This window comes from Kitasatospora sp. NPDC018619 (assembly GCF_044391605.1).
GTDB lineage: Bacteria > Actinomycetota > Actinomycetes > Streptomycetales > Streptomycetaceae > Kitasatospora.
The window spans coordinates 113,681-171,351 of record NZ_JBISAI010000006.1 but is presented as its reverse complement, the minus strand read 5'-3'; the positions used below and the strand labels follow the sequence as shown (position 1 = coordinate 171,351).

General features: G+C 75.4%; 38 protein-coding genes (2 of these 38 running past the window's edge). 10 read left to right on the top strand and 28 right to left on the bottom strand.

The genetic code is table 11. The annotated features are described in order from the left end of the window. Nucleotides 1–81: the beginning of a 2-isopropylmalate synthase gene (leuA, locus tag ACH5AR_RS11580; RefSeq protein ID WP_396301164.1), read on the bottom strand. 1,716 nt of this gene lie to the left of the window's left edge; only the first 81 of its 1,797 coding nucleotides appear in the window; its start codon is at nt 79–81; its stop codon lies off the left edge, out of view. Nucleotides 82–426: 345 nt separating this feature from the next. On the opposite strand from leuA, the gene ACH5AR_RS11575 reads away from it, so the two are divergent. After that, nucleotides 427–1,449, top strand: coding sequence for a M4 family metallopeptidase (locus tag ACH5AR_RS11575; protein WP_396301163.1), 1,023 nt, complete (start codon nt 427–429; stop codon nt 1,447–1,449). Nucleotides 1,450–1,572: 123 nt separating this feature from the next. Next, a complete protein-coding gene (locus ACH5AR_RS11570; protein WP_049651101.1) occupies nt 1,573–1,839 on the top strand; it encodes a protealysin inhibitor emfourin in 267 nt (88 codons plus the stop codon). 51 nt (nt 1,840–1,890) lie between these two features. Here the strand turns inward: ACH5AR_RS11570 and era are convergent, their stop codons facing one another. The 15 genes from era to hrcA all read right to left on the bottom strand — a co-directional run bounded on the left by era (nt 1,891) and on the right by hrcA (nt 16,164). Beyond that, nucleotides 1,891–2,820 (bottom strand): GTPase Era, encoded by a 930-nt coding sequence (gene era, locus ACH5AR_RS11565; RefSeq protein WP_396301162.1) that lies wholly within the window; start codon nt 2,818–2,820, stop codon nt 1,891–1,893. 79 nt (nt 2,821–2,899) lie between these two features. Further along, a complete protein-coding gene (locus ACH5AR_RS11560) occupies nt 2,900–3,067 on the bottom strand; it encodes a hypothetical protein (RefSeq protein ID WP_396301161.1) in 168 nt (55 codons plus the stop codon). A 140-nt stretch (nt 3,068–3,207) separates the two neighbouring features. Then, entirely contained in the window at nt 3,208–3,561 is a 354-nt protein-coding gene (locus ACH5AR_RS11555) for a cytidine deaminase (RefSeq protein WP_355251546.1), read from the bottom strand. 28 nt (nt 3,562–3,589) lie between these two features. Next, on the bottom strand, nt 3,590–4,141 hold the full coding sequence (locus tag ACH5AR_RS11550; protein ID WP_396301160.1) for a DUF4383 domain-containing protein: 552 nt from the start codon (nt 4,139–4,141) through the stop codon (nt 3,590–3,592). A 56-nt stretch (nt 4,142–4,197) separates the two neighbouring features. Next, complete coding sequence (locus tag ACH5AR_RS11545) at nt 4,198–4,434, bottom strand: hypothetical protein (RefSeq protein WP_396301159.1); 237 nt, start codon at nt 4,432–4,434, stop codon at nt 4,198–4,200. A gap of 33 nt (nt 4,435–4,467) precedes the next feature. Next, the gene (locus tag ACH5AR_RS11540) at nt 4,468–5,793 is read right to left on the bottom strand and encodes a hemolysin family protein (protein WP_396301158.1); all 1,326 of its coding nucleotides are present in this window, start codon (nt 5,791–5,793) and stop codon (nt 4,468–4,470) included. A gap of 19 nt (nt 5,794–5,812) precedes the next feature. Beyond that, nucleotides 5,813–6,307, bottom strand: a complete 495-nt coding sequence (gene ybeY / locus ACH5AR_RS11535; RefSeq protein WP_396301157.1) for an rRNA maturation RNase YbeY — start codon at nt 6,305–6,307, stop codon at nt 5,813–5,815. 14 nt (nt 6,308–6,321) lie between these two features. Then, nucleotides 6,322–7,353, bottom strand: coding sequence for a PhoH family protein (locus ACH5AR_RS11530; protein WP_396301363.1), 1,032 nt, complete (start codon nt 7,351–7,353; stop codon nt 6,322–6,324). A 305-nt stretch (nt 7,354–7,658) separates the two neighbouring features. Continuing rightward, nucleotides 7,659–8,582 carry a ribonuclease Z gene (locus tag ACH5AR_RS11525; protein WP_396301156.1) on the bottom strand — a complete coding sequence of 308 codons (924 nt, stop codon included), beginning with the start codon at nt 8,580–8,582 and terminating at the stop codon, nt 7,659–7,661. A 6-nt stretch (nt 8,583–8,588) separates the two neighbouring features. Further along, nucleotides 8,589–8,942, bottom strand: a complete 354-nt coding sequence (locus ACH5AR_RS11520) for a histidine triad nucleotide-binding protein (RefSeq protein ID WP_396301155.1) — start codon at nt 8,940–8,942, stop codon at nt 8,589–8,591. Nucleotides 8,943–8,997: 55 nt separating this feature from the next. Next, nucleotides 8,998–9,663 (bottom strand): RDD family protein, encoded by a 666-nt coding sequence (locus tag ACH5AR_RS11515; protein WP_396301154.1) that lies wholly within the window; start codon nt 9,661–9,663, stop codon nt 8,998–9,000. 80 nt (nt 9,664–9,743) lie between these two features. Then, nucleotides 9,744–12,992 (bottom strand): S41 family peptidase, encoded by a 3,249-nt coding sequence (locus ACH5AR_RS11510; protein ID WP_396301153.1) that lies wholly within the window; start codon nt 12,990–12,992, stop codon nt 9,744–9,746. 85 nt (nt 12,993–13,077) lie between these two features. Beyond that, a complete protein-coding gene (locus ACH5AR_RS11505; protein ID WP_396301152.1) occupies nt 13,078–13,827 on the bottom strand; it encodes a 16S rRNA (uracil(1498)-N(3))-methyltransferase in 750 nt (249 codons plus the stop codon). 84 nt (nt 13,828–13,911) lie between these two features. Then, the gene (gene dnaJ, locus ACH5AR_RS11500) at nt 13,912–15,054 is read right to left on the bottom strand and encodes a molecular chaperone DnaJ (RefSeq protein WP_396301151.1); all 1,143 of its coding nucleotides are present in this window, start codon (nt 15,052–15,054) and stop codon (nt 13,912–13,914) included. Between the two features lie 75 nt (nt 15,055–15,129). Further along, complete coding sequence (hrcA, locus tag ACH5AR_RS11495; RefSeq protein ID WP_396301150.1) at nt 15,130–16,164, bottom strand: heat-inducible transcriptional repressor HrcA; 1,035 nt, start codon at nt 16,162–16,164, stop codon at nt 15,130–15,132. Nucleotides 16,165–16,452: 288 nt separating this feature from the next. Between hrcA and htpX the strand changes: the two genes are divergently transcribed. The 3 genes from htpX to ACH5AR_RS11480 are packed head-to-tail and all read left to right on the top strand — an operon-like array spanning nt 16,453 to nt 18,862. Then, a complete protein-coding gene (gene htpX / locus ACH5AR_RS11490) occupies nt 16,453–17,373 on the top strand; it encodes a zinc metalloprotease HtpX (RefSeq protein ID WP_396301149.1) in 921 nt (306 codons plus the stop codon). A gap of 39 nt (nt 17,374–17,412) precedes the next feature. After that, nucleotides 17,413–17,997: a hypothetical protein gene (locus ACH5AR_RS11485; protein WP_396301148.1), complete on the top strand. Its 585-nt coding sequence runs from the start codon at nt 17,413–17,415 to the stop codon at nt 17,995–17,997. A gap of 31 nt (nt 17,998–18,028) precedes the next feature. Further along, nucleotides 18,029–18,862 carry a DUF3097 domain-containing protein gene (locus tag ACH5AR_RS11480; protein ID WP_396301147.1) on the top strand — a complete coding sequence of 278 codons (834 nt, stop codon included), beginning with the start codon at nt 18,029–18,031 and terminating at the stop codon, nt 18,860–18,862. 58 nt (nt 18,863–18,920) lie between these two features. On the opposite strand, the gene hemW is transcribed toward ACH5AR_RS11480, so the two are convergent. Further along, the gene (hemW, locus tag ACH5AR_RS11475; protein ID WP_396301146.1) at nt 18,921–20,150 is read right to left on the bottom strand and encodes a radical SAM family heme chaperone HemW; all 1,230 of its coding nucleotides are present in this window, start codon (nt 20,148–20,150) and stop codon (nt 18,921–18,923) included. Between the two features lie 56 nt (nt 20,151–20,206). Next, entirely contained in the window at nt 20,207–22,129 is a 1,923-nt protein-coding gene (locus ACH5AR_RS11470; protein WP_396301145.1) for an AMP-dependent synthetase/ligase, read from the bottom strand. Nucleotides 22,130–22,476: 347 nt separating this feature from the next. On the opposite strand from ACH5AR_RS11470, the gene ACH5AR_RS11465 reads away from it, so the two are divergent. Then, the gene (locus ACH5AR_RS11465) at nt 22,477–24,210 is read left to right on the top strand and encodes an ABC transporter ATP-binding protein (protein WP_396301144.1); all 1,734 of its coding nucleotides are present in this window, start codon (nt 22,477–22,479) and stop codon (nt 24,208–24,210) included. Then, entirely contained in the window at nt 24,207–26,252 is a 2,046-nt protein-coding gene (locus ACH5AR_RS11460) for an ABC transporter ATP-binding protein (protein WP_396301143.1), read from the top strand. Before ACH5AR_RS11465 ends, ACH5AR_RS11460 begins: the two co-directional genes overlap by 4 nt. 97 nt (nt 26,253–26,349) lie before the next feature. Here ACH5AR_RS11460 and lepA read toward each other — a convergent pair whose 3' ends face one another. After that, nucleotides 26,350–28,218 (bottom strand): translation elongation factor 4, encoded by a 1,869-nt coding sequence (gene lepA, locus ACH5AR_RS11455; protein WP_396301142.1) that lies wholly within the window; start codon nt 28,216–28,218, stop codon nt 26,350–26,352. Nucleotides 28,219–28,534: 316 nt separating this feature from the next. On the opposite strand from lepA, the gene rpsT reads away from it, so the two are divergent. Together rpsT and ACH5AR_RS11445 are read left to right on the top strand one after the other, a co-directional pair. Next, nucleotides 28,535–28,804, top strand: a complete 270-nt coding sequence (rpsT, locus tag ACH5AR_RS11450; RefSeq protein ID WP_350566336.1) for a 30S ribosomal protein S20 — start codon at nt 28,535–28,537, stop codon at nt 28,802–28,804. Nucleotides 28,805–29,065: 261 nt separating this feature from the next. Continuing rightward, nucleotides 29,066–29,851 (top strand): hypothetical protein, encoded by a 786-nt coding sequence (locus ACH5AR_RS11445; protein WP_396301141.1) that lies wholly within the window; start codon nt 29,066–29,068, stop codon nt 29,849–29,851. 21 nt (nt 29,852–29,872) lie between these two features. On the opposite strand, the gene holA is transcribed toward ACH5AR_RS11445, so the two are convergent. Further along, complete coding sequence (holA, locus tag ACH5AR_RS11440; protein WP_396301140.1) at nt 29,873–30,871, bottom strand: DNA polymerase III subunit delta; 999 nt, start codon at nt 30,869–30,871, stop codon at nt 29,873–29,875. Between the two features lie 74 nt (nt 30,872–30,945). Here holA and ACH5AR_RS11435 point away from each other — a divergent pair, with 74 nt between their 5' ends. Continuing rightward, entirely contained in the window at nt 30,946–31,239 is a 294-nt protein-coding gene (locus tag ACH5AR_RS11435) for a hypothetical protein (protein ID WP_396301139.1), read from the top strand. A gap of 130 nt (nt 31,240–31,369) precedes the next feature. Here the strand turns inward: ACH5AR_RS11435 and ACH5AR_RS11430 are convergent, their stop codons facing one another. The 8 genes from ACH5AR_RS11430 to leuS form a co-directional block, all read right to left on the bottom strand. Further along, nucleotides 31,370–32,515, bottom strand: coding sequence for an acyl-CoA dehydrogenase family protein (locus ACH5AR_RS11430; RefSeq protein ID WP_396301138.1), 1,146 nt, complete (start codon nt 32,513–32,515; stop codon nt 31,370–31,372). Nucleotides 32,516–32,576: 61 nt separating this feature from the next. Next, nucleotides 32,577–39,494: an amino acid adenylation domain-containing protein gene (locus ACH5AR_RS11425; protein WP_396301137.1), complete on the bottom strand. Its 6,918-nt coding sequence runs from the start codon at nt 39,492–39,494 to the stop codon at nt 32,577–32,579. A 76-nt stretch (nt 39,495–39,570) separates the two neighbouring features. Continuing rightward, nucleotides 39,571–49,125 carry a type I polyketide synthase gene (locus ACH5AR_RS11420; protein WP_396301136.1) on the bottom strand — a complete coding sequence of 3,185 codons (9,555 nt, stop codon included), beginning with the start codon at nt 49,123–49,125 and terminating at the stop codon, nt 39,571–39,573. A gap of 710 nt (nt 49,126–49,835) precedes the next feature. Next, on the bottom strand, nt 49,836–52,484 hold the full coding sequence (locus ACH5AR_RS11415; protein ID WP_396301135.1) for a ComEC/Rec2 family competence protein: 2,649 nt from the start codon (nt 52,482–52,484) through the stop codon (nt 49,836–49,838). 84 nt (nt 52,485–52,568) lie between these two features. After that, entirely contained in the window at nt 52,569–53,582 is a 1,014-nt protein-coding gene (locus ACH5AR_RS11410) for a helix-hairpin-helix domain-containing protein (RefSeq protein WP_396301134.1), read from the bottom strand. An 84-nt stretch (nt 53,583–53,666) separates the two neighbouring features. Then, nucleotides 53,667–54,542: a DegV family protein gene (locus ACH5AR_RS11405; protein WP_396301133.1), complete on the bottom strand. Its 876-nt coding sequence runs from the start codon at nt 54,540–54,542 to the stop codon at nt 53,667–53,669. 102 nt (nt 54,543–54,644) lie between these two features. Beyond that, nucleotides 54,645–55,457, bottom strand: coding sequence for a hypothetical protein (locus tag ACH5AR_RS11400; protein WP_396301132.1), 813 nt, complete (start codon nt 55,455–55,457; stop codon nt 54,645–54,647). A 396-nt stretch (nt 55,458–55,853) separates the two neighbouring features. Then, nucleotides 55,854–57,671 carry the 3' portion of a leucine--tRNA ligase gene (gene leuS / locus ACH5AR_RS11395; protein WP_396301131.1) on the bottom strand. It continues 1,071 nt past the right edge of the window, so only the last 1,818 of its 2,889 coding nucleotides appear in the window; its start codon lies beyond the right edge, outside the window — the gene reads right to left on this strand; it ends in the stop codon at nt 55,854–55,856.

The following is a 57,671-nucleotide window of genomic DNA, read 5'->3' as shown; positions in this document are numbered from 1 at the left end:
CGAGGCGGCGGTGATCGGGGTCGGGCGGTCGACGAAGGGCCGGCCGGCGGGGGCGGACGCGGCGGGGTTCTGCTCGGTCATGGAGGTGACTCGGCTTCCTGTGATGCGTGATGCGGGCGGGTCGGGGGTGGTCGACACCTGGTCGACACCGACTGGCCGGCCTCTGCTGCCGCTCGCGACACACCTGTGGATCGCCGATCGCGCGCACAGCTCGTTCCCCGCGGCGAGGGTGCCGGCCCCGGTGGACTACAGGCCCTCGACGCGGCAGCTAAGAAGAAGAAGCAGCCCGTTGCGCATGATGGGCCCAGCGTAGCCCAGCACCGCGCGCCCCCGAAGTGATCCGGGCCACCGTTCCACTCCTTGAGACGGAGACCGGTCGCACCCGAGGTGGTGACAACCGGTCACCGATGCCTCACCCTGGGCTACATGACTGCAGCAGCACCGTTCTGCACGATCGTCCCGCCGTTCGTCCTGGACCGCCTCGCCGAGGCCGGCCACGAACCCGCCGTCCACTCCCGGGCCCTCGACGCGGAGCACCGCGCGGCCCGCCTCTCCCCGCCCGCGCCCGTCGCCGCCGTCCCCGGCCTCAGCCGGGTGGTCTGCGACGCCGGCCACGGCCAGCGGCTGCCCGGCCGCACCGTGCGCAGCGAGGGGCAGGACGCCTCCTCCGACAGCTCCGTCAACCACGCCTACGACGGCCTCGGCGCGACCTTCGCGCTCTACGCCGACGTCTTCGGCCGGCACTCGATCGACGACCGGAACCTGCGGCTGGACGCCAGCGTCCACTACGGCCGCAACTACGACAACGCCTTCTGGAACGGCCACCAGATGGTCTTCGGCGACGGCGACAACGTGGTGTTCGGCGACTTCACCGCCTGCGTCGACGTCATCGGCCACGAACTCACCCACGGCGTCACCCAGTTCACCGCCGGGCTGGACTACCAGGGCCAGCCCGGCGCGCTCAACGAGTCGGTCTCCGACGTGTTCGGCTCGCTGGTCAAGCAGTACGCGCTGCGCCAGAGCGCCGCCGACGCCGACTGGCTGGTCGGCGCCGGGCTGCTCGCCCCGGGCGTCCAGGGCGTGGCGCTGCGCTCGATGAAGGCGCCCGGCACCGCCTACGACGACCCCCGGCTCGGCAAGGACCCGCAGCCCGCGCACATGCGGGACTACGTGGAGACCTCCCAGGACAACGGCGGGGTGCACATCAACTCCGGCATCCCCAACCACGCGTTCTACCTGCTGGCCACCGCGCTCGGCGGCTCGGCCTGGGAGCGCGCGGGGCGGATCTGGTACGACGCGCTGACCGGGCGCGCGCTGCCCGCCGACGCCGACTTCACCGCCTTCGCCCGGGCCACCGTGGCCGCCGCCACGGCCCGCTACCCCGACGACCGGTCGGTGGCGGACACCGTCACGGCCTCCTGGGCGCAGGTCGGGATCAGCCCGGGGTGAGCCCCGCCGGCCTTCGGCCACAGCGCGTCCGAGGGGCGGCCGAAGGCCGGGCCGGGGCGGGTCCGAGGTCACGGTCCGGGAAAAGACCGGCAAACCCCCCCGGTGCGTAGCACCATGGACACCATGCGTATCCAGGTGACCCGGACCGGCGGCTTCGCGGGGATCGTCCGCCAGGCGGAGATCGACACCGCCGACCGCACGGACGCCCCGCACGTGCACGCACTCGCCCGCGAGGCCGTCGCGGGCGGGCTGCGCGCGCCCTCGTACGGGGTGCCGGACGGCTTCCACTACGAGATCACCGTCGACGGCCGGTCGGTGTACTGCGCCGACCCGAAGCTCACCGACTCGCAGCGCGAGCTGGTCTCCCTGGTGCTGCGCGAGGGCGCCTAGCGAAGGCCCGAGCAGACCGCCGCACCGGGCCCGGTGCGGCGGTCCGGCCCGTCAGAAGCCCAGCTTGCGCAGCTGCTTGGGGTCGCGCTGCCAGTCCTTGGCGACCTTGACGTGCAGGTCCAGGTAGACCGGCGTGCCGAGCAGCGCCTCGATGTGCTTGCGGGCGGTGGTGCCGACGTGCTTGAGCCGGGAGCCCTTGGCGCCGATCACGATCGCCTTCTGGCTCTGCCGCTCGATGTAGACGTTGGCGTGGATGTCCAGCAGCGGGCGGTCCGCCGGGCGGCCCTCGCGCGGGAGCATCTCCTCGACCACCACGGCCAGCGAGTGCGGCAGTTCGTCGCGCACGCCCTCCAGGGCGGCCTCGCGGATCAGCTCGGCGACCATGATCTGCTCGGGCTCGTCGGTGAGGTCGCCGTCCGGGTAGAGCTGGTCGCCCTCCGGCAGGAGCTTGGTGAGGAGGTCCGCGACCAGCTCGACCTGCTTGTCCCCCACCGCGGAGACCGGGATGATCTCCGCCCACTCGAAGCCCAGCTCGGTGCCGAGCTGCTGGATCGCGATGAGCTGCTCGGCCAGGCGCTTGGAGTCGACCAGGTCGGTCTTGGTGACGATGGCGACCTTCGGGGTCTTCCTGATCCCGGCGATCTCCTTGGCGATGAACTTGTCGCCGGGGCCGATCTTCTGGTCGGCGGGCAGGCAGAAGCCGATCACGTCGACCTCGGCCCAGGTGGTGCGGACCAGGTCGTTGAGGCGCTCGCCGAGCAGGGTCCGCGGCTTGTGCAGGCCGGGGGTGTCGACCAGCACGAGCTGGGCGTCCGGGCGGTGCACGATGCCGCGCACGGTGTGCCGGGTGGTCTGCGGGCGGTCGGAGGTGATCGCGACCTTCGTCCCCACCAGGGCGTTGGTCAGGGTCGACTTGCCCGCGTTCGGCCGGCCGACGAAGCACGCGAACCCGGAGCGGTACGAGGAGGAAGGGGCATTCATGGGCTCCATTCTCCCTGATCACCGGAGCCCCGCCGTCCGCGCCCGCCCCCAGGGGCCGCCCGGGGCCGCCCGGCGGCGCTCAGCCCTTCTTCCCGCCCTTGCCGGGGGTGGGGACCAGCGAGACCACCACCAGCACCAGCAGGAAGCCGAGCGAGCCGTACAGCCAGAGCTCCGACCCGGTCTCCTGCCACTTGCCGAGCCCCATCACGAACAGCACCAGCCCGGCGAAGAACGCCACCGCCCCCATGCCCCCAGCCCCCTCACCGAGTCCACTCCCCCGGTGAGATTATCTGCCGGACGCGGGCCGGGACCATGCCGTCCGGCAGGGCCGCCGAAGACCCGCCCCGGGCCCGGGACCGGCGGGCCCCCGACGGCCCCGGCGGGGCCTCAGCGCGCCTCGGCGGACACCCGCAGCGTCCCGTCCGGCCCGGCCAGCAGCACCGGCGTCCCGGCCCCGCCCAGGTCCCGTACCGCCGCCAGGTCGGCCTCGGCCGGCTGCTCCGCCTCGCTCACCACGGCCGCCGCCTCCAGCGAGCGGGCGCCGCTGGCCACCGCCATCGCCACCGCCGTCTGGAGGGCGCTCAGCCGCAGCGACTCCAGCGCGACCGTGCCGGCCACGTAGGTGCGCCCGGTCTCGTCACGCACCGCGGCCCCCTCGGCGACGCCGTTGCGGGCGCGGGCCGAGCGGGCCAGGGTGATGATCTTCTTGTCTTCGGGGTCGAGCTCGACGATGTCACTCATGCCGCCGAGCATAGGCACCCGGCGCCGCTCAGTGGCCGACCGGGTGGGTCCGCCCCGGGTTCGGGCGCAGGATCTTGACGGCGGTCTTCGCGGCCCCGGACGGCAGGTCCTCCTCGCGCCGGATCCGCCGCTGCCAGAACGGGTTGTCGTGCGGCAGGTGGCTGCTCACCCGGCCGTACATCCCGAAGGTCGTCAGCACGATCCCGAAGACGAACGCGAACAGCACGTTCGACATCCGGAAGTTGAGGATGTTGGCGTCGGGCCGCCCGAGGACCGTCAGGCCGTAGAAGCCGGACAGCACGAACAGCACGCCCACCACCAGGTTGAGGTTGGCCGCGAAGTTCCCGCCCACCACCGCTCCCAGCAGCAGGATCGCGCCCGCCACGATGGACAGGATGCTCAGCGCCCCGTTGGTCGACAGCCCGGCGATCCGGTCGCCGTGGGTGGCCAGGAAGCCGGGGTGGTCCGCCAGCCCCAGGCACCCGAACACGATCAGGAAGATCCCCCCGAGACCCGCCCCGATCCGCCACACCATGGCGAGCCGGCGGTCGACGGGCTTCAGCGTGTCTTGCAGCTTCATGGCGCCTCCAGAGCTCGGTCACCGGTCGGGCCGTACTGCCCAGCGCACCCCGGGTGCTAGCTGTAGGGGTGGCTCCCCTGCATGTGGGGCGTCTCGTGCATGTAGAGCGAGCCGCACTGCTGGCAGCAGCGCAGCCCGGTGCCCCACTCCTGCTCGGGCCGCGTCTCGGCGTCGTCGGACATCGTCCGGCCGCAGAGCGCCACCGCCGGGTCCTCGTCCCGCACCACGTGCCAGGACCTGACTCCGCCGGCCGCCCCCTGCGGGCCGTACTCCGCGCGCAGTTTGTGCGTCATGCCCTCCATGGTCGCGCGGCGGCCGCCCGCCCGCTACTCGCCCGCCGGCTGCGCGGCCCGCCCGTCGCGGCGCACCGGCGCGGCGACCATCGAGCCGATCCGGTTGCGCCGGCCCGCCGAGGACTCGGCGGTCAGCAGGATGCCGGACAGGCCGTCCTCGGCCGGCTCGGGCAGCGGGATCTCGCAGGAGGAGCCGGGGATCGGCACCCGGCCCAGGTGCTTGGCCAGCAGGCCGCCGACGGTCTCGACGTCCTCGTCCTCCAGCTCGATGCCGAACAGCTCGCCCAGGTCCTCCACCAGCAGCCGGGCGGTGATCCGGTACGAGCCGTCGCCGAGGTCCTCCACCGGGGCGATCTCCCGGTCGTACTCGTCGGTGATCTCGCCGACGATCTCCTCCAGGATGTCCTCGATGGTGACCAGACCGGCGGTGCCGCCGTACTCGTCGATCACGATCGCCACGTGCGAGCGGCGCTGCTGCATCTCGCGCAGCAGGTCGCCGGCCGGCTTGGAGTCCGGGACGAACACGGCCGGGCGCATCACCGCGCCGACCTCCTCGGACTCCGCCTCCCGGTTGATGTGGGTGCGCCGCACCAGGTCCTTGAGGTAGACGATGCCGACCACGTCGTCCTCGTTGTCGCCGACCACCGGGATGCGCGAGAAGCCCGAGCGCAGCGCCAGGGTCAGCGCCTGCCGGACGGTCTTGTGCCGCTCGATCATCACCAGGTCGGTGCGCGGCACCATCACCTCGCGCACGATGGTGTCGCCCAGTTCGAAGACCGAGTGCACCATCCGGCGCTCCTCGTCCTCGATCAGGTCGTCCTGCTCGGCGAGGTCCACCAGCGAGCGCAGCTCCGCCTCCGAGGCGAACGGCCCCTCCCGGTAGCCCTTGCCCGGGGTCAGCGCGTTGCCGAGCAGGATCAGCAGCCGCGGGATCGGGCCCAGCACCGCCGCCAGCGGCAGCAGCACGAAGGAGGCCGCCGTCGCGGTGGTGAGCGGGTGCTGGCGCCCGATCGTGCGCGGCGAGACCCCCACCGCGACGAAGGACACCAGCACCATCACGCCGAAGGCCAGCAGGACGGCCTGCCAGGTGGGCGTCAGGTTGCGCACGCACACCACGGTGACCAGGACGGCCGCCGCCATCTCGCTGGCGACCCGGATCAGGGTCGCCAGGTTGAGGTAGCGGATCGGGTCGGAGGCGACGGTCAGCAGCCGTGCGGAGCCGCGCCGGCCGGCGCGCACCGCCTCCTCCGCCCGGAACCGGGAGACCCGGGAGATGCCCGCCTCGGCGCACGCGGCCAGCCAGCCGAGCACGACGAGCAGCACGGCACCGAGGATGAAGCTCGTACTCTCACCACTCACAGGGGTTCGGGCTCCGCGCTCAGTGGGTGGTGGGGGCCGGGGAGATGCCGCCGAGGCCGCGGCCCGCCCGCCAGTCGTCCAGGATGCGCTTCTGGAGGGCGAACATCTCCTCCTCTTCCTCCGGCTCCTCGTGGTCGTAGCCGAGGACGTGCAGCACCCCGTGCACGGTGAGCAGTTGGAGCTCCTCGTCCATCGAGTGCCGGGAGGGGGCCGCCTTGCCCTGCTGCTCGGCGACCTCGGGGCAGAGCACGATGTCGCCGAGCAGGCCCTGCGGCAGTTCCTCGCCCTCCTTGCCGGGACGCAGCTCGTCCATCGGGAAGGACATCACGTCGGTGGGCCCGGGGAGGTCCATCCACTGGATGTGCAGCTCCTCCATCGCCGCACCGTCCACCAGGATCACGGACAGTTCGGACTGCGGGTGGATCCGCATCTTGTCCAGTGCGAAGCGGGCGACGTCGAGGATGGCTTCCTCGTCGGCCTCCCAACCGGACTCGTTGGCGATGTCGATCGACATGACGGGCTCTGTGCTCAGCTTTCGGTGCGATGGGACTGTCGGGGGGCGCGGGGCGCGGTGGCCTTGCCGGGGCGCCGCTGGGCGGGCTTGCGGGCCGCCGGAGCGGCGTCCTCGGCCTCCTGGCGGGCGTCCCAGCGCTCGTAGGCGTCCACGATCCGGCCGACCAGCTTGTGGCGGACCACGTCGGTGCTGGTGAGGACGGAGAAGTGGATGTCGGGCACGTCGGCCAGGATCTCCTGGACGACCTTGAGGCCGCTGCGGGTGCCGCCCGGGAGGTCGATCTGGCTGGTGTCGCCGGTGACCACCACCCGGGAGTTGAACCCGAGGCGGGTGAGGAACATCTTCATCTGCTCGGGCGAGGTGTTCTGGGCCTCGTCGAGGATGATGAAGGCGTCGTTGAGGGTGCGGCCGCGCATGTAGGCGAGCGGCGCGACCTCGATGGTGCCGGCCGCCATCAGGCGCGGGATGGAGTCCGGGTCCATCATGTCGTGCAGCGCGTCGTAGAGCGGGCGCAGGTACGGGTCGATCTTCTCGTAGAGGGTGCCGGGCAGGAAGCCCAGCCGCTCCCCCGCCTCGACCGCCGGGCGGGTCAGGATGATCCGGTTGACCTCCTTGGCCTGGAGGGCCTGGACGGCCTTGGCCATCGCCAGGTAGGTCTTGCCGGTGCCGGCCGGGCCGAGGCCGAAGACGATCGTGTGCTTGTCGATCGCCTCGACGTAGCGCTGCTGGTTGAGGGTCTTCGGACGGATCGTGCGGCCCCGGTTGGACAGGATGTTCGCGGTGAACACCTGGGAGGGCGCCGGGCTGTCCGGGTCCTGCTCCTGGCTGCGGAGCATGGCGATGGAGCGCTCCACGGAGTCCTCCGTCAGGGGCTGGCCGGTGCGCAGCACCAGCATCATCTCGGTGAAGAGCCGCTGCACGAGGGCGACCTCGGCCCGGGCCCCGGTGGCCGTCACCTCGTTGCCGCGGACGTGGATGTCGGCGGCGGGGAAGCCCCGTTCGATCACGCGCAGCAGCGAGTCGGCGGCGCCGAGCAGGGTGACCATCGGGTGCTTCTCGGGGATGACGATCCGGGCGCTGACGCGGCCGTCCTCGGCCGGTTCGGGGCGCGGCTGTCCGTTGGTACGGGTCTGCGATGTGTCACTCATAGGTCGGCGCTGGGGCCTGCCTCATCCCATCCGTGGTGTCGGGTGCCGCTCGGTGTCTCCGGGGCACCAGGGTACGCCGCGAGCGTGATCGCCGTGGCGGGCGGCGGGGCCGCACCCGTCGATGCTGCGGCAGATCGAAGTCCGGCGCGAGCCCTTTTCCGGCTGCCGGGCGCCGGCCGGCGCCGCCGCCGTCCCCCCGCGCCTCACGAGGGGCGGCGGGCCGGGACGGGCACCCGTTCGAGGTCGGTGGCCAGCACCAGCTCCCCGTCGAAGTGCTTGCGGGCGTCGGCCAGGTGCCGGCCGAGGTCGGGGTAGCGCTGCGAGAAGTGGGTCAGCACCAGGGTGCGCACCCCCGCCTCGGCGGCGGCCCTGGCCGCCTGCCCGGCGGTGAGGTGGCCGTGCTCCTCGGCGAGGCGGGCGTCGGCGTCGGTGAAGGTCGCCTCGACGACCAGCAGGTCGGCGCCCTCCGCGAGGGCGTGCACGCCCTCGCAGAGCCGAGTGTCCATCACGAAGGCGAACCGCTGGCCCGGCCGGGGCTCGCTGACCTCGCCCAGGGTGACGGTGCGGCCGTCCACCTCGATCGCGCCCTCGTGCTGGAGCCGGCCCACCGCGGGGCCGCGCACGCCGAGCGCGGCGAGCCGCTCCGGCACCAGCCGGCGGCCGTCCGGCTCGCGGAGCCGGTAGCCGAAGGACTCCACGGGGTGGTCCAGCCGGACGGCGTCCAGCGCGAAGCGGGCGCCGGGCGCGGGCAGCGGACCGGCCTCGTCGATCGGCCGGGGCCGCAGCACGGCCGTCTCGTGGTACGCGGTGGCGTGCCGCAGCCGCTCGAAGTAGACCTCGCCGGACGCCGGGAAGTAGACGTCCACCGGGTGCGGGACCCGGTCGAGGTTGATCCGCTGGACCACCCCGGCCAGGCCCAGGCAGTGGTCCCCGTGGAAGTGGGTGACGGCGATCCTGGTGATCTGGGTGGCCGTGACCCCGGCGTGCAGCATCTGCCGCTGGGTGCCCTCGCCGGGGTCGAACAGCAGGCCCTCGCCGTCCCAGCGCAGCAGGTAGCCGTTGTGGTTGCGGTGCCGGGTGGGCACCTGGCTGGCGGTGCCGAGGACGACGAGTTCGCGCGGGGACACCCGGGATCAGACCATGCTCTCGGTCATCGCCGTCCCGCCGAGCACGTGGACGTGCGCGTGGAAGACGGTCTGCCCGGCGCCCGCGCCGGTGTTGAAGATCAGCCGGTAGTCCTCGACGCCCTCGTCCCCGGCCACCGCGCCCGCCTCGGCGAGCAGCTCCCCGGCGATCTCCGGCTCGGCGGCGGCCAGCTCGGCGGCGTTGCGGTAGTGCACGTGCGGGATGACCAGCACGTGCAGGGGCGCCTTGGGGGCGATGTCGCGGAAGGCGAGGGTGCGCTCGGTCCTGCGCACCACCGTCGCGGGGATCTCGCCCGCCACGATCTTGCAGAACACGCAGTCGGGCTGCGGCTCGCCGGCCATCGGCTACTCCTCGGAGTCGGTACGTACGTGGGTGGTGGGGCCGTACGGGCGCAGCCTAGCCGAGCCCGGCGGCGGCCTGCTGGTACTCCCGGAGGTGCTTCCAGCGCACCGCGCGCATCCCGACGACGTCGCCGTCCTCCGTGTCGAAGTCCTCGGTGAGGAAGGCGACCGCGAGGATGACGAAGCCGATCAGCCAGCGCCTGGTGAGCCGCCAGGTGTTCGGTCGCACCACGCCCTTGCGGCGCACCACCCGCATCGCCAGGATCCCCTTGCCCACGCTGAAGCCGGTCAGCCGGGCGAGCACCACCTGGTTGAGGAAGGACGCGCCGAGGCCGACCACCAGCAGCGCCACGACGTAGGGCACCACCGGGCCGCCGCTGTGCACGGCGTGGCCCGCCACGGTCCGGGTCCTCGGCCGGCTCGCGGCGTTGGCGGCGGCGAAGCCGAGGCCGACCGCGAACAGCCAGTCGAGCACGATCGCCAGGAAGCGCCGCCCGCCGCCCGCCTCCCTGGGGCAGGGCGGCAGCGCCCGCCGCGGGTGGGGCGGGGCGTACGGCTGCGGCTGGTACGGCTGCTGGTACTGGTTCGGGTACGGCTGGTACGGCTGGGCCGGGTACGGCTGCGCGTACGGCTGCGGCTGCTGCTGCGGTGGGTACGGACCGCCGTACTGCGGCGGCGGGTAGCCCTGCGCCATCTGGTTCCCCCGTGAGCTGTGGATCAAGAAACAGCCCCGCATCCTACCCGCGTCCCCGCACCGCCCGGGGCGGTGCGGGGGCCGTGCCGGCGCCCCGCCCCGGCGGCTCAGGCCCAGGGCAGCGGCGGCGCCGTCCGGGCCGGGCGCTCGGCCAGCCGGGCCAGGGCGAGCCGGACCCCCTCGGCCAGCTGCGGGTCCTCGCCGGACGCCCACTGGTGCGGGGCGTGCGGCACCTCGACGTCCGGGTCGACGCCGTGGTTCTCCAGGCCCCAGCCGCGGCCCTCCAGCCAGAACGCGTACTTGGGCTGGGTGACCAGGGTGCCGTCGACCAGCCGGTAGCGGCTGTCGATGCCGATCACCCCGCCCCAGGTGCGGGTGCCGACCACCGGGCCGATGCCGAGGCTCTGGACGGCCGCGCTGACCACGTCGCCGTCCGAGCCGGTGAACTCGTCGGCGAGCGCGACCACCGGGCCGCGCGGGGCGTCCGCCGGGTAGGGCACCGCGTGGTCGGTGTCCCGGATGACGTCCCAGCCGATGATCCGCCGGGCCAGCTTCTCGACCACCAGCTGCGAGGTGTGGCCGCCCCGGTTCCCCCGGACGTCCACCACCAGGCCCTCCCGGGCCATCTCCGCGCTCAGGTCGCGGTGCAGCTGGGCCCAGCCGGCCGTCTGCATGTCGGGGATGTGCAGGTAGCCCAGCCGCCCGCCGGACAGGTCGCGCACCGCGGCCCGCCGCCCGGCCACCCAGTCGTGGTAGCGCAGCGGCTCCTCGTCGGCGAGCGGGACGACCACCGGGTGGCGCCGGTCGGTGCCGTCCTGGCCGGCCACGGTCAGCTCGACCGGCCGCCCCGCGGTGCCGGCCAGCAGCGGGGCCGGGCCGGTGACCGGGTCCACCGGGCGGCCGTCGACGGCGAGCAGCGCGTCGCCCGGGCGGATCGCGGCGCCGGGCGCGGCCAGCGGGGAGCGGGCCCGCGGGTCGGAGGACTCCCCGGGCAGGATCCGGGCGATCCGCCACTGCCCGCCGTCCCGGACGAGGTCGGCGCCGAGCAGCCCCTGGCGCCGGGCCGGGTCGGTGTACCGGCCGTACGGGACCACGTAGGCGTGCGAGGTGCCGAGCTCGCCGTGCACCTCCCACAGCAGGTCCACCAGCTCGTCGTGCGAGCCGATCCGCTCGACCAGCGGGCGGTAGCGCTCCAGCACCCCGGCCCAGTCGACGCCGGAGAGGTCGGGGCGCCAGAAGTTGTCCCGCATCAGCCGGCCGTTCTCGGCGTACATCTGCCGCCACTCGGCGGCCGGGTCGACGGTCACCCGCAGCCGGGCCAGGTCGACGGTGGTCTCCTCGTCGTCGCCGCCCTTGCGGTCGGCCGGCACGACCCGCAGCTCGCCCTCGTCCAGCACGGCCGCCCGGGTGCCGTCGGCGCTGACCGCGAAGCCGTCCAGGCCGTGCACCAGCTGCTCGACCCGGCGCCTGCGCAGGTCGAAGCGCTCCAGCACGGGGCGGGGCCGGTCGTCGTCCAACGAGGCGGCCTCGTCTCCGAGTTCGCCCGTCAGCGGGGCCCTGGTCCAGAGCACCCCGTCCTTGGCGGCGGACAGCTTCTCGAAGCGGCCGCCCTCGACCGGGAAGGGGACGATCCGGTCCGCGATGCCGTCCAGGTCCACCCTGGTCGCCGGTGCGGCGCCGGCCGCCTCCCCGCCGTCCGCCTTCCCGGCCTTCGGCTCGTCCTCCTCCCCGCCGAGCGGGCGCCCGGCCCGCTGCGGCCCGAACGGGGAGGGGGTGTCGGCGGCCAGGGTGACCAGGTAGGGGCGGCAGCCGTTCGGGAAGGACAGGTCGAAGACGTGCGCGTCGTAGACCGGGTCGAAGTTGCGCACCGACAGGAAGGCCAGGTAGCGGCCGTCGGCGGTGAAGGCGGGCGAGGTGTCCACGAAGCGCGGCTGGGTGACCTCGCCGACCGTCCGGGTGGCCAGGTCGGCCAGCACGATCTGGCGCAGCGAGTACGGGCCCATCCCGCGCGCCGGGCGCGACCAGGCCAGCCAGCCGGAGTCCGGGCTGAAGGCCAGGCCGGACGCCTCGCCGTCGGCGCTGCGGTCCAGCTCGTGCACGGTGCCGTCGGCGAGCGCGACCAGCAGCACCCGGCCGTCGTGCACGCCGAGCGCGGCCCGCTTGCCGTCCGGGGAGACCGTCAGCGCGTTGACCCGGCCGAGCCGCCCGGCGGCCAGCCGGCGGCGCTCGGCGCCGTGCAGGTCGGGGGCGAACTCCAGGGCGTCCTCGCCCTCGGCGTCGGAGACCCACAGCACGCCCTGGGCGCCGTCCTCGCCGGGCACCACCCGGGCCAGCCGGGCGCGCACGCCCGGGGTCTCGTCCAGCACCCGGGCCGGGCCCTCGCGGTGGGTCAGCCAGTGCACGCTGCCGCGCACCACCACGGCGCTGCCCCGGCCGGTGCGGTCGGGGGCGACGCAGTCCAGCCAGTGCGCGGCGGGCACCGGCCGGGGGCGGCGCCCGGCCCGCGGACCGGCCAGCCGGACGTCCAGCCGGCGCGGCTCGGCGCCCGCCAGGTCCTCCAGGAGCCAGAGGTCGCCGGCCCGGTAGAAGACCACCCGGGTGCCGTCGGTGGTGGCGCCGCGGGCGTAGAAGCCGTCCGGGTCGGCGGTGTGGCGGCGCAGGTCGGTGCCGTCCGGGAGGCTGGACCACAGCTCGCCGACGCCCTCGTGGTCGGACAGGAAGGCGATCCGGCCCTCCTGCCCGTCCGCCCCGGCCAGCCACAGCGGCGAGTCCAGCTGCCCGTCCAGCCCGGCGTGGACGCGGGCGAACTCCTCCCGGCCGAGCCACAGCCGGCCGGCCCGCCCGCCCCGGTAGCGCTTCCACCAGGCCGGGTCGCGGCCGTTGACGCTGCTCAGCAGCACCCGCTCGCCACCCGGCTCGAAGGCCAGCCCGCCGACCGGCCCGTACGGCAGCCGCCGGGGCTCGCCGCCGTCCAGCGGCACGGCGTGCGCCCAGGTGCGGCGCAGGCTCGGCTCGCCGGCGGCGGTCGCGGCGACGGGGCGGCCGTCGGGCGTCCAGCCCAGCACCCGGGTCTGGTCGTTGCCCCAGTGGGTGAGCCGGCGCGAGGGGCCGCCGTCCACCGGCACCACGTGCACCTCGGGGGCGCCGTCCCGGGTGGAGGTGAAGGCGAGGTGCCGGCCGTCCGGGGAGAACCGCGGGTGGTGCACCGGCAGGTGGTCCGCCGTCAGCCGCCAGGGGCGGCCGCCGTCCAGCGGGGCCAGCCACAGGTCGTCCTCGGCGACGAAGGCGACCAGGTCGCCGTGCAGGTGGGGATGGCGCAGGTAGCCGTTCGGGGAGGTGCTCAGGGAGTCCGTCACCCGGCCAGCCTAGGCAGCCGCGGCAACGCTCCGGGCGGCTTTCCCCGGACTCCCGGCGCCGCCCGCCGGCGGCTGGTAGAGCCCCTCAGGCCCAGCGGCCGGTGCGCCCCAGCAGCAGCGCGCCGGCCGCCACCCCGGCGGTGGAGGTGCGCAGCACCGAGGGGCCCAGCCGGTACGGCCTGGCGCCCGCCTCGGCGAACGCGGCCAGCTCCTCCGGGGAGACCCCGCCCTCCGGGCCGACCACCAGGACGATGTCCCCGCCCTGCGGCAGCCCGGCGTGCGCGAGCGGCTCGGCGCCCTCCTCGTGCAGCACGGCGGCGAACGCGGCCTGCGCCAGCACCGGCGCCAGCTGCCGGGTGGTCGCCACGTCCCGGACCTCGGGGAAGCGCAGCCGGCGGGACTGCTTGCCCGCCTCCCGGGCGGTGGCCCGCCACTTGGCGAGCGACTTGGCGCCGCGCTCGCCCTTCCACTGGGTGATGCAGCGCGAGGCGGACCACGGGATCACCACGTCCACGCCGACCTCGGTCATGGTCTCCACGGCCAGCTCGCCGCGGTCGCCCTTGGGCAGCGCCTGGACGACCACGATCCGCGGCTCGGGCCGCGGCTCCCGGCGCACGGCGGCGACCGCCACGTCGATCGCGTCCTTGCCGAGCACGCCGGTGACGGTGCCGTCCACGCCGAGCCCCGACCCGTCGGCCAGGGTCACCGCCTCACCCGGCTCCAGCCGCTTCACCGCGGCCGCATGCCGTCCCTCCGGGCCGTCCAGGCGCACCACGGCCCCGGGCGCGGCGGCGGCGATCCGCTCGGTCTCGACGACGAAGACGGGCGCGGTCATGCGGGGAACCTCCGGGGGTGGGGCGGGACAACGCGGAAGGGGCGCCGGGGTCCGCCCCCGGGCACCCCTTCCGCGGGTGACGGCTCACCGGCCGTTGAAGGCGTCCTTCAGCCGGGAGAACAGGCCCTGCTGGCCCGGCGCGAACTGGCCGGACGGCCGCTCCTCGCCGCGCAGCACCGCCAGGCGGCGCAGCAGCTCCTCCTGCTCGGCGTCGAGCTTGCTGGGCGTCTTCACCTCGACGTGCACTATCAGGTCGCCCCGGCCGCCGCCGCGCAGGTGGGTGATGCCCCGGCCGTGCAGCGGGATCGACTGGCCGGACTGGGTGCCGGGCCGGATGTCGACCTCCTCCAGCCCGTCCAGGGTCTGCAGCGGCACCTGGGTGCCGAGCGCGGCCGCCGTCATCGGGATGGTGACGGTGCAGTGCAGGTCGTCCCCGCGCCGCTGGAAGATCGTGTGGGTGGTCTCGGCGATCTCGACGTACAGGTCGCCGGCCGGGCCGCCGCCGGGGCCGACCTCGCCCTCGCCGGCCAGCTGGATCCGGGTGCCGTTGTCGACACCGGCCGGGATCTTGACGGTCAGGGTGCGACGGGCGCGCACCCGGCCGTCGCCGGCGCACTCCGGGCACGGGGTCGGCACGACGGTGCCGAAGCCCTGGCACTGCGGGCAGGGCCGGGAGGTCATGACCTGGCCCAGGAAGGACCGGGTGACCTGGGAGACCTCGCCCTTGCCGCGGCACATGTCGCAGGTCTGCGCCGAGGTGCCGGGGGCCGCGCCCTCGCCGCTGCACGTGGTGCAGGTGACGGCGGTGTCGACCTGGAGCTCCTTGGTGGTGCCGAAGGCGGCCTCCTCCAGGGTGATCTCCAGCCGGATCATGGCGTCCTGGCCGCGGCGGGTGCGCGAGCGCGGGCCGCGCTGGCCGGCCGCGGCGCCGAAGAAGGCGTCCATGATGTCGGAGAAGCCGAAGCCCGCGGCACCGGCGCCGAAGCCGCCGGCCCCGCCGCCCCCGCCCGGGGACAGCGGGTCCCCGCCGAGGTCGTAGACCTGGCGCTTCTGCGGGTCGGAGAGCACCTCGTAAGCGGCGTTGATCTCCTTGAACCGCTCCTGCGTCTTCGGGTCCGGGTTGACGTCCGGGTGCAGTTCGCGTGCCAGGCGCCGGAACGCCTTCTTGATCTCGTCCTGCCCCGCATCCCGTCGGACGCCGAGTACCGCGTAGTAGTCCGTGGCCACCAAATGCTCCGCTTGTTCCGCCTGTAGTAGTGCTGCGACTGGACGCCCCCGCCGGACTTCCGGCGGAGGACTTTGCTAGGACTCGGCCAGGATCTGGCCCACGTACCGCGCCACCGCTCGCACCGCCCCCATTGTGCCCGGATAGTCCATCCGGGTCGGACCGATCACACCCAGTTTCGCCACGCTCTCGTCGCCCGAACCGTAGCCGACGGAGACGATCGAGGTGGACGTCAGCCCCTCGTACGTGTTCTCCCGCCCGATCCGGACCGTCATCGCGGCGTCCGCGGTCTCACCCAGGAGGCGGAGCAGGACGACCTGCTCCTCCAGCGCCTCCAGCACCGGCTGGATGGACAGCGGGAAGTCGTGCCCGAAGCGGGTCAGGTTGGCCGTGCCGGCCAGCATGATCCGCTCCTCGTTCTGCTCGGCGAGCGTCTCGAACAGGGTTGCCAGGACCGTGCTGACGGTCGGCCGCTCGGCCTGCTCGAACTGGGCCGGCAGGTCCTCCAGGAGCCCCGGGACCTCCGGGAGGCGCCGACCGGCGGCCCTCGCGTTGATCCCGGTCCGCAGGTCCGCCAGCACCGTCTCGCCGACCGGGCCCGGGCAGTCGACCATCCGCTGCTCGACCCGGCCGGTGTTGGTGATCAGGACCAGCATCACCTTGGCCGGGGCCAGCGCCACCAGCTCGATGTGCCGGACGGTGGAGCGCGACAGCGAGGGGTACTGCACCACCGCGACCTGCCGGGTCAGCTGGGCGAGCAGCCGCACGGTGCGGGCCACCACGTCGTCCAGGTCGACCGCGCCGTCCAGGAAGTGCCGGATGGCCCGGCGCTCGGGGGCGCTCATCGGCTTGATCTCGGCGAGCTTGTCGACGAAGAGGCGGTACCCCTTGTCGGTCGGGATGCGTCCGGCGCTGGTGTGGGGCTGGTGGATGTAGCCCTCCTCCTCCAGCGCCGCCATGTCGTTGCGGACGGTCGCCGGGGAGACCCCGAGGTTGTGCCGCTCCACCAGGGCCTTGGAACCGACCGGCTCCTCGGTGCCCACGTAGTCCTGCACGATCGCACGGAGCACGGCGAGCTTGCGTTCGTCCAGCTGGCGGACCTCACCGGCCATGGGCGCGTACCTCCGTCTTCGCACGTTGTTCCGACTGTGTCCCTTGCTTCCGAAGGCCGCTCCCGGAGGCCCTCGCCCTGGCACTCTGAACACCCGAGTGCCAAAACCGTACCTGCCAGTGTACGGCCCGGGCCGTACCGCAGGAACGGCCGGACCGGGGTGATCCTCCCCGCAGTCCCGCACACGGCCCGCGGGGCCCCGGCGGTTCGAAGCCGGTTGCGCCGGGGTGGTGCCGGGAGGCCGTCCGGGTGGCAGCATCGAAAGCGACGGCGAACGGAGGAGCAAGCGATGTCGAGCTCGGGCCAGCACACCCGCTTCGCACCCGACCGCGGCCTGACCGGCCGCATGGTCGCGACGATGTTCGTGATCGGGCTGCTGTACGTCGGTTTCACCGGACTGCTGATCGCGCTGCTGCGCGGCGCCTGGCCGCTGATCGTCCTGATCTCCGGCGGGCTGTTCGTGGCCCAGTTCTGGTTCAGCGACAAGATCACCGAGCGGGCGATGGGCGCCCACCAGGTGTCCCCGGAGCAGTTCCCCCAGCTGCACGGCACCGTCGACCGGCTCTGCGCCCTGGCCGACATGCCCAAGCCCCGGGTCGCGGTCGCCGACAACGACATGCCGAACGCCTTCGCCACCGGCCGCAACCCGCAGAACGCGGTGGTCTGCGTGACCACCGGGCTGCTGCGCCGGCTGGAGCCCGAGGAGCTGGAGGGCGTCCTCGCGCACGAGCTGTCGCACGTCGCCCACCGGGACGTCGCGGTGATGACGATCGCCGGCTTCCTCGGCGTCCTCGCCGGGGCGATGACCCGGATCGCCGTGTACGGCGGCTTCATGGGCGGCGGGCGCAACAACAACGACCAGAACGCGGCCCTCCTGGCGCTGGTGATCCCGCTGGTGTCGATCGTCGTCTACGCGGTCAGCTTCCTGCTCACCCGGCTGCTGTCCCGCTACCGCGAGCTCGCCGCCGACCGGGCCGCCGCCCAGCTCACCGGCCGGCCCAGCGCCCTGGCCTCCGCCCTCACCAAGGTGACCGGGCAGATCGCGGCCATCCCCACCAGGGACCTGCGCCAGGCGCAGCCGTACAACGCCTTCTACTTCGCCCCGGCGCTGAGCGCCCGGGAGAGCGCCACCCAGCTGTTCTCCACCCACCCGAGCCTGGAGAAGCGGCTGGAGCAGCTCGCGCGGATCTCCGAGCAGCTCGGCCGCTGACCCTGTGCCCCTGCGCCCCTGAGCCCCGAAAGGACCGCCGTGGGATTCCTGGACACCCTGTTCGGCCGCACCAAGCCCGTCAAGCCCGACCTCGACCAGCTGTTCGGTGTGCCGTCCGCCGCGCTCACCCTGGAGGCCGGGGCCGGGTTCCTGCCCACCGGGCTCGGCTCGGTCTGCTTCGCCGCCGTCGAGGGGGCGGCCTTCGTGCAGGTCGAGCAGCAGGTCCGGGCGCTGCTGGACGCGGACACCGGGCGCGGCGGCGTCCCGGTCGAGGCCTCCAAGGACGGCTACGGCTACTCCTGGCTGCTCGCCCGGCACGCCCCCGGGGAGCTGCCGGAGCTGGTGAACGACCTGCACGCGGTCAACAGCGAGCTGGAGGCGAACGGCTTCGGCCCGCAGCTGCTCTGCTCACTGGTCGGCTTCCGCGATCCGCAGGGGCAGTCGCTGGCCCTGGTCTACCTCTACAAGCGGGGCACGTTCTACCCCTTCGCGCCGGTGCCGGGCGGCGGGGAGCGGCGCAACAGCCCGCTGGAGCTCCAGGTCAACGCGATGCTGGGGAACGACCTGCGGCTGGAGAAGGACCTGGGCCGCTGGTTCCCGGTCTGGGGCGCGCCGGGCCTCTGACGCGCCGCCCGCCGTCCCTATGATCACCCGTATGCGCAGCCGCCCGTACGGACCCGACCTGACCCCGCCGTGGAAGAAGCAGGCCCCCGCCCCGGAGGTGCCCGCCGAGCGGGACCTGGTGGTCGAGGAGGCGGGGACGGGCTTCTGCGGGGCGGTGGTGCGCTGCGAGAAGACCGCCGAGGGGTTCACCGTCACCCTGGAGGACCGCTTCGGCAAGCACCGGGTGTTCCCGCTGGTGCCGCGCGGCTTCCTGCTGGAGGGCCGGGTCGTCACCCTGGTCCGGCCGGCCGGCCCGGCGGCGCCGCGCACCCCGGCCCGCACCGCCTCCGGCTCGCTCGCCGTCCCGAACGCCCGGGCCCGGGTCGCCCGCGAGTCCCGGATCTACGTCGAGGGGCGGCACGACGCGGAGCTGGTGGAGCGGGTCTGGGGCGACGACCTGCGGATCGAGGGCGTGGTGGTCGAGTACCTGCGCGGCATCGACGACCTGCCCGCGATCGTCGCCGACTTCGCGCCCGGCCCGGGGCGGCGCCTCGGCGTCCTGGTCGACCACCTGCTCCCGGGGACGAAGGAGCACCGCATCGCCGCCCGGGTCACCGGGGACGCGGTGCTGGTCGTCGGCCACCCGTACATCGACGTCTGGCAGGCCGTGAAGCCGTCGAGCGTGGGCATCCCCGGCTGGCCCGACGTCCCGATGGGCGAGGACTGGAAGGAGGGCACCTGCCGCCGCCTCGGCTGGCCGGTGGACACCCCGGCGGCCTGGAAGCGCATCCTGGCGAAGGTGGACAGCTACAAGGACCTGGAGCCCGCACTGCTGGGCCGGGTCGAGGAGCTGATCGACTTCGTGACGCTGCCGGATCAGGCGTAGGTCGACGGCGGCGGTCCTTGGGCGCTCCCTCCGCCGGCCGGCACCACGTCGACGGCTGTCAGTCCACCAGGTCGCGTACCACCGCGTCCGCCAGCAGCCTCCCGCGGAGCGTCAGGGCGGCGCGGCCCCGCTCGTACGGCCCGGCGGCGAGGAGGCCGTCGGCGAGGGCCCGGGCGGCGGCCTCGCGGCCGGCGGCGGTGAGCAGGTCCAGGGCGACGCCCTCGACCAGGCGCAGCTCCAGCAGGATGCGCTCGACCCGGCGGTCCTCCTCCGCCAGCACCTCGCGGGCCTGGGCCGGGGTGCGGCCCTCCGCCAGGGCCCGGGCGTAGGCGGCGGGGTGCTTGGCGTTCCACCAGCGGACGCCGCCGACGTGGCTGTGGGCGCCGGGGCCGGCCCCCCACCAGTCGGCGCCGGTCCAGTAGAGCTCGTTGTGGCGGCAGCGGCCCTCGGCGGCGGTGGCCCAGTTGGAGACCTCGTACCAGGAGTAACCGGCGGCGGTGAGCGCCTCCTCGGCGATCAGGTAGCGGTCGGCGTGGACGTCGTCGTCGATCATCGGCAGTTCGCCGCGCCTGACCCGGGCGGCGAGCCGGGTGCCCTCCTCGACGATCAGCGAGTACGCCGAGACGTGGTCGGGCCCGGCGCCGACGGCGGCGTCCAGGGAGGCCCGCCAGTCGTCGTCGGACTCCCCCGGGGTGCCGTAGATGAGGTCCAGGTTGACGTGCTCGAAGCCGGCCGCGCGGGCCTCGGCCACGCAGGCCTCGGGGCGGCCCGGGGTGTGGTGGCGGTCGAGCAGCCGCAGGACGTGCGGCCGGGCGCTCTGCATGCCGAAGGAGAGCCGGTTGTAGCCGCCCTCGCGCAGTTCGGCCAGGTACGCCGGGTCCACCGACTCCGGGTTGGCCTCGGTGGTGACCTCGGCGTCCTCGGCGAGCCCGAACTCCTCGCGGATCGCGGCGAGCATCCTCACCAGGTCGCGGGCGGGCAGCAGGGTCGGGGTGCCGCCGCCGAGGAAGACGGTCCGCACCGGGAGGTCCGCGTCCCCCAGCACCGCGCGGGCGTGGCGGATCTCGGCGACCACGTTGTCCGCGTACGTCTCCTGCGAGGCGACCGCCCCGGAGGAGCGCAGCTCGGTGGCGGTGTAGGTGTTGAAGTCGCAGTAGCCGCAGCGGCTGGCGCAGTAGGGCACGTGCAGGTAGAAGCCGAACGGCCGCGAGCCCAGCCCGTCGAGGGCGTGCGCGGGCAGGGAACCGTCGGACGGCACGGGTTCGCCGTCGGGGAGTGCGGAGGGCATGCGCCCATTGTCCCGTACGGCCCACCCTTTCGGGTGAGCCGTACGGGCGGGGCGGCTCAGGCCTCGTTGGCGCCCGCGTACATGGCGCTCACCGCGTCCGCGTAGGTCCGCTCGACCACCGGGCGCTTGATCTTCAGGCTCGGGGTGAGCTCGCCGTGCTCGATGTCGAGGTCGCGCGGCAGCAGGTGGAACTTCTTGATCGTCTGCCAGCGCTGGAGGTCGGCGTTGACCCGCTTGACGAAGCCCTCGACCAGCTCGTGGACGGCCGGCTCGGCGGCCAGCTCGGCGTAGCTCCGGCCGGCCAGGCCGTGCTCGGCCGCCCAGGGCAGCAGGACCGCCTCGTCCAGGCCGATCAGCGCGGTGCAGTAGTTGCGGCCGTTGCCGATCACCAGGATGTTGCTGACGAAGGGGCAGACCGCCTTGAACTTGCCCTCGACCTCGCTGGGCGCCACGTACTTGCCGCCGGAGGTCTTGAACAGGTCCTTCTTGCGGTCGGTGATCCGCAGGAAGCCGTCCGGGGTGAGCTCGCCGATGTCCTCGGTGTGGAACCAGCCGTCCGGCTCCAGCACCTCGGCGGTCTTCTCCGGCAGGTTGTGGTAGCCGCGCATGACGCCCGGGCCGCGCAGCAGGATCTCGCCGTCCTCGGCGATCCGCACCTCGGTGCCGGGCAGCGGGCGGCCCACGGTGCCGATCCGCACGTCCTCCGCGCGGTTGACGCAGGAGCCGGCGCTGGTCTCGCTCAGGCCGTAGCCCTCCAGGATCGGCACCCCGGCGCCGAGGAAGAAGTAGCCGATCTCCGGGGCGAGCGCGGCGCTGCCGGAGACCGCGCCGCGCAGCCGGCCGCCGAAGGCCGCCCGGATCTTCGCGTACACCAGCCGGTCGGCCAGCGCGTGCTGCACCCGCAGGCCCAGCGGGGCGGAGCCGGTGCCGGTGGCGACCCTGCTCTCCTGGACCACCCGGGCGTGCTCGCGGGCGACCCCGGCCGCCCACATGAAGATCTTGTACTTGGCGCCGCCCTCGGCCCGGGCCCGGCCCGCGATGCCGTTGTAGACCTTCTCGAAGATGCGCGGCGCCGAGGCCATGATGGTCGGCCGGATCGCCGGCAGGTTGTGGATGATCCGGTCCACCCGGCCGTCCACCGCCATCACGTGCCCGGTGGCGATCTGCCCCGAGATCAGCGTCTTGCCGAACACGTGGGACAGCGGCAGCCACATGAACTGCACGTCGTCCGGGCCCAGCAGCCCGCTGGCCTCCTGCGCCCGGCCCTCGTACGCCCAGCAGTCGTGCACCAGGCGCACGCCCTTGGGGCGGCCGGTGGTGCCGGAGGTGTAGATGAGGGTCGCGAGCTGCTCCCTGTCCAGCCCGTCGACGGCCTTCTCCACCGCCTCCGGGTGCTCCGCCAGGTACCGGGCTCCGCGCTCCTCCAGCTCGGCGAGGGTGAGCAGCTCCAGGCCGGCGCCGTCCGGGGCCTCGGCGGGCGCGTCGAACAGGATCACGGTGCGCAGCTCGGGCAGCTGGTCGATCTGCTCGACGGCCTTGGCCAGCTGGGCCGCGTCCTCGGCGAACAGCGCCCGCGAGCCGGAGTCGGAGAGGATGAACGCGGTCTCGTCCGCGTTGGTGCTCGGGTAGACGGTGGTGGTCGCGGCGCCCGCGCACATGGCGCCGAGGTCGGCGAGGATCCATTCGAGCCGGGTCGAGGAGGCCAGGGCCACCCGGTCCTCGGGCCGGATGCCGAGCGCCATCAGGCCCGCGGCCACCGCCCGGACCCGCGCCGCGGTCTGCGCCCAGGTGAGCGAGCGCCACTGCTCGGCACCGGGCGCGCCGTCGGCGGCCTGCTCGTCCACGGGCGAGGGGTAGCGGTAGGCCTCGGCGTTCGGGGTCAGGGCGACCCGCTCCAGGAACAGGTGGGCGACGGAGGCGGGGCGCCCGGCGACGAGGTCGGGCCTGCCGGAGCCGATCAGGGACTGCGCGGAACTCAACGAGGACCTCCGGTGGCGGGTGGCCGTCTGAGGGATTGTCGCGGCGGCCGTGGGGGCGGTCGCCGGGCCCCCGGTTCACCTGAGCGGTACCGGTCAGTAACAAAGGGGCAACCAGCAGCCTAGGGGGAAACCGGTCATTCCGTAAGGGGGCCGCACCCGGCGGCACGCCCGCGCCCCGGCGGTGCCGCACGGCGCCGTCGTCCGGCGCCCCGCCCGGCGCCGTCGTCCGGCCGTTTCGGCAAAGGCCCGGCAAACCTCGGCCTCCCACACGCCGAATGGCCTGTACGACGCTACAGAACACCCAGAATTGGGATGCGAACCCGACCGGCGACGACAAGAGTGTGCCAGTGCTGATCAGACTCCTGAGGGCGTACCTGCGCCCGTACTCCCGACCGATCACCCTGCTGGTGCTGCTCCAGCTGGTGTCCACCCTCGCGGCGCTCTACCTGCCCACGCTGAACGCCGACATCATCGACGACGGCGTGGTCAAGGGCGACACCGGCTACATCCTGCGCGTCGGCGGGGTGATGATCGGCGTGACCCTCGTCCAGGCCCTCTGCGCCATCGGCGCCGTCTTCATCGGCGCCCGCACCGCCATGGCCTTCGGCCGGGACGTGCGCGCCGCCGTCTTCGACCGGGTGCAGAGCTTCTCCGCCCGCGAGGTCGGCCAGTTCGGCGCGCCCTCCCTGATCACCCGCACCACCAACGACGTCCAGCAGGTCCAGATGCTCGCCCTGATGAGCTTCACGCTCATGGTCGCCGCGCCGATCATGTGCGTCGGCGGCATCATCATGGCGCTCAACCAGGACGTCCCGCTGTCCGGCCTGCTGCTCGCCGTCATCCCCGCGCTCGGCGTCGTCGTGGTCCTGCTGGTCCGCGCACTGCGCCCCCGCTTCCGCAGCATGCAGGAGCGGATCGACACCGTGAACCGGGTCCTGCGCGAGCAGATCACCGGCATCCGGGTCATCCGCGCGTTCGTCAAGGACGGCCGGGAGCAGGCCCGCTTCGCCGACGCCAACGAGGACCTCACCCAGGTCGCCCGCCAGGTCGGCCGGCTGATGTCGATCATGTTCCCCGCCGTGATGCTGGTGGTGAACGTCTCCAGCGTCGCCGTGCTCTGGTTCGGCGCCCACCGGATCGACAGCGGCGCCATGCAGATCGGCGCGCTCACCGCCTTCCTCTCCTACCTGATGCAGATCCTGATGAGCGTCATGATGGCCACCTTCATGTTCATGATGGTGCCGCGCGCCGAGGTCTGCGCCGAGCGCATCGACGAGGTCCTCGGCACCAGCAGCAGCGTCGTGCCGCCCGCCGCGCCCGTCACCGAGCTGCCGCGCCGCGGCGAACTGGAGCTCAGCGGCGTCGACTTCCGCTACCCCGGCGCCGAGGCCCCGGTGCTGCGCGGCATCGACCTCACCGCCCGCCCCGGCCAGACCACCGCCATCATCGGCTCCACCGGCAGCGGCAAGTCCACCCTGCTCGGCCTCGTCCCCCGGCTCTTCGACGCCACCTCCGGCCGGGTCCTGCTCGACGGCGTGGACGTCCGCGACCTCGACCAGGACACGCTCGCCGAGCGCGTCGGCATCGTGCCGCAGAAGCCCTACCTCTTCTCCGGCACCGTCGCCAGCAACCTGCGCTACGGCCGGCCCGACGCCACCGACGAGGAGCTCTGGCACGCCCTGGAGACCGCCCAGGCCAAGGAGTTCGTCGAGAAGCTGCCCGAAGGCCTGGACGCCCCGATCGCCCAGGGCGGCGGCAACGTCTCCGGCGGCCAGCGCCAACGCCTGGCCATCGCCCGGACACTGGTGCGCCGGCCCTCCGTCTACCTCTTCGACGACTCCTTCTCCGCACTCGACTACGCCACCGACGCCAAGCTCCGCAAGGCCCTCGCCCGCGAGACCTCCGACGCCACCGTCCTGATCGTCGCCCAGCGCGTGTCCACCATCCGCGACGCCGACCGGATCATCGTCCTCGACGAGGGCGCCGTCGTCGGCACCGGCACCCACCACGAGCTGATGGCCGACAACCCGACCTACCGGGAGATCGTGCTCTCCCAGCTCACCGAGCAGGAGGCGGCATGACCACCCCCGGCAAGAAGCCCGACCTGTCCAAGGCGGCCCCGCAGGGCACCGCCCCCGGGGGCGGCCCGCGGAAGGACGCCGGGCTGTCCAGCGACTCCCAGGCCGCCGCCGCCCGCCGCGGCCCGGCCGGCCCCGGCCGCTTCATGGGCGGCCAGGGCGCCGAGAAGTCCATGGACTTCAAGGGCTCCGGCAAGCGCGTCCTCGGCCTGCTGCGCCCCGAACGCAACACCCTGGTCGGCGTCCTGCTCCTCGGCGTGCTCGGCATCGGCTGCGCCGTCATCGGCCCCAAGATCCTCGGCAACGCCACCGACCTGATCTTCGCCGGCGTGGTCGGCGCCCGCTTCCAGGCCGGCACCTCCAAGGAACAGGTCGTCGACGGGCTGCGCGCCCACGGCGAGGGCGGCGTCGCCGACCTGCTCTCCTCCGTCCACTTCACCCCCGGCCAGGGCATGGACTTCGGCGCCATCGGCACCGTCCTGCTCTGGGTGCTCGGCGTCTACGTCGCCTCCGCCGTCTTCGGCGTCCTCCAGGGCCGGCTGGCCACCCGGGCCATCCAGGCCGCCGGCTACCGGCTGCGCCAGGACGTCGAGGCCAAGCTCGCCCGGCTGCCGCTCAGCTACTTCGACAAGCAGCCGCGCGGCGAGGTGCTGAGCCGCGTCACCAACGACATCGACAACATCGGCCAGTCCATGCAGCAGACCCTCGGACAGGTCGTCAACTCGCTGCTCACCGTGGTCGGCGTGCTCGCGATGATGTTCTGGATCTCCCCGCTGCTCGCGGTGATCGCGCTGGTCTCGGTGCCCGTCTCGGTGGTCGTCGCCACCAAGGTCGGCAAGCGGGCCCAGCCGCAGTTCGTCCAGCAGTGGAAGTCCACCGGCCAGCTCAACGCCCACATCGAGGAGATGTACACCGGCCACACCCTGGTCACGGTGTTCGGGCGCCGGCGGGAGTCCGCGGAGACCTTCCGCGAGCACAACGAGGCGCTCTACCAGGCGAGCTACAAGGCCCAGTTCATCTCCGGCATCATCCAGCCGGCGATGATGCTGATCGGCAACCTCCAGTACGTGCTGGTCGCCGTCGTCGGCGGCCTGCGGGTCGCCGGCGGCGCGCTGTCCATCGGCGACGTCCAGGCGTTCATCCAGTACTCGCGCCAGTTCAGCCAGCCGCTCACCCAGGTCGCCAGCATGGCCAACCTGGTGCAGTCCGGCGTCGCCTCCGCCGAGCGCGTCTTCGAGCTGCTCGACGCCCCCGAGCAGAGCGCCGAACCCGCCCGGCCCGAACGGCCCGACGTGCTGCGCGGGCGGGTCGCCTTCCAGGACGTGTCCTTCCGCTACGACCCCGACAAGCCGCTCATCGAGGACCTCTCGCTCAAGGTCGAGCCCGGCCAGACCGTCGCCATCGTCGGCCCCACCGGCGCCGGCAAGACCACCCTGGTCAACCTGCTGATGCGGTTCTACGAGGTCAGCGGCGGGCGGATCACCCTCGACGGGGTGGACATCGCCGCGATGTCCCGAGAGGACCTGCGCTCCGGCATCGGCATGGTGCTCCAGGACACCTGGCTGTTCGGCGGCAGCATCGCCGACAACATCGCCTACGGCGCCGAGTCGGCCACCCGCGAACAGGTCGTGGAGGCCGCCCGGGCCGCCCACGTCGACCGCTTCGTGCGCACCCTGCCGGACGGCTACGACACCGTCATCGACGACGAGGGCACCGGCGTCAGCGCCGGCGAGAAGCAGCTGATCACCATCGCCCGGGCGTTCCTCGCCCAGCCGTCCATCCTGGTCCTGGACGAGGCGACCAGCTCCGTCGACACCCGCACCGAGGTGCTGATCCAGCGGGCCATGGCCCGGCTGCGCACCGGCCGCACCAGCTTCGTGATCGCCCACCGGCTCTCCACCATCCGGGACGCCGACGTGATCCTGGTGATGGAGAACGGCTCGATCGTCGAGCAGGGCTCGCACGACCAGCTGATCGCCGCCGACGGCGCCTACGCCCGGCTCTACCAGGCGCAGTTCGCCGAGGCCGCGGTCGAGGTGGACTGACCCCCGCGGAGCGGGGCCCGCAACGGCCCCCTCCGGACGCGGGAAGGGCCCGGGCGCAGCGCCCGGGCCCTTCCCGGCGGACCGCCGCCCGCCGCCGTTACTTCTTCTCCTTCGGCGGCTCGGCGTCGGTGGACAGCGCGGCGATGAAGGCCTCCTGCGGGACCTCCACCCGGCCGACCATCTTCATCCGCTTCTTGCCCTCCTTCTGCTTCTCCAGCAGCTTCCGCTTGCGGGAGATGTCACCGCCGTAGCACTTGGCGAGGACGTCCTTGCGGATCGCGCGGACCGTCTCACGGGCGATCACCCGGGAGCCGATGGCCGCCTGGATCGGCACCTCGAACTGCTGGCGGGGGATGAGCTTCTGGAGCTTGCCCGCCATCATCACGCCGTAGTTGTAGGCCTTGTCCTTGTGCACGATCGCGGAGAAGGCGTCCACCGCGTCGCCGTGCAGCAGGATGTCGACCTTCACCAAGTTGGCGGTCTGCTCGCCGACGGGCTCGTAGTCCAGCGAGGCGTAGCCGCGGGTCTTGGACTTCAGCTGGTCGAAGAAGTCGAAGACGATCTCCGCGAGCGGCAGGGTGTAGCGCAGCTCGACCCGGTCCTCGGACAGGTAGTCCATGCCCTGGAGGTTGCCGCGGCGGGACTGGCAGAGCTCCATGATCGCGCCGACGAACTCGTTCGGCGCGAGGATGGTGCCGCGCACGACCGGCTCGTACACCTCGGCGATCTTGCCGACCGGGAACTCGCTCGGGTTGGTGACGGTGTGCTCGGAGCCGTCCTCCATGATCACCCGGTAGATCACGTTGGGGGCGGTGGAGATCAGGTCGAGGTTGAACTCGCGCTCCAGGCGCTCCCGGATGATCTCCAGGTGCAGCAGGCCGAGGAAGCCGCAGCGGTAGCCGAAGCCGAGCGCGACCGAGGTCTCCGGCTCGTACACCAGCGCGGCGTCGTTGAGCCGCAGCTTGTCCAGGGCGTCGCGCAGCAGCGGGTAGTCCGAGCCGTCCAGCGGGTAGAGGCCGGAGAACACCATCGGGCGCGGGTCCTTGTAGCCGCCGAGCGGCTCGGTGGCGCCCTTGTGCATCGAGGTGATCGTGTCACCGACCTTGGACTGCCGGACGTCCTTCACACCGGTGATGATGTAGCCCACCTCGCCGACGCCCAGGCCGTCGGCGACCTTCGGCTCCGGCGAGATGACGCCGATCTCCAGCAGCTCGTGGGTGGCGCCGGTGGACATCATCGCGATGCGCTCGCGCTTGGTGAGCCGGCCGTCCACGACACGGACGTAGGTGACCACGCCGCGGTAGGCGTCGTACACCGAGTCGAAGATCATCGCGCGGGCCGGGGCGTCCTTGACGCCGACCGGGGCCGGGATGGTGTTGACGATGTGGTCGAGGAGGTCCTCGACGCCCAGGCCGGTCTTGGCGCTGACCTGGAGCACGTCGGAGGGGTCGCAGCCGATGATGTGGGCGATCTCGGCCGCGTACTTCTCCGGCTGGGCGGCCGGGAGGTCGATCTTGTTGAGGACCGGGATGATCGTGAGGTCGTTCTCCAGCGCCAGGTAGAGGTTGGCGAGGGTCTGCGCCTCGATGCCCTGGGCCGCGTCGACCACCAGGATGGTGCCCTCGCACGCGGCGAGGGAGCGGGACACCTCGTACGTGAAGTCCACGTGGCCGGGGGTGTCGATCATGTTGAGGATGTGCGTCGTCCCGGCGTTCGGACCGGTCCTGGGGGCCCACGGGAGGCGGACCGCCTGCGACTTGATGGTGATGCCGCGCTCACGCTCGATGTCCATGCGGTCGAGGTACTGGGCGCGCATCTGCCGGGGGTCGACCACGCCGGTGATCTGCAGCATCCGGTCTGCGAGCGTCGACTTGCCGTGGTCGATGTGGGCGATGATGCAGAAGTTGCGGATCAGCGCCGGGTCGGTACGGCTGGGCTCTGGCACATTGCTGGGGGTCGCGGGCACCTTGGTCCGATTCTCCGTTGGTCCGGGGCCGGGGGTGTCCGGGTCATCGCTGACCGGTTTCCCGGGGACCGGACGGTCTCGTCCGATCGAAATAGTCCCTGCCATCTTCCCACGAGCGCGGGGCGGCCCGCCGTCCGGGCACCGCCCGGCCCGCCGCGGCCGGCGCTCCCGGTCGCCCGGCGGCCCGGTTTGGGGCGGGCTGCGGGCCCCTGGTAGCGTGGGCTGCTGCACCCGGCTTCCGGCATGCCCTCTCAGCAGGACGGACGGCCGCGGGTGCGAACCCGTTCAGACCTTTCAGACAGACTGAGGCTCCTTCGTGGCGAACATCAAGTCCCAGATCAAGCGCAACAAGACCAACGAGAAGGCGCGCCTGCGCAACAAGGCCGTCAAGTCCTCGCTGAAGACCGCTCTGCGCAAGGCCCGCGAGGCCGCTGCCGCCGGCGAGACCGAGAAGGCCACCGAGCTGGCCCGCGCCGCCTCCAAGGCGCTGGACAAGGCCGTGAGCAAGGGCGTCATCCACGCCAACCAGGCCGCCAACAAGAAGTCGGCCATCACCAAGCGCGTCAACGCGGCCGCCCAGGCCTGACGCCCCGGGGGCCCGGCCCCCACCGCTTCGGGACGACCCGGCCCTCTACCCGGACCCCCGAGGCGCGCATGACTCGCACCGCACGCGGCCTGCGTTCGCCACGCGGGTGCGGTGCAACGAAGCAGTGCGGCAGGCGTCGCAGTCGGTCCCTTCCCCGGGACCGCTGCGGCGCCTGTCGCGTTCCGCGGTCCGGCCGCTAGGGTCGGTCGGGTCCGACCGGGGTGCGGGGAGCACTCCGGAGCCAGGTCCAGGGGGGATTCCATGACCACGCCACCGCAGCCGCCGGCACCGCACGGACCGGGGTACGGCTTCCCGCAGCAGCAGCCGGGGCCCGGGGGCTACGGGCCGCCGCCCGGGCTGCCGCCCGCACCCGGCCACGGCCCCGCCCCGGCGGCACCGGCCGCCCCGCGCGGCGGGAACCTGCGGCGCAACGCCGTCTGGGCGTTCGTCGGCGCGGTGACCGTCTCGGTCGGCTGGGCCGCCGCCGTGCTGGCCGTCCCCGGGCTGGTCGGCAGCGACTCCTCGCCGCGCGACCTGCGCGGCTACCACCTCTCCGACGACTTCTGCACCACCGGCAAGCCCACCAGGATCCTCCAGACGTACTCCGTCTCGGACACCTCCAAGCCGACCCACCACACCGACCGGCACCCGGCGCTGGACAGCATGAACTGCTCGATGTCGCTCAAGCGCACCGGCGGCACCAGCGACAGCGAGTACGCCAGCCTCTACATGCGCGCCGACCTGCACAAGGCCGTCAACCCGGCGCCCGAGCTGGAGGCCAACAAGGAGCTCTACCGGGCGCGCGGCTACCAGGTCACCGACGTCCCGGGGCTCGGCGAGGAGGCGTACTTCCTGTACAAGGACGACCCCTCGGACCAGTACCACAGCGTCTACGCCGAGCTGGACATCCGCGACGGCGGGATGACGTACTACGTCACCTACACGGCCAACTACACCGAGGGCAAGGCCAAGCCGCCGTCCCGGGAGGAGCTGCGCAGCGCCCTGCAGTCCGACGGGCAGGACGCCGTCCGGGCGATGAGGAAGTAGCGCCGCCCGGTACGGGGGATCTCAGTACGGGGGCCGGGAGCCGGCCCGGGCGGCCCGGGCCACGGCCACCACCGCGCGCTCCAGGGCGAAGGCCGGGTCGTCGGAGCCGCCCTTGACGGCGGCGTCGGCCTGGGCGATCGCGGTCAGCGCGGTGGCCACGCCGTCGCCCGTCCAGCCGCGCATCTGCTGGCGGACCCGGTCGACCTTCCACGGCGGCATGCCCAGCTCGCGGGCGAGGTCGGCCGGGCGCATGTTCCGCCCGGCGCTCGCCAGCCGGCCGATCCCGCGCACGCCGGAGGCCAGCGCGTAGGTGATGCCGGTCGGCGGCTGGCCGACGGCCAGCGCCCAGCGCAGCCGCTCCAGCGCCTCCGCGGCCCGGCCGGTGACGGCCAGGTCGGCCACCTCGAAGCCGGTCGCCTCGGCCCGTCCGCTGTAGTAGCGGGCGACCACCGTCTCGTCGATCGTGCCCTCGACGTCCGAGGTCAACTGGCTGCACGCGGCCGCCAGTTCACGCAGGTCGCTGCCGAGCGCGTCCAGCAGCGCCTGGCAGGCCTCCGGGGTCGCGGAGCGGCCCAGGGCACGGAACTCGCCCTTGACGAAGGCCAGCCGCTCGTTGGCCTTGGCCAGCTTGGCGCAGGCCACCTCGCGCCCGCCGGCCTTGCGCGCGGCGTCCAGCAGGCCCTTGCCCTTGGCGCCGCCGGCGTGCACCAGCACCATGACCACTTCCTCGGCCGGGGCCTCGATGTACGCCTTGACCTCCTTCACCGACTCGGCGGAGAGGTCCTGCGCGGCCCGGACCACGATCACCTTGCGCTCGGCGAACAGCGACGGCGTGGTCAGCTCGGCGAGGCTGCCCGGCTGGAGGCCGCCGGGCGGGAGGTCCCGCACGTCGGTGTCCGGGTCCGCCGCCTTCGCCGCCGCCACCACCTGGGCGACCGCGCGGTCCAGCAGCAGCTCCTCCTGGCCGACCGCGAGAGTCAGCGGGGCGAGCAGGTCGTCGGGTGCACTCTTCCTGGCCATCGCGTACCAGCATCCCACGCGCCGCGGACAGTCCCGCCCGCCGCGGCGCCCGGCCCGACCTGGACAATGGCCCGGTGAGCGAGAACCCCACCACCGACCTCCCGGCCGTCGACGACCCGTACGCCCGGCAGCTGCTCGTCCTGCCCGACCGCGACGCCGCGCAGGAGGCCGCCGAGGAACTCGGCGCCACCCGGCCCGACCTCGGCGAGCCCGAGGTCGTCCGCGACGCCCTCGCGGGCGAGGACGACGCCGAGGACGCCCAGTGGCTGGTCGTGGCCGAGGCCCCGGAGGGCGGCTGGACCCCGGCCCTGCTGCACCTCCTCGACACCCTCGCGGCCGGCTACGAGGGCTGGCGCGAGGAGGCCTGACCGGCCAGGGCCCGGGGCGGTGTCCGGACACCGCCCCGGGCCGCCCGCTTGCGGCGGGCCGGACCGGAGGCGCGGGGGCCGGGGGCCCGGTCAGAGGCGCGGGGCCCGGTCAGAGGCGCGGGGGCCCGGGTCAGAAGTGCGGGGAGTCGGACGCGCCCCCGAGCCGCAGGTCGCCGACGCCGTGGAGGACCTGCTCCGCCGAGGCCACGTGGCGGCCCGCCGTGACGATGTCCCGCAGGCAGCGGTCGAGCGGGGTGCGCTCGGTGTACACCGCGGCCGACCCCACGGCGTCGTACAGCAGCTGGACCGCCTCCCGGCAGGCCCGGTGGGCGTACCGGCGGGCCAGCGCCGCGGTGCCGCGCTCGGGCGCCAGGCCCGCCGCCTGGGCCGCCCAGGCCCGCTCCAGCGTGGTGTACACGTACGCGTCCGCCGCGCCGATCAGCGACTCGGCGTGCGCGAGGTCGGCCGGGGCCCCGGGGTAGGGCGGCGAGGCCCGCCGGGCGCGGAGCAGCTCCCGGGCGCAGGCCAGCGCGGCCCGGCCGATCCCCAGCGGCACGCCCGCCATCTTGAGCGCGAGGTTGTCGGCGCGCAGGTGCAGCGGGTGCGGGCGGCCGGCGGCCGGCGCCACGCCGAAGGTGTGCCGCTGCGGGACGTACAGGTCCGCCACCTCGATGTCGTGCGAGCCGGTGCCGCGCAGCCCGGTGGTGTGCCAGGTGTCGAGCACCCGGACGTCCGCCGCGTCCAGGACGGCGACCCGCGGGGTGCCCTCCGGGGTCCGGAAGCCGGCCAGCACCCGGTCGGCGTGGGCGATCCCGCTGGTGTGGGTCCAGCGGCCGGTCAGCAGGTAGCCGGCCCCGTACCGGACCGCCTGCCCGGCCGGCGGCAGCACCGTCGCGGTGACGAGGTCGGGGTCCGGGAACAGCTCGGCGAAGACGTCCTCGGGCAGCGAGACCACGGCCAGCGAGGCGTTCAGCGCGACGGACGCGCACCAGGCGACGGAGGCGTCGCCCTCGGCCAGCAGGTCGATCGCCCGGGTGGTCTCCGGCACGGTCAGCTCGACCCCGCCCAGCCGCGGCGGCAGGGCGGCCCGCAGCAGCCCGGTGTCCTTCAGGCCGGCCAGGACCTCGGCGGGGATCCGGCCCAGCCGCTCGGTCTGCGCCGCGGTGGCCGGCAGGCCGGCGGCGAAGTCCCGTACCCGGTCCAGGACCGCCGCGGCGGTGCGGGCCGGTCCGGTCCCGGCCGGTCCGGTCCGGGGCGGCAGTTCGAGGGTGGTCATCCGGTCCTCCTGGTGCGGCGGGGTCGGTGGGCGGGGCGGTTGCGGGGGTTCGGGTCTCGGGTCACAGGTCGTTCAGCGCCTTGTCGAGCTCGGCCGCCAGGGTCTGGAGGTACGGCGCGCGCATCACGCTGTAGTGGTCGCCGGGCACGTCGACGCTCTCCGCCCGCTCGCCGAGCAGGTCGAGCCACTGCCGGGTGGTCGCCGCGCAGGCGCCGTCCATCGCGCGCAGCAGCCGGACCCGGCCCCGGTACGGGACGGGGTCGTGCTCGGCCAGCGCCCGGCTCAGGCGCAGGAACCGGCCCGCGAGCCGCTCCAGGGTCGCGCCGTCGATCTCCTCCGGCAGGACGCCGGCCCGGCGGGCCGAGGCCAGCAGCGCCGCGGTCGGCGAGGTTGCCCCGAGCGGCTCGAACTCCTCCGGCCCGGGGTTCCAGTCGCGGCCGGCCAGCCCGGCCAGGTCCCGGGCGAACCGGGCCAGCAGCACCGGCTCGGCGGCCGGCTCGGTGCGCGCCGGCGGTTCGAGCAGGTCCACGGCCGCGACCAGCTCGACCACCGCGCCCCGCCCGGTGAGCAGCCGGGCGGTCTCCAGGGCGATCACCCCGCCCATCGACCAGCCGCCCAGCCGGTACGGGCCGTGCGGGAACCGCGCGGTGACCGCGTCGGCGTAGTGCGCGGCCAGCTCGGCCACGGTCCGCGGCGCGGACGGCGCGTCGGCGTGCTGCTCGGGGTACTGGAGCGCGTGCACCGGCTGGTCCTCGTCCAGCAGGGCGGCGAGCCCCGCGTAGCAGAGCACGTCGCCGCCGACCGGGTGGACCAGGAACAACGGCGGCCTGGTGCCGGTGCCCCGGACGGTGACCAGGGCCTCCCGGCCCTCCTGGCCGGCCGGGTCGTCCCGCAGCGCCCCGGCGAGCGCCTCGACGGTCGGCCGGGCCAGCAGGGCGGCCACCGGCAGCGAGCGGCCGGTGCACTGCCGGATCCGGGCCATCATCCGCACCGCGAGCATCGAGTCGCCGCCGAGGTCGAAGAAGTTCGCGGTGACGTCGAAGGAGCCTGCCACATCGGCGGAGGAGGCCGCGGCGCCGCCGGCCCCGCCCGGGGCCCCGAAGAACTCGGCCCAGATCCCGGCGAGCAGCCGCTCCGCCGCGTCGCGCGGGGCGACCGCCCCGCCGGTGCGCGGGGCCGGGCGCCCGGGCGCGGGCAGCCGGCGGCGGTCCACCTTGCCGTTGTCGGTCAGCGGCAGCTCCGCCAGCAGGACGATCCGGGCGGGCACCAGGTAGTCGGGCAGCTCCCGGCCGAGCGCCGCGCGCAGCTCCTCCTCGGAGGAGTCCGCCACCGCGTACCCGACGAGCCGGCGCGGGCCGCCGCGCTCGCCCTCGGCCACCACGGCCGCCGCCCGGACCTCCGGCCGGCGCAGCAGCGCCGCCTCGACCTCGCCGAGCTCGATCCGGTGGCCCTGGATCTTCACCTGGAAGTCCGCGCGCCCCAGGAACTCGATGTCGCCGTCCGGCAGGTAGCGGCCGAGGTCCCCGGTGCGGTAGAGCCGCTCCCCCGTCACCGGGTGGCGCAGGAAGGCCGCGCGGGTCTTCCGCTCGTCGCCGAGGTAGCCGCGGGCCAGGCCGGCGCCCGCGATGTACAGGTCGCCGGGGACCCAGGCCGGGCGCGGCCGCAGCGCCCCGTCCAGGACGTGGAAGCGCTGGTTCGCCATCGGCCGGCCGTACGGGATGCTCGCCCGGTCCCGGTCCGCCGGCGTGACCGGGTGCAGGATCGACCAGACGGACGCCTCGGTGGCGCCGCCGAGGCTCGTGACCCGCGCGTCCGGCGCGATCGCGCTGACGGCGCCGGGGAGGGTGACGGGGACCCAGTCCCCGCTCAGCAGCACCACCCGCAGCGGGGTCGCGCCGCCGAGCGGGCGCACGTGCTCGACGAACATCTCCATCAGCGCGGGCACGCTGTTCCAGACCGTCACCCGGTGCCGGGTCACCAGGTCCAGCCAGGCGGACGGCTCGCGCTGCGCTCGGGCGTCGGGCAGGACGACGGCGCCGCCGGCGGCGAGCAGGCCGAACACGTCGTAGACCGAGAGGTCGAAGTTGAGCGCGGACAGCGCCAGCACCCGGTCCCGCGCCGTCACCCCGAACCGCTCGTTGACGTCCCGGATCGTGTTGACCGCGCCGGCGTGCTCGATCATCACGCCCTTCGGCACCCCGGTGGAGCCCGAGGTGAAGATCACGTACGCGAGGTCCCCGGGCCGGGCCGGGGAGGGCGGCAGCGGGCCGTCCGCGCCGGTGTCCTCCGGCTCGGTGTCGACGTGCAGCGCGCGGACGCCGTCCGGCAGGTCGAGGCCGGGGGCGAGCTCCGAGCGGGTCAGCACCACGCCGATCCCGGCGGTCTCCAGGATCGTCCGCAGCCGGGGGCCGGGCACGGCGGCGTCGACCGGCACGTAGGCGGCCCCGGCCTTGAGGACGCCCAGCGCCCCGACGACCTGCTCCCAGCCCTTGTCCGCCACGATGCCGACCAGCGCGCCCGGGCCGGCGCCGTAGCCGGTCAGCCTGCGGGCGATCCGGTCGGAGCGGCGGTCCACCTCGCGGTAGCTGAGGGTGCGGGCGGCGGTGATGACGGCGGGCGCGTCCGGCCGGGCCGCGGCCTGCCGCAGGAAGCCGTCGTGCAACAGTTCGGCGGGGACGGGCGCGTCGGTGGCGTTGACCTCGCGGCGGACCGCCAGGTCGGCCGCCGGGACGGGCACGGCCGCCGGACGGCGCCACGCCCCCTCGTCGCACAGGCTGCGCACCAGGTCGAGGTAGGCCTCCCACATGCCGTCGACGACGCCCTCGGGGAACACCTCCTCCACCACGTCCCAGTTCAGGACCAGCTCCCCGGCCTCCTCCAGGGCCTGGTGGTCGAGCCACACCTGCGGGGTGCGCACCGAGCTGGAGGCCAGCTCGCCGGCGGTGCCCAGGGTGGTCAGCGCGGTGAGCGCCCCGCGGCCCTGCCCGCCGTCCTCGTGGGCGTCCCCGTCGTCCGCGCCGGCCGCGCTGGCCGCGCCGGCCGCACCGGAGAAGCCGATCGTGCTGGTGAAGACCACCGGCATGCCCGCCAGGCCCGTCCCGCCCCGGGTGCGGTTGAGCTCGCGCAGCACCTCGACACCGCTGACGTGGCCGTGTTCGAGGTCGGCCAGCAGCTGGTCCTGGAGCCGCACCGCGCCCGCCGCGAAGGCCTCGCCGGGGGCCGCGTCGACCTCCAGCAGGGTGGTGGCGCTGAGGTTGCCGACCACCCGGCCGGCGTCCTCGTGCAGCGGCCGGCGGTGGAACGCCAGCAGGTTGAGCGTGAAGCGCGGCGAGGCGCTCCAGGCGCCCAGCACCTGCGCGTACGCGGCGCACAGCGCGGCCGAGGGCGACAGGCCCGCCGCCGCCGCGTGCTCCTTGAAGCGCCCCCACTCCCCGGCCCCGACCGTGGCCGTGCGGTGGACGAACACCGGCCGCCGGGGGGCCGGGCCCGGGCGCAGCGGCAGGGCCGGGGCGGGCGGCAGCGAGTCGACGCGGGCCCGCCAGTAGGCGAGCGAGGCCTCGCGCAGCCCGGCGTCCGCCCGGGCGGCGGCGAGTACGTAGTCGCGGTAGGTGACGGCCGGGGCCGGGGTCGCGAAGGCCCCGTGGCGGTAGGCCTGCGCCCACTCGCGGAACAGCAGCCCGGAGCTGCGGCCGTCGACGATCAGTGCGTCGAAGTTGAGGTGCAGCCGGGTGGTGCGGGCGTCGAGGAGCGTCGCCCGGACGTCGAACAGCGGCCAGGACTCGGTGTCGAAGACCTGGTCCCGCATCTCCCGGTGGATCGCGGCCAGGCGGCGTTCCCGTTCGGCCGGGGCGAGGTCCCGCAGGTCGACGGTGGCGATCCGGTACTCGGGGACCTCGGCGAGCACCCGCTGGTGGCCCTCCCGGGAGACGACCGCGCGGAGCATGTCGTGGCGGTCGACGAGCTGCCGGAAGGAGGCGGTCAGCCGGTCGAGGTCGGTGTCCGTCAGGTCGACCTCGACCAGGAAGGAGGTGGAGACGTTGCCGAGTTCGAAGGCGTCCGTGCGGCCGACCAGGTAGGCCTGCTGGAGGTCGGTGAGCGGGAACGGCTCGTGGCGGGCCGCCGGGTCGGCGACCAGGGCCGTGCCGGGGCCGTCCGCCGGGGCCGGGGCCGGAGCCGGGGCTGTTCCGGCGGCTTGGGCGGCACCGCCGCCGCGCGCGGCCCGGACGGCCTCGGCGAGCGCGGTGACGCTGCGGCCGTCCAGCAGCTCGCGCAGCGGGACGTCCACCCCGAGCCGCCGGACGAGGGTCTGCCGGATGTCCGTCGCGATCAGCGAGTCGACGGCCAGGCGCCGCAGCGGCAGGTCCCGGTCGTCGCCGGTGACGGCCGCGCCGCGCGCCCGGCCGACGATGCCGGCCACCAGCTCCACCAGGTCCCCGTCGCCGGGAGCGGCCTGCGCGGGGGCGGCGTCCGCGGGGGCCGGCGCGGGCTCGACCGGGCCGCGCACCGCCTCCAGACGGACGCCGTCGGCGAGCGCCACCGGTGCGCCGTCGGGGCCGACCAGCCGGACCTGGGCGACCAACTCCCCCTCCTGGGGCTGGTCCTGGCTGCGTCCGGGGGCGCCGGTCCAGAGCCAGTAGCGCTCGCGCTGGAACGGGTAGCCGGGCAGTCGCACCGGCGGCCCGGCCGGCTCGCCGTGCACCCGCGCCCAGTCGATCCGCGCGCCCCGGGTGTAGAGCGCGCCGAGGCCGTCGAGGAGGGTGTGCCGGGCGTCCTCCCCCGGGCGCAGCGACGGCAGGACGGCGGTGTGCTCCGCCGCCCGGGCCCCGTCGAGCAGCGCGGAGGCGGGGCCGAGCTCCACGAAGGTGCGGTGGCCGTCCCGCAGCAGCGCGGCGAGGTCGGCGGCGAAGCGCTCCCCGGCGGTGTCCGGCACGGCACGGCACGCCGCCCGCTCCGCGTCCTGCGGGCTCGCGGTGCCCGCGATGCACGCGGCCACGGCCGGGTCGGCGCCGAGGACGAGGACGGCGGCGGGCCGCACGCCCCACGAGCGCCACAGCTCGGCGAGCGCGTACCCGACGGCGAACGGCGTGTGGCCGGCGGCGGGCGGCGTGTGGCCGGCGGCGGGCGGCGTGTGCCCGGCGGCGGGCGCTCCGGCGCACTGCTCCAGGGCGCGGCGGAAGACCGGTTCGGCCTCGGCCAGCGCGGCGACCGCCTCGGCCTGCGGCCCGTCCAGCGGACCGGAGGAGCCGGTGAGGAGGAACACCGGCCCCCGGCTGCCCTCCGGGGTCCTGGTGCCCACCCGGACGCCGGGCGGCGGCTCCTCGCCACGGCGGGTGCGCAGGAGCAGCTCGCGCAGCCCGCCCCGGGAGGAGGCGACGGCCGTCAACCGGTGCGGGAAGTGCGCCCGGCCGAGGGCCGTGGCGCGGCAGAGCGCGCCGAGCCCGGCCGCATCGCCGTCCTCCTCGGCCAGCAACTCGGCGTAGCGGTCGGTGAGTTCGGCGAGCGCGGCCGGCGTCCTGGCCGACAGGGTGAGCAGCCGGGGCCCGCCGTCCCGCTCGGCCGCGGCGGCGGGGGCCGTCGCCGCGGCGGGCTCCGCCGCCGGGGCGGCCGGGGCCTCCTCGATGATCACATGGGCGTTGGTGCCGCTGATGCCCTGCGAGGACACCCCCGCACGCCGGGGCCCGGGGCCCTGCGGCCACGCCGTCGGCTCGGTGACGAGCTCGACGGCGCCCGCCGACCAGTCGACGTGCGGGGTGGGATCGTCGGCGTACAGGGTCGCGGGGAGCGTGCCGTACCGCATCGACAGCACCGTCTTCATCACCCCGGCCACGCCCGCCGCCGCCTGGGTGTGCCCGATGTTGGGCTTGAGCGAGCCGAGCCGCAGCGGCCGCTCCCGGTCCTGCCCGTAGGCGGCCAGCAGGGCGCGCGCCTCGATCGGGTCGCCCAGCTCGGTGCCGGTGCTGCTCGCCTCCACCACCTGGACGTCGGCGGGCGTAAGCCGCGCGTCCGCCAGCGCCTGGCGGATGACCCGCTGCTGCGCGGCCCCGCTCGGCGCGGTGAAGCCGTTGCTGGCGCCGTCCTGGTTCACCGCGCTGCCGCGCACCACCGCCAGCACCGGGTGGCCGAGCCGCCGCGCGTCCGACAGCCGCTCCACCAGCAGCACGCCCACGCCCTCGGCGAGCCCGCTGCCGGCGGCACCGGCCGAGAACGGGCGACACCGGCCGTCCGGCGAGACGCCCTGCATCCGGGAGAACTCGGTGAACAGCTGCGGGGTGGACATCACCGTCGCGCCGCCCGCCAGCGCCATCGTGCACTCGCCGCTGCGCAGCGAGCGGACGGCCAGGTGCAGCGCGACCAGCGAGGACGAGCAGGCCGTCTCCACCGTGATCGCCGGGCCGCGCAGGCCGAACGTGTAGGAGATCCGGCCGGACGCGGCGCCGCCCACCGTCCCGGTGGTCAGGAAGCCCTCGGCCTCCTCGGGCACCTCGCCGCGCCCGAGCCCGTAGTCGAGGTTCGACAGGCCGGTGAACACGCCGGTCTCGGTGTCGCGCACCGACTCCGGGTCGATCCCGGCGTCCTCGAACGCCCGCCAGGCGGTCTCCAGCAGCAGCCGCTGCTGCGGGTCCATGGCCAGCGCCTCGCGGGGGCTGATGCCGAAGAAGCCGGCGTCGAACCCGGCCACGTCGTGGAGGAAGCCGCCGAAGCCGGTCACGCTCCGCCCGCCGCCGTCGGGGTCGTACAGCCCCTCCTCCCAGCCCCGGTCGCGGGGGAACGCGCCGACGGTCTCCCCGCCCGAGGCCAGCAGCCGCCACAGCGCCTCGGGCGAGTCGATGCCGCCCGGGAAACGGCACGCCATGCCGACGATCGCGATCGGCTCCCGCTCCCCCTCCTCCAGTTCGCGCAGGCGCCCGCGGGCCTCGTGCAGGTCGAGGGTGAGGCGCTTGAGGTATCCGAGCAGCTTCTCGTCCGGTGCTGATGCCATGGCGGGCCGGTCCTCCGTGGGGGTCTGGTGGGCTCGTGGTCGTGGGGCGGGGATGGGGGTGGGGGTGGGGGCGGGGTCAGATGAGTTCGCGGTCGATGAAGGCGAGGAGCTCCTCGGCGGTCGCGGCGTCGACGAGCGCCGCCACGTCCCCGTCGGGCGCCGTGCCCGCCGCCGGTTGCGTACCGGAGGCCGGACCCGTGCCCGCCGCCGGTTGCGTGCCGGGTACGGGCCGGGCGGCGGGCGGGGTGAGCCCGGCCTCCAGCACGGCGACCAGCTCGGGCAGCGTCGGCGCCTCGAACAGCAGGGTGAGCGGGAGCTTGAGCCCCGTCGCCGTGCCCAGGCGGTTGCGGAACTCGACCGAGGTGAGCGAGTCGAAGCCGAGCTCGCCGAACGGCCGGTCGTCCGGGATCGCCTCCGGCCGGGAGCCCAGGACGGCCGCCATGTGGGTGCGCACCAGGTCGGCCAGGACTCCGGCGCGCTCCTCGGCCGTCAGGCCGTCCAGCTCCTCGCGCAGCGGGCGGTGCCGCCGCGTCCCGGAGCCGGCCCCGGCCCGGGACGCCCCGGCGTCGGCCACGACCCCGCGCAGGACCGGCGGGAGGTCCGGGCCGAGCTCGCGCAGGACCTCGCGGTCGAGCCGGGCGGGCACCAGGACGGCGTGCGGCGACGGCAGCGCCGCGTCCAGCAGGGCCAGGCCGTGTGCGGGGGCGATCTCCACCAGCCCGGCCCGGGCGAAGCGGGCCCGGTCGGCCTCGCCGAGCGCGCCCAGCATGCCGTCCCGGTCGCCCCACAGGCCCCAGGCCAGTGCCAGGGCGGGCAGGCCCTGGGCGCGGCGGTGCCGGGCGAGGCCGTCGAGGAAGGCGTTGGCGGCGGTGTAGCCGCCCTGCCCGGCGCCGCCGAGCGTGCCCATCACCGAGGAGACCAGGACGAAGGCGGTGAGCGGGTGACCGGCGGTCAGCTCGTGCAGGTGCCAGGCGCCGTCGGCCTTGACCCGCATCACCCGGTCGATCTGGGCGTCGGTGAGCGAGGTGACCGGCGCGTCGTCCACCACCCCGGCGGCGTGGACCACGGCGGTCAGCGGGTGCCGGTCCGGGACGGCCTCGACCATCGCCGCGACGGCGGCCCGGTCGGCGACGTCCACGGCCGCGAAGGCCACCTCGGCGCCGTGCGCGGCCAGTTCGGCCGCCAGCTCGGCGGCCCCCGGGGCGTCCCCGCCGCGGCGGCCGGCCAGCAGCAGCCGCCGGGCGCCGTACCCGGTGACCAGGTGCCGCGCCAGGGCCCGGCCGATGGCGCCCGTCCCGCCGGTGATCAGGACGGTGCCGTCCGGATCCAGGACCGGCGGCACGGTCAGCACGACCTTGCCGACGTGGCTGCCCTGCCGCAGCAGCCCGAAGGCCTCGGGCGCCCGCCGGACGTCCAGGTCGGTGACGGCGGGCCAGCCGAACGCGCCCCGGTCGAACAGCTCGACCGTACGGGCCAGCAGGCGGGCCAGGTGCTCGGGCGGCAGCTCCAGCAGGTTGAACGTCCGGTAGTGCACGCCGGGGTGCGCGGCGGCCACCTCGGCGGGGTCGCGCCGGTCGGTCCGGCCGAGCTCGACCAGGAGCCCGCCGGGGCGCAGCAGCCGCAGCGACTCGTCGACGAGCTCGCCGGTCAGCGAGTTCAGGACGAGCGCCATGCGCCGGCCGGGGGTGCCGGGCCGGGTGTCGCTCCGGGCGTCGCTCCGGGCGTCGGCGTCGGCGCGGGCGTCGAGCACGGCGGCGAAGCGGGCGCCGAAGCCGGGCTCGCGGGAGGAGGCGAGGTGGTCGTCGTCGACGCCGAGGGCGCGCAGCGCGGGCCACTTGGCGGGGCTGGCGGTCGCGAAGACCTCCGCGCCCAGGTGCCGGGCCAGCTGGACGGCGGCCAGGCCGACGCCGCCCGCCCCGGCGTGGATCAGCACCGGGTCCCCCTCGCCCACGCCGCCCAGTTCGACCAGGGCGTGCAGGGCCGTCAGATGGGCGACCGGCACGGCGGCGGCCCGGGTGAAGGACCAGCCGTCCGGGATCCTGACCAGGGTCCGCGGGTCGGCCTGGGCCGCCGTGCCGAACGCGGCGGGGAGCAGCCCCATCACCCGGTCGCCGACGGCCAGGCCGGTCACCCCGGGGCCGGTCGCGGTGACCACGCCGGCGCCCTCCAGGCCGAGCGGGCCCGGGTCGTCCGGGTGCATGTCGAGCGCGCCCAGGACGTCGTGGAAGTTGACCCCGGCGGCGCGGACCGCGACCCGCACCCGGCCGGGGCCGGGTTCGGCGGCGGCCTCGGGGCAGGGGCGCAGCTCCAGGCCGGCCAGGGTGCCGCGCTCGGTCATGTCCAGGTGCCAGTGGGCCTCGTCCTCGGGGGGCCGCAGCGCGGGGTCTGCGGCGGCGGGCACCAGCCGGGGCACCAGGACGGCGCCGTCCCGGACGGCCGCCTGGTGCTCCCCCGGCGCGAGTGCGGCGGCCGGGACCTCGGGCGTCCGGGTGCCCGGGGCCAGGTCGACCAGGGTGAACCGGCCCGGGTGCTCGACCTGGGCGGTGCGCACCAGGCCCCAGACCGCGGCCTGGGCGAGGTCCCGGACGGTCTCGCCGGGACGGACGGCGACCGCCCCGCGGGTGACCAGCACCAGCCGGTGCCCGGCGCGACCGTCCGCGTCCTGCTCGCCGTCGGCGGGCCCGTCCTCGGCGAGCCACCGGGCCAGCAGCTCCCGGGTCCGGTGGACGGCGTCCCGGGCGGCCGTCGCCGGGTCCGCGCCCTCCTGGGCCTCCGGGCAGCTCACCACAGTGGTCCCGTCCGGCCCGGCCGCCGCGTACGGCGCCCGCGGGTCCAGGGCGTCCCACGGGAGCGCCACCAGCGTGCCCGGCGCCTGCGTCGCGGGCTCCGGCAGCGGCTCCCAGGCGAGGGCGAAGAGGGAGTCGCGCGCGGCGGCGGCCGGGTCGAGCGGGCGGCCCGTCGCGACCGGGGCCAGCTCCAGCGCCTCGACCGCCCCCACCGGCGCTCCGGCGGCGTCGAACAGGGCCAGCGGGAGGCCCCCGTCCACGGCGGGCCCGGCCTGCACCCGCAGGGCGGCCGGTCCGGCCGCCTGTCCACCGGCCGGACCGGCCGGACGGATCGTCAGGGACACCCCGCGCCAGCGCGACGGCTGGACCGGCCGCCCCTCGTGGCCCGCGGCGGCGGCGAGCACACCGTGCAGGGAGGCGTCGAGCAGGGCCGGGTGCAGCCGGTAGGCCCCGGCGTCGGCGGCCGCCGGCTCGGGCAGCACGGCCTCGGCGTACTGCTCGCCGTCGGCGCCCCGCCAGGCGGCCCGCAGCCCCTGGAAGGCCGGCCCGTGCCGGTGGCCGCGCAGGGCGAGGTCCTCCTGCGTCCGGGCCGGCGGCACCGGGGTCGCACCGGCCGGCGGCCACCCGGCGGGGGCCCCGGCCGGGAGGGGCGCCGGGGCGCGGTCGGCCGGTCCGCCGGGCTGGGCGGGTCCGGCGGGTCCGGCGGGTTCGGCGCCCAGTGTGCCGGTGGCGTGCTCGACCCACTCCCCGCCGGTCGCCCGGCCCGCGATGCGGCAGGTCCGCCGCCCCTCGCCGTCCGGACCGGACACCCGGACCCGCAGGTCGACGGCGCCGTCCGCGGGCAGCTCCAGCGGGGCGGTGACGGTCAGCTCCTCGATCCGCGCCGTCCCGGCCTTCGCCCCCGCGTGCAGGGCCAGTTCCAGGAACGCGGTGCCCGGCAGGACGGCCGTCCCGGCGAGGACGTGGTCGGCCAGCCAGGGGTGGCTGCGGGCCGACAGCCGTCCGGTGAACACCGTCTCGCCGTCCCCGAGTTCGACGGCCGCGCCGAGCAGGGGGTGGTCGGCGGGCGCCTGGCCGAGGTCCGCCGTGCCGGACGGCCCGGCCGAGCCGGTGAGCCAGTAGCGGCGGCCCAGGAACGGGTAGGTGGGCAGGTCGGGCACGCCGGCGGCCGGCCCGGTGAGGCGCTCCCAGGCGATCGGCAGACCGCGCACGTGCGCCTCGGCGGCGGAGGTGAGGAAGCGGCGCAGGCCCCCGTCGTCGCGGCGCAGCGAACCGGTCACGATCCCCTCGACGCCGGCCTCCTCCAGGATCTGGCCGATGCTGCCGGACAGCACCGGGTGCGGGCCGACCTCGACGAAGGTGGTGTGGCCGGAGGCGACCAGCGCCTCGACGGCCTCCTGGAAGCGCACGGTGTGCCGCAGGTTCCGGTACCAGTAGGCGGCGTCCAGCCCGGCGCCGTCCTGCCAGTCGGCCGTCACCGAGGACATCAGCGCGACCTGCGCGGCGCGCGGCGCCAGCGGGGCCAGCCCGGCCAGGATCCGCTCCCTGATCGGCTCGACCGCCGGGCAGTGCGAGGCGTAGGCCGCCGGGATCACCCGGGCGTTGACGCCCTCGGCCCGGTACCCGTCGACCAGCGCGGTGATCGCGTCCGGGTCCCCCGCCACCGCGGTGGCGGCCGGCCCGTTGACCGCGGCGACGCTCAGCGTGCCGAGCCGCTCGCGCACCCGCGCCGCGGGCAGCGGGACGACGGCCATCATCCCCCGGTCCATCAGGTCGACGGCCACGGCGCTGCGCACCGCGATCGCGCGGGCACCGTCCTCCAGGGACAGCGCCCCGGCCACCACCGCCGCGGCGATCTCGCCCTGGGAGTGGCCGACCACGGCGTCCGGGACGACCCCGGCTTCCCGCCACAGCTCGGCCAGCGACACCATCACCGCCCACAGCGCGGGCTGCACCACCTCGATCCGGTCGAGCAGCGGCTCGCCGGCCAGGACGTCGGCCATCGACCAGTCGACGTACGGGGCGAGCGCCCGCTCGCACTGCGCGAGGCGGGCCGCGAACACCGGGCTCTCGGCGGCGAGCCGCGCCGCCATCCCGCGCCACTGGCCGCCCTGGCCGGGGAAGACCAGGACCGTCCGGCCGGGCTCCGCGGCCCGGCCGGTGACCAGGCCGGGGGCCTCCTCGCCGCGGGCCAGCGCCGCCAGCGCCCGCTCGGCCTCCGGCCGGTCGGCGGCGACCACCACGGCGCGCTCGTCCCAGGCAGTGCGGGCGGTCAGGGCCCGCGCGGCGGCGACCGGGTCGACCGGTCCCCCGGCCAGCCCGCGGGCCCGCTCGCGCAGGGCCTGCGGGGTGCGGGCGGACAGGACGACCGGCACCACGGGCGGCCGCGCCGGGCCGGCGGTACGGGGGTCGTTGCCGCCTTCGGCGCCACCGGGTCCGTTGCCGCGCTCGGCGCTCCCGGGCCCGCCGCCCGGTTCGGCACCGGGCTCCGCGGGCGGCTCGGTCAGGATCACGTGCGCGTTGGTGCCGCTGATCCCGAACGAGGAGACGCCGCCGCGCCGGGGCCCGCCGGTCTTCGGCCAGGGCCGGGCCCGGTCGAGCAGGGCCACCGAGCCGGCCGTCCAGTCCACGTGCGGGGACGGCTCGTCGACGTGCAGCGTGGCGGGCAGTGCACCGTGCCGGATCGCCTGGACCATCTTGATCACGCCGCCGACGCCCGCCGCGGCCTGGGCGTGCCCGATGTTGGACTTGAGGGAGCCGAGCCACAGCGGCCGCTCCCGGCCCTGCCCGTAGGCGGCCAGCAGCGCGTTGGCCTCGATCGGGTCGCCCAGGGCGGTGCCGGTGCCGTGCGCCTCCACGGCGTCGACCTGCTGCGGCGCGAGCCCGGCGTCGGCGAGCGCGTCCTCGATCACCCGCTGCTGGGCGGTGCCGCTGGGCGCCGACAGCCCGTTGGAGGCGCCGTCGGAGTTGACGGCGCTGCCGGCCACCACCGCCAGCACCGGGTGGCCGTGGCGGCGGGCGTCCGAGAGCCGCTCGACGACCACCATGCCCGCGCCCTCGCCCCAGCCGGTGCCGTCCGCCCGGGCGGAGAAGGCCTTGCAGCGGCCGTCCGCGGCCAGCACCCGCTGGCGGGACAGCTCCACGAACATGCCGGGGGTCGCCATCACGGTGACGCCGCCGGCCAGGGCGAGCGAGCACTCCCCGGCCCGCACCGCCCGTACCGCCTGGTGCAGCGCGACCAGCGAGGCCGAGCAGGCGGTGTCCACCGTCAGCGCCGGGCCGTTCAGGCCGAGGACGTACGCGATCCGGCCGGAGACCACGCTGATGCTGGTGCCGGTCAGCAGGTGGCCCGCGACGCCGTGCCCGGCCGACTCCATGCTCGGCCCGTAGCCGGAGTGCATCGCCCCGGCGAACACGCCGGTCCGGCTGCCCTTCAGCGCCGTGGGGTCGATCCCGGCGCGCTCCAGCGCCTCCCAGCCGACCTCCAGCAGCAGCCGCTGCTGCGGGTCCATGGCGAGGGCCTCGCGCGGGCTGATGCCGAAGAACTCCGCGTCGAAGTCCGTGACGCCGCGGACGAACCCGCCGCGGCGGACGTAGGAGGTGCCGACCCGGTCCGGGTCCGGGTGGTGCAGCGCCGCCAGGTCCCAGCCCCGGTCGTCGGGGAAGTCGCCGGTGGCGTCGGTGCCGGTGGCGACGAGGTCCCACAGGTCCTCGGGCGAGCGCACGCCGCCGGGGAAGCGGCAGGCCATGCCGACGATGACGACGGGGTCGTCGGCCTCCGGCCCGGGTGCCGGCCCGGAGTCCGGCGCGTGGGCCGGGAGGCGGGTCGCTTCGGGTGCCGGGGGTTCGGCCGCCCGGGCCGCGGCGCTCGACGCGTCGATCACGGCGGCCAGGTCGGCCGGGCTGGGGTGGTCGTACACGACGGTGCTCTCCAGGTCCAGCCCCGTCGCGGCCGCCAGGCGGTCGCGCAGTTCGAGGGTCATGGCGGAGTCCAGGCCCAGTTCGCGGAAGGTCCGCCCGGGCCGGACGTCGGCGGCCGAGCCCTCGCCCAGCACGACGGCGGTCAGGCTCCGGACCAGCTCCAGGGCCGAGCGCCGGTCGGGGGCCTTGGCCGGGGCCGGGTCCTGGGCCGTCAGCGGGTCTTGGGCCGGGGGCAAGTCCTGGGCCGCCAGCGGGTGCTGGACCGTCAGCGGTTCGGGTGCCTGCTCGACGCCGGTCGCCCCCGGCAGGCCGGACGGCCAGCAGGAGCGGCGCTGGAACGGGTAGGTCGGCAGGTCGACGAGCGGCGCCGAGGCGGGCAGCAGGGCGGACCAGTCGACCGCGACGCCCCGGACGAAGGCCTCGGCCGCCGCCGTCAGGAAGCGGCGACGGCCGCCGTGGCCGCGCCGGAGCGTGCTCAGCGCGGCACCGTCCCCGCCGCGCAGGTCGATCGCCTGCCGGACGCCCATCGCCAGGACCGGGTGCGGACTGACCTCCAGGAAGGTCAAGTGGCCCGCGTCCAGCAGGCGTTCGACGGCCGGCCCGAACCGCACCGGCTCGCGCAGGTTGCGGAACCAGTACCCGGGGCCCAGTTCGGCGGTGTCGATCGGCGCGGCGGTGACGGTCGAGTGGAACGGCACGTCGGTGGAGCGCGGGGCGATCCCCTCGAAGGCGGCGAGCAGGCCGTCCCGCAGCTCCTCGACCGCCGGGCTGTGCGAGGCGTAGTCGATCGTGAGCCGCCGGGTACGCACCCGCTGCCCGTAGTGGGCGGCCAGCGCGTCGAGTGCGGCGCCCGGCCCGGCCACCACCGTGTGCGCGGGGCCGTTGACCGCCGCGACCGACAGGCCGGGGGCGCCGGCCGCCGCGAAGTCCCGCTCCACCTGCCCGGCCGGGAGGTCCACCGCCAACAGGCCGCCGCCGGTCGCGATCCGCTTCAGCACCCGGCTGCGCAGGGCCACGACCCGGGCGCCGTCCCGGAGCGACAGGGCTCCCGCCGCCGTCGCGGCGGCGATCTCGCCCTGCGAGTGGCCCACCACGGCGGCGGGCTCCACCCCGACCGAGCGCCACAGCGCGGCCAGCGACACCATCACCGCCCACAGCGCGGGCTGGATCACCTCGTCGCCCTCCAGCGGCGGCGCTCCGGCGGCCCCGCGCAGGACATCGGTCAACGACCAGTCCACGTACGGGCGCAGGGCCTCGGCGCACGCGTCGATCCGCTCGGCGAAGAACGGCGAGGTGTCGAGCAGCTCCGCCGCCATGCCCGTCCACTGCGAGCCCTGGCCGGGGAAGACGAACACCGGCCGCACCGGCGGCCCGTCGTGCCGGCCCTCGACCACGGCCGCTGAGGGCTGCCCCGCCGACCGGCCCGCCAGCTCGGCGAGGAGGCCGTCCCGGCCGTCCGCGACGACGACGCAGCGGTGCTCGAAGGCCGTCCGGGTGACGGCCAGCGAGCGGCCCACCGAGGCCGCGCCGAGCTCGGGGCGCGCCGCCACCCGGGCGCGCAGCCGTTCGGCCTGCTCGTCCAGCGCGGCCCCGTCCCGCCCGGACAGCACCCAGGGCACGGTGCCCGCCGCCGCCTCCGCCGCCTCGGCGGTCTCCGTCGCGGCGTTCGCGGCACTCGGCCAGTCCGACAGGACCACATGGCAGTTGGTGCCGCCGATCCCGAACGAGCTGACCCCGGCGACCAGTTGGCCGTGCGGCGCGGGCCAGTCCCGGGTCTCGGTGTTCACCCGCAGCCGCAACGCGTCGAGCGGGATGCGCTCGCCGGGCCCGACGTGGTTCAGGCTGGGCACGAGCTCCCGCTCGCCGAGGCACAGGACGGTCTTGATGAACCCGGCGATCCCGGCGGCGCCCTCCAGGTGGCCGATGTTGGTCTTCACCGACCCGACCAGCAGCGGGGCGTCCTCGGCGCGGGCCGAGCCCAGCGCGGCGCCGAGCGCGGCCGCCTCGACCGGGTCGCCGGCCCGCGTGCCCGAGCCGTGCAGTTCCACGTACTGGACCTCGCCCGGCTCCACGCCGGCGTCCACGCAGGCCTCCAGGAGCACCCGCTCCTGCGACGCCCGGCCCGGCGTCGGCAGCGACTGCGTCGCGCCGTCGTTGTTCAGCGCGCTGCCGCGGATGACGGCGTGGATGCGGTCGCCGTCCCGGACGGCGGCCTCCAGGAGCTTGAGCACCACCACGCCGCCGCCCTCGCCGCGGACGTAGCCGTCGGCGCGGGCGTCGAAGGTGTAGCAGCGCCCGTCCGCCGACAGCGTCCCGGCCCGCTCCAGCGCCCGGGTGCTCTCCGGCGCGAGGATCAGGCTCACCCCGCCGGCCAGCGCCAGCTCGGACTCGCCGCTGCGCAGGCTCGCGCACGCCAGGTGCACGGCAGCCAGCGAGGACGACTGGCCGGTGTCCACCACCAGGCTCGGGCCGTGCAGGCCCAGGGTGTACGAGATCCGGTTGGCGGTCACCCCGCGCTGCAGGCCGGTCAGCGTGTGCCCGGTCACGGCGTCGGGGCCCAGGCCGTGCACCAGCGTCGCGTAGTCGTCCGCGATCACCCCCAGGAACACGCCCGTCCGGCTGCCCCGGAGGCCGCCCGGCAGGGTCCTGGCGTCCTCCAGTGCCTCCCAGGCCAGTTCGAGGGCCAGCCGCTGCTGCGGGTCCATCGCCACGGCCTCGCGCCGCGAGATGCCGAAGAACGCCGGATCGAACCCGTCCACCCGCTCCAGGAACCCGCCGCGGGCCGGCCCCCGCTCGCCCCGCCGCCCGGACACCGCGTCAGCGCCGCCGCGCAGCAGCCGCCAGAACGCCTCCGGCCCGTCCGCCTGCGGAAAGCGGCAGCCGATCCCGACCACCGCGACCGCACGCGCCGGGAGGTCCCGCACACCACGACAACCAGCACTGTCCATCATCGATGCACCCCGAGAATCAGACGGCAAACGACCGGGACGGCCCGGGCGGAACCGGGGCCGTCCCGGGAACTCCCCCGGTCAACCGGCACGCCGAAATCACCGGTCGGCGAGTTCGGGCACGGGACGCCCGGCCGCCATCCCGGCCCCGACACCCGCCCCACGAGGATGCGCCCACCCGCATCCCACCGGAACCCGCCCCGGGGGTTCATGATCGTGCGTTGCTGAACCCCGAAGGCCCCCACGCATCCCCGACAAACCGGACATTCGACGGCCCTCGGCCGCCTGCCGTCCCCACCTCCCGACCCCGACCGCCGAACGCCGCCCGGGCCCTGGCCGCCGCCGCCCTGACCTGACCGCCGAAGACCGCTTCCACTCGCTCCCGGCTTCGGGCCGGCCACCTCGCGGGCACGCTCCCCCGGCATCGGAAGCATCGGACGAGGCTTCTCCGCGGCGCGCTCCGGGCCCGCCCGGAGCGCGCCGCAACCGCCTGTCCGGCCTTTGCGCGCCGGTACAGCACTGCGCCGGTGGCCGCATTCCGTACTCGTGGTTCTTCTCCGGCTCGCTCCGGGCCTGCCCGGAGCGCGCCGGAACGTTTCTGCCAGCTTTGCGCCGCGCCTCCTCCCACCACCCCTTCCCCCTTCCTAGCCCCACCTGGTTGATGGGAGGAGGTCAGCGCGGGAAGGTCAGGCGGGCGGGGCCCGCGGGGCGGCGGAGGTCAGCTCGGGGCGGGGGTGGGCGGCAGGGGTGCGGGCGCCCGACCGGCTGTGGCGGCCCGGGTGGGCGGGCTGGGGGTGGACGGCCACGCCGAGGGTGGCCGGGGAGTCGCCCGTCACCGCGATGTCCCCCTCCCGGTCGGTGCGCAGCACGGTGGCCCCGAGGGCCCGCAGGTGGTCGACCGTCCGCGGGGACGGATGCCCGTACGGGTTGCCCTCGCCGCAGGAGACGAGGGCCAGCCTGGGCCGCAGGGCAGCCGCCAATCCCCAGTCCTGGTGGGCCGATCCGTGGTGCGCCACCTTCAGGACGTCGGCCCGTCCCAGTCGGCCCAGCAGCGCCGACTGCGCCGGCGGTTCGAGATCTCCGAGCAGTGCCATCCGTAGTCCTCCTGTCAGTGACACCATCAAGGCGACGCTTGCGTTGTTGGGCCCCGGCGCCCCGGCGGCCGCACCGGGGACCGGCCACACCACGTCCCAGGCCAACTGCGCTCCCAGTGACCGCCGTTCACCCCGGCCGGCTCTCAGAAGCGGAAGGCCGGCGGCTGCGGCCCAGCCCGTCACCCGGGCTGCCTCGCCCGGGGGGTCGTCCAGCGGGGTGCCCTCGACCGCGCCGACCCTGCGCCCCCGCAGCACCCCCGGCACGCCCTCGACGTGGTCGGCATGGAAGTGCGTCAGGAGCAGTAAGGGGACCGTGGTGATGCCGAGTTCGCGCAGGCACCTGTCGGCGGCCTTCGGGTCGGGCCCGGTGTCGATCACCACCGCGCTGTCCGGCTCCCCTGCCGCCAGGACCAGCATGTCCCCCTGCCCGACGTCGCACATCACCAGTCGCCACCCCGGCGGCGGCCAGCCGGTGGCGATCCGGGCGAGCTGCGGCGGGCGCAGCAGCACGGCCAGCAGGACCACCGTCAGCGCCCCCGTCACCAGGGCCCGGGCCCACCGTCGCCGGCCGGGCACCCGCCCTGGTCTGCCCGGCTCGGCGCGCCGGGGCAGTAGGAGCGGCGCCGCCCAGCAGGCCGCCAGCACCGCCAACGCCACTGTCGCCGTCCCGAACAGCCCTGTCGGCCAGGCCAGTTGGCCGCCCGGGAGGTCCGCGCCGCGCCGTGCCACCAGGGCGAGCCAGCCGGCCGGCAGCCCGGCCGGGTAGGCGAGCAGATGGGCCGCCCCCGGGAGGAGCGGTTGCAGGGCGAGCACCCCGAAGCCGAGCAAGGTCGCCGGGGCCACCGCCAGTTCGGCCAGCAGGTTGCAGGGGATCCCGACCAGGCTGACGTGCCCGGACAGCACGACCGTCACCGGCGCGCACAGCGCCTGGGCGGCCGCCGCCGTGGCGAAGGCGCCCGCCAGGTGGTGCGGCCACCGCCGGGCCCGCAGGGCTTCGGCCCAGTGCGGCCCGAGGACGAGCAGCCCGGCGGTGGCGAGCACCGAGAGCAGGAAGCCGAACGAGCGCGCCAGGAACGGGTCCAGCAGGACTAGGACCAGGACCGCTCCGGCGAGCGCGGGCACCGCCTTGCGGGGACGGCCGGTGGCCAGGGCCAGCATCCCGATGAGCCCCGTCCCGGCGGCCCGCAGCACGCTGGGTTCGGGCCGGCAGACGGCGACGAAGGCCAGCGTCAGCGCCGTGCCGAGCAGTGCGGCGGTACGCAGCGGCAGCCCCAGCACCGCGGCCAGTCCGCGCCGTTCGGGGGTACCGGCCTGCCCGGGCGGGCCCAGCAGCGCGCCGAGGACGATCGCCAGGTTGGCTCCGCTGACCGCCACCAGGTGGACGAGGTCGGTGGCCCGGAAGGCGTCGTCGAGGTCGTCGGGCAGCCGCGAGGTGTCGCCGACGACCAGCGCCGGGAGCAGCCCCCGCTGGTCCGCGGGAAGTCCGTCGGTGGCCGTGCGCAGGCCTGCGCGCAGCCGCCCGGCGATCCGCTGCGGCAGGCTCGGCGGCGCCAGCTGCCGGGGCGCGCCGTGGACGACCAGCAGCGCGGCGGACTCGTCGTGGCCCTCCCCGGCCGGCCGCACCTCGGCCTCCACGGCCAGCCGCTGGGACGGCAGCAGGCGTTTCCAGGGCTCGCCCTCCGCCCCTCGGGCCATGACCGTCACCGGCGTGTGCGTGCGGTTGCTCCGCCCGTCCGGGAGCACGGTGACGCGGTCGGCCACCGCGTCCACGGTGAGGAGCGTGTGCCCGCCGGCGGTGCCGCCCCGCACGGTGTGGACCTTCGGGTCCCCCGCGACGGTCAGCTCGACCTCCACCGCCGGGGCGGGCGCGGACGCTCGCGCGAGCTCCGGGAGCGGCCCCCGGTGGAGGTCGGCGGTGTGCAGCGGGGTGGCCACCGCGGCCGCCGCACCGGTGAGCAGGACGGCGGCCAGCGTCGCCGCGGCCCCGGGCCGGCGCGGGCCGCCCTTCCGGGCGAGCAGCGGGACGGCCGCGAGCGCGGCGGCGCCTGCCGCGGCAAGGACGAGAGCGAGGGCCCCGCGCCCGGGCTCCAGCCGCAGGAGCGCCGCCGTGACCGCCCAGGCGGAGACGGCGGGCAGCAGCAGCCGGGAGTCGGCGCCCCGGGAGCGGGGCGCGGCGGCCGGAGCGGTAGCGGTCGGCGTGGTCGGAGCGGCTGACGCGGTCGGCGGGCCGGCGGCGGACATGGCGGTACCTCCCTTCGATGGCGGGGATAGCCGGAAGCCGGAAGCCGGAAGCCGGCAGGGGCGGGAGCAGGAGTGGCTGAGGTGTCAGAGGGTGAGCAGCGGACGCAGCTCCGCGTAGGTGCGCGCACCGATGCCGCTGACCTGCCGGAGCTGGTCGACGGAACGGAAGGAGCCGTGCGAGGCGCGGTAGGCCACGATGCGCTGGGCGAGGGTGGGGCCGACGCCGGGGAGGGCGTCGAGCTGTTCGAGCGTGGCGCGGTTGAGGCTGACGGGTGGTCGGGGTGGGGCGGGGCCCGGCGGCCCGCTCGCGCCTCCGGCGAGCGGGGCGGGGGCGAGCGCCGGCTCGCCGACCAGGATCTGCTCACCGTCCGTCAGGACGCGGGCCAGGTTGAGGCTCCGGGTGTCCGTCTCCGGGAGCGGACCGCCCGCGGCCCGCAGGGCGTCGGCCACCCGGGAGCCGGCTGGCAGGGTGTGCAGGCCCGGGAGGCGGACCCGCCCGCCGATGTCCACGACGACGGGCGGGGCACCGGCACCAACGCCCGCACCAACACCGGCCCCAACACCGGCCCCGGCAGCAGAGACCGCAGAGGCGGCAGAGGTGTCACCGGGGACCGCGGGGACGGCGGGATCGGCTCCCGAGGGCGCCGCGGCCGCCGCGAGCGCGGGCACCGCGACCGCCTCCGGCCGGCCCAGCCAGAAGTGCTGCACGGCGTAGCCGACCGCGAACAGCAGCAGGATGGTCAGCCCGGCCACCGCACGCCGGTCGAGCGCCACCGCGGCGGCGAACGAGCGGACGGCGGGGAAGGAGGGGGACGGGGACGTCACCGGGCCCGCCCCGCCCCCCGGTGGATCGCCTCCCCCATCGGCCGAGGGCGGGAGCGCAGGCACAGGCGGGCCGGTGGCGGGCGCAGGCGGGCCGGCGGCAGGCGCAGGCGGGCCGGTGGCGGGCGCCGCCCGCTCCCCCGCCGTCGCGGGCGGGGCGCCTCCGCCCGCGCCGCCCTCCGGCTCGTCCTCCGTCGGCAGCAGGGCGGCCATCCGCCGCCGCACCGTCTCCTCGATCGCGTGGCGCTTCGCCGCGCCCAGGCTCATGGTCGTCATGCCGAGGACGGTAGGAGCCCTTCGGCGAACGCGCGGGAATCAACGGAACCCTGTGGACAACCCGGGGGCTGTGGACAAAAAACGTCACTCACAGGAGCGAGAAGGACCACCGGAAGTTGACGGAGCGACCACCACCGCCAGCAGCCCCGGCCCGACGTGCGCACCGATCACCGCCCCCACCTCCCCCACGTACAGCTCCCGCAGCCCCGGCACCCGGGCCCGCAGCCGCTCCGCGAGCGGCTCGGCCCGCTCCTCGGCCGCCAGGTGGTGCACGGTGATGTCGACGTCCCGCTGCCCGGACCGCTCGACGGCGATCTCCTCCAGCCGCGCGATCGCCCGCGACGCCGTCCGCACCTTCTCCAGCGGCTCGATCCGCCCGCCGTCCAGGTGCAGCAGCGGCTTGACCGCCAGGGCCGAGCCGAGCAGCGCCCGCGCCGCGCCGATCCGGCCGCCCCGGCGCAGGTGCTCCAGGGTGTCGACGTAGAAGAACCCGCTGGTGGCGGCGGCCCGCCGGTCGGCCGCCTCGGCCGCCTCGGCCAGGCCCCGGCCGGCCGCGATCGCCTCGGCCGCCGCCAGCACGCCGTACCCGAGCGCCATCCCGACCAGCCGGCTGTCCACCACCCGCACCGGTACGGGCGCCTCGGCGGCGGCCAGCCGGGCGGCCTCGACGGTGCCGGACAGTTCGCCGGAGATGTGCACCGAGACGATCCCCTCCGCCCCGGCCTCGGCGGCGGCCCGGTACGCGGCGGCGAAGGCCTCGGGGTTCGGCCGGGAGGTGGTCACCCGCTGCTTGCCGCGCAGCGCCTCGGCGACGTCCTTCGGGGAGATCTCGACGCCCTCGCTCAGGACCGAGTCACCGACCGCGACGCTCAGCGGGACCACCGTGATCCCGTGCCGGTCGAGGGCCTCCTGCGGCAGATAGGCCGTGGAATCGGTGACGAGCGCGAGGTCGGAGGGCATGAGCCGGAGGTTACCCCCCGTCGGTCCGGGAGGACAGCGGCCGGTCCCGGGGACGGCGCCCCGCCCCGGACACCGGTCGCGGGCCCGCGCGGCGCGGCCGGATCAGCCCGCCGAGGGCCCGGCCGAGGGCTTGCGCAGCCGCTGCGCCAGCTTGGCCAGCGGGTCGGCGAGCCCGAGCAGCTCCTCCGCGCTCGGGCGCCCCTTCCCGTCGGTCAGCCCGGCCCGGGCCGTACCCGACGCACCCCGGGCCGCACCCGCGGACCCCGCGGCACCCCGGCCCGCGCCCCCGGAACCCCCGGCCCCCGCGGTACCGCCCGAGGAAGCAGCACCCGAGGAGGCACCGCCCGCGGAGCCGCCCCCCGCGACGTCCCAGTGCCGCAGCGCCCCCGCCTCGCTCTCGCACTCCTGGCTCAGCCGGCTCAGCTCGTCGTCCGCGAACCGGTGCATCCGGTCCTGCGCCGCCCAGCGCATGGTCTCCGCCGAGTGGGTGATCCGCTCCGCCCGCTCGCGCAGTTCCGGCAGCTTGGCGGCGACCCGCGCGGTGTCCGGCTCGCGCTCCAGCATCCGCAGCTCGCCGTCGAGCTCGGCGGCGTGGGCGTCCAGCCGGTCGAGCAGCGCGAGCGCCTCGCCGAGCTGGCCGTCCTGCGCGAGCCCGCCCTCCAGCACCTGCCGGGTGCCGTCGAGCGAGGTCCGCAAGCCCAGCCGGACGGTGGCGATCTGCGCGGGCGGGCCGACCCTGGTGTACGTCTTCGCCTTGAGGGCGGCGTTCTCCACGGCGCGCCGGGCGTTGGCCTCGTGCTTCTCGATCCTCGCGCCGACGGCCTTGGCCGCCTTGACCGTGCCGATCACGGCCAGGACCATCACCGCGACCCCGAAGAGCAGGACCAGCCCGATCATCACGCCGAACACGTCCATCGCGCGCCACCTTCCGCCGTCGTTCCGGCCCCCACCGGGCCCAACGCGGGCCGCATCGCCGAGGGTTCCACGGTAGCCGCCGGATCCCGTCCCGGGGCGGCCCGAGCGCCCCTCGCGGCCGGAGATCAGGGTCAGATCCGGGATCACCCCGAGGGCCCCCGACCACCCTGGAAGCCCCCCGCAAGCGCCGTGCAAACGCCGCCCCCGGCGAGCGCCGCCCCGCACGCCCCCGGCCCCGCCCGGCCCCGCCCGGCCCCGCCCCCGGCCCCGTCGAGCGCAGCCCCCCGCGCCCCGAACGCCCGCTACACCACCCCCGCCCGGACAAAACGCCGGGCGGGCGCCCCGCAGGACGCCCGCCCGTTCACCGCCGCGACTCCCGCCGCAGCCGCACCCGGCTCAGCCGGTGACGATGTTCACCAGCTTCGGCGCCCGCGCGATGACCTTCCGCACCTCGGCCCCGCCGATGGCCGCGACGACCGCCGGCTCGGCCAGCGCCAGCGCCTCCAGCTCGGCGTCCGAGATGCCCGGCGACACCTCCAGCCGCGCCTTGACCTTGCCCTTGATCTGGACGACGCAGGTCACCGTCTCGTCCACCACGTACGCCGGGTCGGCGACCGGGTAGTCGGCGTGCGCCAACGACTCGCCGTGGCCCAGTCGGCGCCACAGCTCCTCGGCGACGTGCGGGGCCAGCGGCGCGACCATCAGGACCAGCTGCTCGGCCACGGAGCGCGGCGTGGAGCCGCGCTTGACCAGGTAGTTGTTCAGCTCGATGGCCTTGGCGACGGCGGTGTTGAACCGCAGCCCGGCCATGTCCCCGCGGATGCCGTCGATGGTCTTGTGCAGGGCGCGCAGCGTCGCCTCGTCCGGCTCCTCCTCGGTGACGACCAGCTCGCCGGTGGTCTCCGAGACGATGTTGCGCCACAGGCGCTGCAGGAAGCGGTACGAGCCGACGACGGCGCGGGTGTCCCACGGGCGGGAGACGTCCAGCGGGCCCATCGACATCTCGTACAGGCGCAGCGTGTCGGCGCCGTACTCGTCGGCGATGTCGTCCGGCGCGACGGCGTTCTTCAGGGACTTGCCCATCTTCCCGGCCTCGCGCTTGACCGGCTCGCCCTGCCAGAAGTACCGGCCGTCGCGCTCCTCGACCTCGGCGGCGGGCACCGGGAAGCCGCGCTCGTCGCGGTAGACGTCGGCGGTGATCATGCCCTGGTTGAACAGCTTGTGGAACGGCTCGACGGACGAGACGTGGCCCAGGTCGTGCAGCACCTTGTGCCAGAAGCGCGCGTACAGCAGGTGCAGCACGGCGTGCTCGGCACCGCCGACGTACAGGTCGGCGCCGCCGGCCGGCTTGGTCTCCGTCGGGCCCAGCCAGTACGCCTCGTTGGCCGGGTCGACGACCTTCGCGGAGTTCGACGGGTCGACGTAGCGCAGCTCGTACCAGCAGGAGCCGGCCCAGTTGGGCATGGTGTTGGTCTCGCGGCGGTACTTCCTGACCCCGTCGCCCAGGTCCAGTTCGACGTTGACCCAGGCCTCGTTGCGCGACAGCGGGGTCTCCGGCGAGGAGGCGGCGTCGTACGCGTCGTAGGTGCGCGGCGAGTAGTCGTCGACCTCGGGGACCTCGACCGGCAGCATCGACTCGGGCAGCGCGTGCATCACGCCGTCCTCGTCGTAGACGATCGGGAAGGGTTCACCCCAGTACCGCTGGCGGCTGAACAGCCAGTCGCGCAGGCGGTAGTTGACGGTGCCCTCGCCGATGCCGCGCTCGCTCAGCCAGGCGGTGGCGGCGGCCTTGGCCTCGACGACGCTCAGCCCGTCCAGCGACAGGTCGCCCTCGGGGCGGGCGGAGTTGACGATGACGGAGTCGTAGGTGTCGAAGGCGTCGTCCCACTCGGCCGGGTCCGGGCCGCGCCCGTCGGTGGGCTCGACGACGCAGCGCATCGGCAGCGCGAAGGCGCGGGCGAAGGCGAAGTCGCGGTGGTCGTGGGCGGGGACGGCCATGATGGCGCCGGTGCCGTAGCCCATCAGCACGTAGTCGGCGATGAACACCGGGACGGGCTCGCCGCTGACCGGGTTGACGGCGTAGGCGCCGGTGAAGACACCGGTCTTGACCTTGGCGTCGACCTGCCGCTCGACGTCCGACTTGGCGGCGGCCGCGGCGCGGTAGGCGGCGACGGCCTCGGCGGGGGTGGCGGCGCCGCCCGTCCACTCGGCGGG

What these genes read in the sequence shown, in the direction of transcription:
- htpX (WP_396301149.1), top strand. Translation starts at nt 16,453, where the DNA reads ATGTCGAGCTCGGGCCAGCACACCCGCTTCGCACCCGACCGCGGCCTG.
- ACH5AR_RS11560 (WP_396301161.1), bottom strand. Translation starts at nt 3,067, where the DNA reads ATGGGGGCGGTGGCGTTCTTCGCCGGGCTGGTGCTGTTCGTGATGGGG.
- ACH5AR_RS11545 (WP_396301159.1), bottom strand. Translation starts at nt 4,434, where the DNA reads ATGACGCACAAACTGCGCGCGGAGTACGGCCCGCAGGGGGCGGCCGGC.
- ACH5AR_RS11575 (WP_396301163.1), top strand. Translation starts at nt 427, where the DNA reads ATGACTGCAGCAGCACCGTTCTGCACGATCGTCCCGCCGTTCGTCCTG.
- ACH5AR_RS11530 (WP_396301363.1), bottom strand. Translation starts at nt 7,353, where the DNA reads ATGGTCACCCTGCTCGGCGCCGCCGACTCGCTGCTGCGCGTGATCGAA.
- hemW (WP_396301146.1), bottom strand. Translation starts at nt 20,150, where the DNA reads ATGCCCTCCGCACTCCCCGACGGCGAACCCGTGCCGTCCGACGGTTCC.
- ACH5AR_RS11505 (WP_396301152.1), bottom strand. Translation starts at nt 13,827, where the DNA reads ATGACCGCGCCCGTCTTCGTCGTCGAGACCGAGCGGATCGCCGCCGCC.
- ACH5AR_RS11410 (WP_396301134.1), bottom strand. Translation starts at nt 53,582, where the DNA reads ATGACGACCATGAGCCTGGGCGCGGCGAAGCGCCACGCGATCGAGGAG.
- ACH5AR_RS11430 (WP_396301138.1), bottom strand. Translation starts at nt 32,515, where the DNA reads ATGACCACCCTCGAACTGCCGCCCCGGACCGGACCGGCCGGGACCGGA.
- ACH5AR_RS11425 (WP_396301137.1), bottom strand. Translation starts at nt 39,494, where the DNA reads ATGGCATCAGCACCGGACGAGAAGCTGCTCGGATACCTCAAGCGCCTC.
- ACH5AR_RS11570 (WP_049651101.1), top strand. Translation starts at nt 1,573, where the DNA reads ATGCGTATCCAGGTGACCCGGACCGGCGGCTTCGCGGGGATCGTCCGC.
- ACH5AR_RS11445 (WP_396301141.1), top strand. Translation starts at nt 29,066, where the DNA reads ATGACCACGCCACCGCAGCCGCCGGCACCGCACGGACCGGGGTACGGC.
- ACH5AR_RS11400 (WP_396301132.1), bottom strand. Translation starts at nt 55,457, where the DNA reads ATGGACGTGTTCGGCGTGATGATCGGGCTGGTCCTGCTCTTCGGGGTC.
- ACH5AR_RS11480 (WP_396301147.1), top strand. Translation starts at nt 18,029, where the DNA reads ATGCGCAGCCGCCCGTACGGACCCGACCTGACCCCGCCGTGGAAGAAG.
- ACH5AR_RS11460 (WP_396301143.1), top strand. Translation starts at nt 24,207, where the DNA reads ATGACCACCCCCGGCAAGAAGCCCGACCTGTCCAAGGCGGCCCCGCAG.
- ACH5AR_RS11405 (WP_396301133.1), bottom strand. Translation starts at nt 54,542, where the DNA reads ATGCCCTCCGACCTCGCGCTCGTCACCGATTCCACGGCCTATCTGCCG.
- ACH5AR_RS11555 (WP_355251546.1), bottom strand. Translation starts at nt 3,561, where the DNA reads ATGAGTGACATCGTCGAGCTCGACCCCGAAGACAAGAAGATCATCACC.
- holA (WP_396301140.1), bottom strand. Translation starts at nt 30,871, where the DNA reads ATGGCCAGGAAGAGTGCACCCGACGACCTGCTCGCCCCGCTGACTCTC.
- ACH5AR_RS11415 (WP_396301135.1), bottom strand. Translation starts at nt 52,484, where the DNA reads ATGTCCGCCGCCGGCCCGCCGACCGCGTCAGCCGCTCCGACCACGCCG.
- hrcA (WP_396301150.1), bottom strand. Translation starts at nt 16,164, where the DNA reads ATGGCCGGTGAGGTCCGCCAGCTGGACGAACGCAAGCTCGCCGTGCTC.
- ACH5AR_RS11520 (WP_396301155.1), bottom strand. Translation starts at nt 8,942, where the DNA reads ATGGCCGGCGAGCCGCAGCCCGACTGCGTGTTCTGCAAGATCGTGGCG.
- era (WP_396301162.1), bottom strand. Translation starts at nt 2,820, where the DNA reads ATGAATGCCCCTTCCTCCTCGTACCGCTCCGGGTTCGCGTGCTTCGTC.
- ybeY (WP_396301157.1), bottom strand. Translation starts at nt 6,307, where the DNA reads ATGTCGATCGACATCGCCAACGAGTCCGGTTGGGAGGCCGACGAGGAA.
- ACH5AR_RS11550 (WP_396301160.1), bottom strand. Translation starts at nt 4,141, where the DNA reads ATGAAGCTGCAAGACACGCTGAAGCCCGTCGACCGCCGGCTCGCCATG.